This is a genomic window from Shinella zoogloeoides (assembly GCF_020883495.1).
Taxonomy (GTDB): domain Bacteria; phylum Pseudomonadota; class Alphaproteobacteria; order Rhizobiales; family Rhizobiaceae; genus Shinella; species Shinella zoogloeoides.
Window position 1 is genome coordinate 3,877,211 of record NZ_CP086610.1, and the last position, 56,999, is coordinate 3,934,209.

55 protein-coding genes (2 of these 55 running past the window's edge) are annotated in these 56,999 nt (G+C 63.7%); 35 read left to right on the plus strand and 20 right to left on the minus strand.

Annotated elements, in window-relative coordinates; genetic code table 11:
- Positions 1-2: a 2-nt sliver of a tetratricopeptide repeat protein gene (locus K8M09_RS19065; protein ID WP_160787301.1), read on the minus strand. It extends 808 nt beyond the left edge of the window; just 2 of its 810 coding nucleotides fall inside the window; the start codon is cut by the window's left edge — 2 of its three bases fall inside, at positions 1-2; its stop codon lies off the left edge, out of view.
- Positions 3-138: 136 nt separating this feature from the next.
- Between K8M09_RS19065 and K8M09_RS19070 the strand changes: the two genes are divergently transcribed.
- From K8M09_RS19070 to K8M09_RS19080, 3 genes are all read left to right on the plus strand, one after another.
- The gene (locus K8M09_RS19070; protein WP_160787302.1) at positions 139-1,530 is read left to right on the plus strand and encodes a leucyl aminopeptidase family protein; all 1,392 of its coding nucleotides are present in this window, start codon (positions 139-141) and stop codon (positions 1,528-1,530) included.
- 68 nt (positions 1,531-1,598) lie between these two features.
- Positions 1,599-1,949: a MarR family transcriptional regulator gene (locus tag K8M09_RS19075; protein ID WP_160787303.1), complete on the plus strand. Its 351-nt coding sequence runs from the start codon at positions 1,599-1,601 to the stop codon at positions 1,947-1,949.
- Positions 1,950-1,968: 19 nt separating this feature from the next.
- Positions 1,969-2,826, plus strand: a complete 858-nt coding sequence (locus K8M09_RS19080) for a C40 family peptidase (protein ID WP_160787304.1) — start codon at positions 1,969-1,971, stop codon at positions 2,824-2,826.
- Here K8M09_RS19080 and K8M09_RS19085 read toward each other — a convergent pair.
- From K8M09_RS19085 to K8M09_RS19095, 3 genes are read right to left on the minus strand one after another with little or no spacing between them, the layout of a single operon-like run.
- On the minus strand, positions 2,823-3,167 hold the full coding sequence (locus tag K8M09_RS19085; protein ID WP_160787305.1) for an ArsC family reductase: 345 nt from the start codon (positions 3,165-3,167) through the stop codon (positions 2,823-2,825). The two genes, K8M09_RS19080 and K8M09_RS19085, sit on opposite strands and share 4 nt — an antisense overlap.
- 49 nt (positions 3,168-3,216) lie before the next feature.
- Positions 3,217-3,837: a YitT family protein gene (locus K8M09_RS19090; RefSeq protein ID WP_160787306.1), complete on the minus strand. Its 621-nt coding sequence runs from the start codon at positions 3,835-3,837 to the stop codon at positions 3,217-3,219.
- 7 nt (positions 3,838-3,844) lie between these two features.
- Positions 3,845-5,014, minus strand: coding sequence for an amino acid aminotransferase (locus tag K8M09_RS19095; protein ID WP_160787307.1), 1,170 nt, complete (start codon positions 5,012-5,014; stop codon positions 3,845-3,847).
- A 149-nt stretch (positions 5,015-5,163) separates the two neighbouring features.
- Here K8M09_RS19095 and K8M09_RS19100 point away from each other — a divergent pair, with 149 nt between their 5' ends.
- Both K8M09_RS19100 and K8M09_RS19105 read left to right on the plus strand, forming a co-directional pair.
- Positions 5,164-5,643, plus strand: coding sequence for an Lrp/AsnC family transcriptional regulator (locus tag K8M09_RS19100; RefSeq protein ID WP_160787308.1), 480 nt, complete (start codon positions 5,164-5,166; stop codon positions 5,641-5,643).
- 115 nt (positions 5,644-5,758) lie between these two features.
- Positions 5,759-6,571 (plus strand): endonuclease/exonuclease/phosphatase family protein, encoded by an 813-nt coding sequence (locus tag K8M09_RS19105; protein ID WP_160787347.1) that lies wholly within the window; start codon positions 5,759-5,761, stop codon positions 6,569-6,571.
- Here the strand turns inward: K8M09_RS19105 and K8M09_RS19110 are convergent.
- Together K8M09_RS19110 and K8M09_RS19115 are read right to left on the minus strand one after the other, a co-directional pair.
- Complete coding sequence (locus K8M09_RS19110; RefSeq protein ID WP_160787309.1) at positions 6,543-8,003, minus strand: phospholipase D-like domain-containing protein; 1,461 nt, start codon at positions 8,001-8,003, stop codon at positions 6,543-6,545. The two genes, K8M09_RS19105 and K8M09_RS19110, sit on opposite strands and share 29 nt — an antisense overlap.
- A gap of 105 nt (positions 8,004-8,108) precedes the next feature.
- Positions 8,109-9,167 (minus strand): M14 family metallopeptidase, encoded by a 1,059-nt coding sequence (locus tag K8M09_RS19115; protein ID WP_160787310.1) that lies wholly within the window; start codon positions 9,165-9,167, stop codon positions 8,109-8,111.
- 131 nt (positions 9,168-9,298) lie between these two features.
- Here K8M09_RS19115 and K8M09_RS19120 point away from each other — a divergent pair, with 131 nt between their 5' ends.
- The 3 genes from K8M09_RS19120 to K8M09_RS19130 all read left to right on the plus strand — a co-directional run bounded on the left by K8M09_RS19120 (position 9,299) and on the right by K8M09_RS19130 (position 14,105).
- Complete coding sequence (locus tag K8M09_RS19120) at positions 9,299-9,859, plus strand: methylated-DNA--[protein]-cysteine S-methyltransferase (protein WP_160787311.1); 561 nt, start codon at positions 9,299-9,301, stop codon at positions 9,857-9,859.
- Positions 9,860-10,371: 512 nt separating this feature from the next.
- The gene (locus tag K8M09_RS19125) at positions 10,372-12,375 is read left to right on the plus strand and encodes an ATP-dependent nuclease (protein WP_160787312.1); all 2,004 of its coding nucleotides are present in this window, start codon (positions 10,372-10,374) and stop codon (positions 12,373-12,375) included.
- Complete coding sequence (locus K8M09_RS19130) at positions 12,372-14,105, plus strand: UvrD-helicase domain-containing protein (RefSeq protein ID WP_170299551.1); 1,734 nt, start codon at positions 12,372-12,374, stop codon at positions 14,103-14,105. Before K8M09_RS19125 ends, K8M09_RS19130 begins: the two co-directional genes overlap by 4 nt.
- 64 nt (positions 14,106-14,169) lie before the next feature.
- Here the strand turns inward: K8M09_RS19130 and K8M09_RS19135 are convergent, their stop codons facing one another.
- Positions 14,170-15,222 (minus strand): S1 family peptidase, encoded by a 1,053-nt coding sequence (locus K8M09_RS19135; RefSeq protein WP_160787313.1) that lies wholly within the window; start codon positions 15,220-15,222, stop codon positions 14,170-14,172.
- Positions 15,222-16,538: a HEPN/Toprim-associated domain-containing protein gene (locus K8M09_RS19140; protein WP_160787314.1), complete on the minus strand. Its 1,317-nt coding sequence runs from the start codon at positions 16,536-16,538 to the stop codon at positions 15,222-15,224. Before K8M09_RS19140 ends, K8M09_RS19135 begins: the two co-directional genes overlap by 1 nt.
- Before the next feature lie 354 nt (positions 16,539-16,892).
- On the opposite strand from K8M09_RS19140, the gene K8M09_RS19145 reads away from it, so the two are divergent.
- The 5 genes from K8M09_RS19145 to K8M09_RS19165 all read left to right on the plus strand — a co-directional run bounded on the left by K8M09_RS19145 (position 16,893) and on the right by K8M09_RS19165 (position 21,990).
- Positions 16,893-17,447: a hypothetical protein gene (locus K8M09_RS19145; protein WP_160787315.1), complete on the plus strand. Its 555-nt coding sequence runs from the start codon at positions 16,893-16,895 to the stop codon at positions 17,445-17,447.
- Entirely contained in the window at positions 17,447-18,052 is a 606-nt protein-coding gene (locus K8M09_RS19150; protein WP_206366689.1) for a hypothetical protein, read from the plus strand. The genes K8M09_RS19145 and K8M09_RS19150 overlap by 1 nt, the downstream gene beginning before the upstream one ends.
- Positions 18,053-18,069: 17 nt before the next feature.
- A complete protein-coding gene (locus K8M09_RS19155) occupies positions 18,070-19,368 on the plus strand; it encodes a hypothetical protein (RefSeq protein ID WP_229342021.1) in 1,299 nt (432 codons plus the stop codon).
- Positions 19,369-19,398: 30 nt separating this feature from the next.
- A complete protein-coding gene (locus K8M09_RS19160) occupies positions 19,399-20,802 on the plus strand; it encodes a hypothetical protein (RefSeq protein ID WP_160787317.1) in 1,404 nt (467 codons plus the stop codon).
- 129 nt (positions 20,803-20,931) lie between these two features.
- Positions 20,932-21,990 carry a DUF4238 domain-containing protein gene (locus tag K8M09_RS19165; protein WP_229342022.1) on the plus strand — a complete coding sequence of 353 codons (1,059 nt, stop codon included), beginning with the start codon at positions 20,932-20,934 and terminating at the stop codon, positions 21,988-21,990.
- 71 nt (positions 21,991-22,061) lie between these two features.
- Here K8M09_RS19165 and K8M09_RS19170 read toward each other — a convergent pair whose 3' ends face one another.
- Positions 22,062-22,652 (minus strand): mobile mystery protein B, encoded by a 591-nt coding sequence (locus K8M09_RS19170; protein ID WP_160787319.1) that lies wholly within the window; start codon positions 22,650-22,652, stop codon positions 22,062-22,064.
- Positions 22,649-23,113: a mobile mystery protein A gene (locus tag K8M09_RS19175; RefSeq protein ID WP_160787320.1), complete on the minus strand. Its 465-nt coding sequence runs from the start codon at positions 23,111-23,113 to the stop codon at positions 22,649-22,651. The genes K8M09_RS19170 and K8M09_RS19175 overlap by 4 nt, the downstream gene beginning before the upstream one ends.
- 542 nt (positions 23,114-23,655) lie before the next feature.
- On the opposite strand from K8M09_RS19175, the gene K8M09_RS19180 reads away from it, so the two are divergent.
- Together K8M09_RS19180 and K8M09_RS19185 are read left to right on the plus strand one after the other, a co-directional pair.
- A complete protein-coding gene (locus tag K8M09_RS19180; RefSeq protein WP_160787321.1) occupies positions 23,656-25,749 on the plus strand; it encodes a ParB/RepB/Spo0J family partition protein in 2,094 nt (697 codons plus the stop codon).
- Positions 25,750-25,880: 131 nt separating this feature from the next.
- Positions 25,881-26,288, plus strand: a complete 408-nt coding sequence (locus K8M09_RS19185) for a hypothetical protein (RefSeq protein ID WP_160787322.1) — start codon at positions 25,881-25,883, stop codon at positions 26,286-26,288.
- Between the two features lie 72 nt (positions 26,289-26,360).
- Here the strand turns inward: K8M09_RS19185 and K8M09_RS19190 are convergent, their stop codons facing one another.
- Positions 26,361-27,167, minus strand: a complete 807-nt coding sequence (locus K8M09_RS19190; protein WP_160787323.1) for a hypothetical protein — start codon at positions 27,165-27,167, stop codon at positions 26,361-26,363.
- 936 nt (positions 27,168-28,103) lie between these two features.
- Between K8M09_RS19190 and K8M09_RS19195 the strand changes: the two genes are divergently transcribed.
- From K8M09_RS19195 to K8M09_RS19205, 3 genes are all read left to right on the plus strand, one after another.
- The gene (locus K8M09_RS19195) at positions 28,104-28,421 is read left to right on the plus strand and encodes a DUF736 domain-containing protein (RefSeq protein WP_160787324.1); all 318 of its coding nucleotides are present in this window, start codon (positions 28,104-28,106) and stop codon (positions 28,419-28,421) included.
- 357 nt (positions 28,422-28,778) lie between these two features.
- Positions 28,779-29,621 carry a DUF932 domain-containing protein gene (locus tag K8M09_RS19200; protein WP_160787325.1) on the plus strand — a complete coding sequence of 281 codons (843 nt, stop codon included), beginning with the start codon at positions 28,779-28,781 and terminating at the stop codon, positions 29,619-29,621.
- Positions 29,622-29,895: 274 nt separating this feature from the next.
- Positions 29,896-30,174, plus strand: coding sequence for a transcriptional regulator domain-containing protein (locus K8M09_RS19205; RefSeq protein ID WP_229342024.1), 279 nt, complete (start codon positions 29,896-29,898; stop codon positions 30,172-30,174).
- Here the strand turns inward: K8M09_RS19205 and K8M09_RS23670 are convergent.
- Positions 30,164-30,289, minus strand: a complete 126-nt coding sequence (locus K8M09_RS23670; protein ID WP_267500185.1) for a hypothetical protein — start codon at positions 30,287-30,289, stop codon at positions 30,164-30,166. The genes K8M09_RS19205 and K8M09_RS23670 overlap by 11 nt on opposite strands.
- Here K8M09_RS23670 and K8M09_RS19210 point away from each other — a divergent pair.
- From K8M09_RS19210 to K8M09_RS19245, 8 genes are all read left to right on the plus strand, one after another.
- Positions 30,281-30,676 carry a DUF2285 domain-containing protein gene (locus tag K8M09_RS19210; RefSeq protein ID WP_456154549.1) on the plus strand — a complete coding sequence of 132 codons (396 nt, stop codon included), beginning with the start codon at positions 30,281-30,283 and terminating at the stop codon, positions 30,674-30,676. The two genes, K8M09_RS23670 and K8M09_RS19210, sit on opposite strands and share 9 nt — an antisense overlap.
- Positions 30,677-30,824: 148 nt before the next feature.
- Complete coding sequence (locus K8M09_RS19215) at positions 30,825-31,097, plus strand: helix-turn-helix transcriptional regulator (RefSeq protein ID WP_170299552.1); 273 nt, start codon at positions 30,825-30,827, stop codon at positions 31,095-31,097.
- On the plus strand, positions 31,098-32,240 hold the full coding sequence (locus K8M09_RS19220; protein ID WP_160787327.1) for a replication initiator protein A: 1,143 nt from the start codon (positions 31,098-31,100) through the stop codon (positions 32,238-32,240).
- Positions 32,237-32,755: a DUF2840 domain-containing protein gene (locus tag K8M09_RS19225; RefSeq protein WP_160787328.1), complete on the plus strand. Its 519-nt coding sequence runs from the start codon at positions 32,237-32,239 to the stop codon at positions 32,753-32,755. The genes K8M09_RS19220 and K8M09_RS19225 overlap by 4 nt, the downstream gene beginning before the upstream one ends.
- Positions 32,752-33,297, plus strand: coding sequence for a S26 family signal peptidase (locus K8M09_RS19230; protein WP_160787329.1), 546 nt, complete (start codon positions 32,752-32,754; stop codon positions 33,295-33,297). The genes K8M09_RS19225 and K8M09_RS19230 overlap by 4 nt, the downstream gene beginning before the upstream one ends.
- 69 nt (positions 33,298-33,366) lie before the next feature.
- Positions 33,367-33,702, plus strand: a complete 336-nt coding sequence (locus tag K8M09_RS19235; protein WP_160787330.1) for a DUF736 domain-containing protein — start codon at positions 33,367-33,369, stop codon at positions 33,700-33,702.
- A 4-nt stretch (positions 33,703-33,706) separates the two neighbouring features.
- Positions 33,707-34,639, plus strand: coding sequence for a lytic transglycosylase domain-containing protein (locus tag K8M09_RS19240; protein ID WP_160787331.1), 933 nt, complete (start codon positions 33,707-33,709; stop codon positions 34,637-34,639).
- Between the two features lie 1,273 nt (positions 34,640-35,912).
- Complete coding sequence (locus K8M09_RS19245) at positions 35,913-37,034, plus strand: DUF3363 domain-containing protein (RefSeq protein WP_229342414.1); 1,122 nt, start codon at positions 35,913-35,915, stop codon at positions 37,032-37,034.
- 65 nt (positions 37,035-37,099) lie between these two features.
- On the opposite strand, the gene K8M09_RS19250 is transcribed toward K8M09_RS19245, so the two are convergent.
- Complete coding sequence (locus K8M09_RS19250) at positions 37,100-38,095, minus strand: helix-turn-helix transcriptional regulator (RefSeq protein ID WP_160787333.1); 996 nt, start codon at positions 38,093-38,095, stop codon at positions 37,100-37,102.
- 402 nt (positions 38,096-38,497) lie between these two features.
- Here K8M09_RS19250 and K8M09_RS19255 point away from each other — a divergent pair, with 402 nt between their 5' ends.
- The 4 genes from K8M09_RS19255 (at position 38,498) to K8M09_RS19270 (ending at position 41,587) form a co-directional block, all read left to right on the plus strand.
- Positions 38,498-39,178: a hypothetical protein gene (locus K8M09_RS19255; RefSeq protein WP_160787334.1), complete on the plus strand. Its 681-nt coding sequence runs from the start codon at positions 38,498-38,500 to the stop codon at positions 39,176-39,178.
- Positions 39,175-39,399: a helix-turn-helix transcriptional regulator gene (locus tag K8M09_RS19260; RefSeq protein WP_160787335.1), complete on the plus strand. Its 225-nt coding sequence runs from the start codon at positions 39,175-39,177 to the stop codon at positions 39,397-39,399. The genes K8M09_RS19255 and K8M09_RS19260 overlap by 4 nt, the downstream gene beginning before the upstream one ends.
- A 94-nt stretch (positions 39,400-39,493) precedes the next feature.
- Positions 39,494-40,438, plus strand: a complete 945-nt coding sequence (locus tag K8M09_RS19265) for an AraC family transcriptional regulator (protein ID WP_229342417.1) — start codon at positions 39,494-39,496, stop codon at positions 40,436-40,438.
- Between the two features lie 456 nt (positions 40,439-40,894).
- A complete protein-coding gene (locus K8M09_RS19270) occupies positions 40,895-41,587 on the plus strand; it encodes an aminoacyl--tRNA ligase-related protein (protein ID WP_170299558.1) in 693 nt (230 codons plus the stop codon).
- 40 nt (positions 41,588-41,627) lie between these two features.
- Here the strand turns inward: K8M09_RS19270 and K8M09_RS19275 are convergent, their stop codons facing one another.
- The 7 genes from K8M09_RS19275 to K8M09_RS19305 all read right to left on the minus strand — a co-directional run bounded on the left by K8M09_RS19275 (position 41,628) and on the right by K8M09_RS19305 (position 46,670).
- A complete protein-coding gene (locus K8M09_RS19275; RefSeq protein ID WP_160787338.1) occupies positions 41,628-41,930 on the minus strand; it encodes a hypothetical protein in 303 nt (100 codons plus the stop codon).
- Positions 41,927-42,604 carry a hypothetical protein gene (locus tag K8M09_RS19280; RefSeq protein WP_160787339.1) on the minus strand — a complete coding sequence of 226 codons (678 nt, stop codon included), beginning with the start codon at positions 42,602-42,604 and terminating at the stop codon, positions 41,927-41,929. Before K8M09_RS19280 ends, K8M09_RS19275 begins: the two co-directional genes overlap by 4 nt.
- A complete protein-coding gene (locus K8M09_RS19285) occupies positions 42,601-43,587 on the minus strand; it encodes a DUF3592 domain-containing protein (RefSeq protein ID WP_160787340.1) in 987 nt (328 codons plus the stop codon). The genes K8M09_RS19280 and K8M09_RS19285 overlap by 4 nt, the downstream gene beginning before the upstream one ends.
- Positions 43,588-43,653: 66 nt before the next feature.
- Positions 43,654-44,751 (minus strand): DUF1176 domain-containing protein, encoded by a 1,098-nt coding sequence (locus tag K8M09_RS19290; RefSeq protein WP_160787341.1) that lies wholly within the window; start codon positions 44,749-44,751, stop codon positions 43,654-43,656.
- A 67-nt stretch (positions 44,752-44,818) separates the two neighbouring features.
- The gene (locus K8M09_RS19295) at positions 44,819-45,718 is read right to left on the minus strand and encodes a hypothetical protein (RefSeq protein WP_160787342.1); all 900 of its coding nucleotides are present in this window, start codon (positions 45,716-45,718) and stop codon (positions 44,819-44,821) included.
- Positions 45,719-45,892: 174 nt separating this feature from the next.
- Entirely contained in the window at positions 45,893-46,249 is a 357-nt protein-coding gene (locus K8M09_RS19300) for a hypothetical protein (protein ID WP_160787343.1), read from the minus strand.
- A 73-nt stretch (positions 46,250-46,322) separates the two neighbouring features.
- Positions 46,323-46,670: a hypothetical protein gene (locus tag K8M09_RS19305; protein WP_229342026.1), complete on the minus strand. Its 348-nt coding sequence runs from the start codon at positions 46,668-46,670 to the stop codon at positions 46,323-46,325.
- Positions 46,671-47,155: 485 nt separating this feature from the next.
- Between K8M09_RS19305 and K8M09_RS19310 the strand changes: the two genes are divergently transcribed.
- The 5 genes from K8M09_RS19310 to K8M09_RS19330 form a co-directional block, all read left to right on the plus strand.
- Entirely contained in the window at positions 47,156-54,667 is a 7,512-nt protein-coding gene (locus K8M09_RS19310) for an autotransporter outer membrane beta-barrel domain-containing protein (RefSeq protein WP_229342028.1), read from the plus strand.
- Between the two features lie 9 nt (positions 54,668-54,676).
- The gene (locus tag K8M09_RS19315; RefSeq protein WP_160786701.1) at positions 54,677-55,096 is read left to right on the plus strand and encodes a globin family protein; all 420 of its coding nucleotides are present in this window, start codon (positions 54,677-54,679) and stop codon (positions 55,094-55,096) included.
- A gap of 203 nt (positions 55,097-55,299) precedes the next feature.
- The gene (locus K8M09_RS19320; RefSeq protein WP_160786700.1) at positions 55,300-55,539 is read left to right on the plus strand and encodes a hypothetical protein; all 240 of its coding nucleotides are present in this window, start codon (positions 55,300-55,302) and stop codon (positions 55,537-55,539) included.
- 119 nt (positions 55,540-55,658) lie between these two features.
- Positions 55,659-56,384, plus strand: coding sequence for a SapC family protein (locus K8M09_RS19325; protein WP_160786699.1), 726 nt, complete (start codon positions 55,659-55,661; stop codon positions 56,382-56,384).
- Positions 56,381-56,999, plus strand: partial view of an invasion associated locus B family protein gene (locus tag K8M09_RS19330; protein ID WP_229342030.1) — the 5' portion only. 95 nt of this gene lie beyond the right edge of the window; only the first 619 of its 714 coding nucleotides appear in the window; its start codon is at positions 56,381-56,383; its stop codon lies beyond the right edge, outside the window. Before K8M09_RS19325 ends, K8M09_RS19330 begins: the two co-directional genes overlap by 4 nt.

Consider the following 56,999-nt stretch of genomic DNA (forward strand, 5'->3'; position numbering starts at 1 on the left):
ATGATCAGTCCCCGAAGCGATTTCCGCATCCCGCGGCGGTTAATGAATCACGCCGCAATCTCCGCTCCAGCAATAATCTGTTAACCCTAACAGAGTGTTAATTGCCCTCGTTCAGAGATTCGCTCCAAAGGTTCCGCCATGGCCCCCTTCCAGTTCATCGACCGGCCCTCTCCTTTCAACACGAAAGGCGGCAGGACCCTGCCGATCTTCGCCATCACGCCGGCCCATATCGAGACCGGGACGATCGATCCGATCGCGCTCGACTGGGCCAAGAAGGCCGGCTTCAAAGCGGAGGCGGGCGCGCTCCTGATGGTGCCGACCGAAGACGGGCATCTCGGTGGCGCGCTGTTCGGCCTCGGCAAGAACCCGTCGGACGCACCCTTCCTGACGGGCAAGCTCGCGCGCACCCTTCCGGCCGGCGACTGGCATATAGAGACCGCGCCGCTGACGGCGAACCGCCTTTCCCTCGGCTACGGCCTCGGCAGCTACCGTTTCGAGCGCTACAAGGCCTCCGCCTCCGAAGCGCCGACCCTGCTCATTCCGACCGATGCCGACGCCACGGACATCAAGCGCCAGCTCGCCGGCGTCTTCCTTGCCCGCGACCTCATCAACACGCCGACAAACGATATGGGGCCGGAGGCGATGGAGGATGTCTTCCGCGCCCTCGGCGAGCATTACAAGGCGAAGGTCTCGGTGATTACCGGCGAGGATCTGCTCAAGGAGAATTTCCCGCTCATCCACACGGTTGGCCGTGCCGCCGCGCAGGCCCCGCGCCTGCTCGAACTGCGCTGGGGCAAGAAGGGCGGCAAGCGCGTGACGCTGGTCGGCAAGGGCGTGTGCTTCGATACCGGCGGCCTCGACATCAAGCCGTCCTCCTCCATGCTCCTGATGAAGAAGGACATGGGCGGCGCGGCGAATGTCATGGGCCTTGCGCTGATGATCATGGACGCCAAGCTGAAGGTGGATCTGCGCGTGCTGCTGCCGGTGGTGGAGAACTCCATTTCCGCCAACGCCTTCCGCCCCGGCGACATCTACAGGAGCCGCAAGGGCCTGACGGTGCAGATCGACAATACCGATGCCGAGGGCCGGCTGATCCTTGCCGACGCGCTCGCCTATGCGGACGAGGAGGATGCCGACCTCATCGTCGACATGGCGACGCTGACGGGCGCGGCCCGCGTTGCGCTCGGCCCCGACCTGCCGCCCTTCTTCACCGATGACGAGGATCTTGCCCACGACCTCACCGAGGCGAGCCTTGCGGTGGACGACCCGATGTGGCGCATGCCGCTCTATATGGGCTATGACAAGGACGTCTCCGCCCGCATCGCCGACCTTACCAACGCCCCTTCGGGCGGCATGGCGGGCTCGATCACGGCGGCGCTCTTCCTCAAGCGCTTCGTGACGCGCAACAAGCACTGGGCGCATTTCGACATCTACGGCTGGGCGCAGGCCGAGCGGCCGCATTCGCCCGTCGGCGGCGAGGCGCAGGCGATCCGCGCGCTCTACCACCACCTGCGCAACGTCACCGCATAGGCGCAGAGCTTTCCTTCGGGCGAATGATACGGTAGCGTAACGAAATCATTCGCCCGGGAGAAACCGCCGTGCCGGTAGATCTGACCCCATCGCAGGCGCTCGGCCTCTGGCACGCGGTCACGGTGCAGCAGGTGCATCACGACGGGCGCGACTTGACGCTGCGCCAGCTCGCCATCCTGCTCGAAATCTACCTCGTGCCGCCGCCGCATACCGTGCGGGGGCTGGCCGCCAAGCTCGGCGTCACCAAGCCCGTCATCACACGGGCGCTCGACACGATGGGCGAACAGGGCCTCGTCACCCGCCAGCGCGATGAGCGCGACAAGCGCAACGTCGTCATCAAGCGCACGGTGGACGGCGCCCTCTTCCTCGAACGCCTCGGCGATCTTATAATCGCCACAGGCCGCAGCCAGACTTCCTGAAGGTTTCCGCGAGAAGATCATGAACGCCCTGCCAGACCGCCGCCTCCACGCCTACCGCCCCGATCTTGCCGAGGAAGCCCTGCGCGGCTCTGTTCCCGCCGGGCACTATGTCGCCGGCACGCCGGCACGCCTTTCGGCCCCCGTCGCCTCCCTCCGGCCCCGGCCGGACGAGGCCGCCGGCATCGACACGCAGGTGCTGTTCGGCGAAGGCCTCCGCGTGCTCGACCGGGCGGACGGCTGGGCCTGGGTGAAATCGGATTTCGACGGTTATGTCGGCTATCTGCCGGAAACGGCGCTGGATGCGACCGTGACGCCTGCAACCCACATCGTCGCCGTGCCGCGCACCTTCGCCTATACCGGCCCGGACCTGCGCACGCCCATGGCCTTCGCGCTTTCCATCGGAAGCCGGCTAACGGTTGTCAGCGAGAGCGAAACACGAGGAACGCGCTATTTCACGCTGGAAGGCGGCCAGTCCGTCGTCGCGGGCCATTGCCTGCCGGTAGGCGGGACGGCGGGCGACGACTATGTCGCCATTGCCGGCCGTTTCCTTGAAACGCCCTATCTGTGGGGCGGCCGCTCGGGCTTCGGCCTCGACTGCTCGGCCCTCGTGCAGCTTTCGATGATGATGACGGGGCGTAGTGCGCCGCGCGATTCCGACATGCAGGCCGCCGGCCTCGGCACGCCCATCGAACGGGAAGAGCTGCGGCGCGGCGATCTCGTGTTCTGGAAGGGCCATGTCGCCATCATGGAAGACGAGGCGACCATCATCCACGCCAACGGCCATACGATGAGCGTGGCGCGCGAACCGCTTGCCGCCGCCATCGAGCGCACCGGCTACCTTTACCAGCAGCCGACGGGCTATCGCCGCCCCGTTTAAAACAGGGTCTCGTAGATATCCGGCTTGAATCCGGCGGTCAGCGCGCCGTCGCGGTCGAGCATCGGCCGCTTGATCATTGAGGGCTGGGCGAGCATCAGCGCGATGGCCTTCTTCGCATCGAGATCCTGCTTGTCGGCATCGGGGAGGGCGCGGAAGGTGGTGCCGGCGCGGTTGAGCACGGTTTCCCAGCCGAGCGCGTCGACCCAGCGTTTCAGGCTCGCTTCGTTGATACCTTCAGCCTTGTAGTCGTGGAAGCGATAGGCGATGCCCTTGGCGTCGAGCCAGGTGCGGGCCTTCTTCATCGTGTCGCAGTTCTTGATGCCGTAGATCGTGACGGTCACGTCTGTCTCCTCATGCCCTCGCGATGGCCTTCATAGAGCGCCGATGCCCTCACGTCACCCCGAGATAGCGCCCGGGGCGATGATTGATGGCGAGCGTCATGTTGACGACGACGGCGCCAAGCACCGACAGGGCGAGGCGGTCGAGCGGAATGACGAAGAAGGCGGCCGAGAGGATGCAAAGGTCGACGGCAAGCTGGAAATAGCCGATGCGCAGGCCGAAACGATCCTGCAGGTAGATCGCCAGCACATTGATGCCGCCGAGGCCCGTGCGGTGGCGGAAGAGGATGAGAAGGCCGGTGCCGGAAAGCGCCCCGCCCATGATCGCCGCATAGAGCGGATCGAGATGGGAGAAGGAGATCAGCTCGGCGGTAAGCCGGGTAAAGATCGACACGAGCGTGACGGCGGCGAAGGTGCGCAGCGTGAAGGCCCAGCCGAGCTTTTTGACGGCGAGGATGTAGAAGGGCAGGTTGATGGCGAAGAACAGCCACCAGAAGCCGATGCCGGTCGCATATTGCAGCAGCAAAGCAAGGCCTGCCGTACTGCCGGCAAGCAGCACGGCCTTGGTGTAGATCACCACGCCGAGCGCCATGAACAAGGTGCCGATGACGATGGCGATGATATCCTCATAGGCGGAATGGCGCTCGGTCTGTGCGTCGGTCTCGATGGCCATCTTTCCCTCAGAGACTCAGGAACTTGGTGATGACGGCATCGACTTCCGCCGTCTTGAGGCCGGCGATGTTGATGCGGCCGGAGGTCGGCATGTAGATGGCGTGCTCGGCGCGCAGCTTCAGCACATCGGCCTCTTCCAGCGGCAGCAGCGAGAACATGCCTTCCTGTTCGCGGATGGCGGTCAGCACCTGCCAGCGGGCGGAAAGGCCGGCGGCGAGGCGCTCGCGGATCGTGGTGATGCGCAGACGCATGGTCTCGATCTCGGCCTTCCAGTCCGCCGTCAGCGCCGGGTCGCCGAGGATCGTGCTGACGATGGCCGCGCCATGGTCCGGCGGCATGGAATAGCTGGTGCGGGCGAGGGCGGCGAGGTTGGTGCGCACGGAAAGTGCGGTCTCGGAATTGCTGCAGGCCGCATAGATCGCGCCGGTGCGCTCGCGGTAGAGGCCGAAGGACTTCGAGCAGGAGACGGAAACCAGCGCTTCCGGCACGGTGGCAAGCAGCGTGCGCAGGCCGGCGGCGTCCTCGTCGAGGCCGCGGCCATAACCCTGATAGGCGATGTCGACGAGCGGCAGCAGGCCCTTTTCGGCGATGAGATCGGAAACCGCGCGCCACTGCTCGGCCGAAAGGTTCGCGCCTGTCGGGTTGTGGCAGCTCGCATGCAGCAGCACGGCATCGCCTGCGGCGGCGCCGGCAAGCGCTTCCATCATGCGGTCGAAGAGAACGGCCTGCGAGGGAATGTCGAAGAAGGGATAGGTGATGACCTCAAGGCCCGCGGCCTTGAAGATGCTGGCATGGTTCGGCCAGCTCGGCAGGCCGAGCCAGATGCCCTTGGTGCCCATGCGCGCCATCAGGTCGGCGGCAAGGCGCAGCGCGCCGGAGCCGCCCGGCGTCTGGAGCGCGGCGGTGGCGCGGCCCTTGCCGGCCTCGCCCGTCGTCAGCGCCCAGAGGCGGTCGAGGAAGACCGGGTCGCCTTCCGGGCCGACATAGGCCTTGGTCGGCTGCGTTTCGACGAGGCGGCGCTCGGCTTCCTTCACCGCGCGGAAGATCGGCGTCGCGCCCGTCTCGTCGCGATAGACGCCGACGCCGAGGTCCACCTTGCCGGCGCGCTCGTCCGCCCGGAAAAGGCCGATGAGGGCGAGCAACGGATCGTCGGGCTGGCGGGTGAGGGCGTCGAACATGGCCGGGTTCCTGTGTGGGTGGAGTGTGAGAGCGGTGTAGGGCAAATTTGCCGCAAAATCGACCATGATATTGCGGGGAAAGCGCAAGAAGCTTTTGTCTTATTGCTGCATATCGCTAGATTGATATGGTTTTTTGCGTGGAGGCCGATATGGAGAAAAGGGCGGGCGAGGAACTGGTGCTGGACCAGACGGATCGGCGCATCATCCGCCTGCTCGTCGAGGATGCCGGGCTCTCCAACAACCAGCTCGCGGAGAAGGTCGGCCTGTCGCCCGCACCGCTCTCGCGCCGGCTGGCGCGGCTGGAGGCGAGCGGCGTGATCCGCCACACGGTCATCGTCGATCCGCGCGCGGCCGGCATCGGTTTCCAGGCCTTTCTGGAGGTGACGCTGGAGCGCACTGCGCCGAAGGTCGGCGAGCGCTTCATCGATCTCGTGCGGCGCATGCCGGAGGTCGTGGAGTGCCACACGGTCGCCGGCGATTTCGATTTCCTCCTCAAGATCGCGGTGAAGGACGTCGCGGATTACCGCCGGCTGCTGTGGAGCGAATTCGAGCGCATGGGCGAGATCAAGACGCTGCGCTCGACCATCCTTCTCGACAGCCCGAAGATGCAGGTCAGCCCTCTTCCCTGATGCGTTTGCGGAACCTTTCTCGCCGCGCGGTGGTTGCCGATCGCGGCAAAGCGCCCATATGATGGGCGGTGCCACGAAGGAAGGGCCAGTGGACAGGAAGCTGAACGACAAGGTCATGTCGGCCGCGCTGCTGGCGGCCATCCGCAACCGCCGCGGCCACCGGCCGCCGGAGAACAATCGCCCGGGCGACACCGTCATCGCGTCCTACAATGTGCACAAATGCGTGGGCGTCGACCGCCGTTTCGATCCGGAGCGCACGGCGAGCGTGATCGCGGAGATCGACGCCGACATCATCGCCATCCAGGAGGCGGACAAGCGCTTCGGCGAACGTTCCGGCCTGCTCAATCTCGATGTGCTGGAACGCGACTGCGGCCTCGTGCCGGTGCCCATCACCGCGCTCTCCTCCACCGGCCACGGCTGGCACGGCAACATGATCCTGATCCGCAAGGGCGCCGTCGGCGGCGTGCGGCAGCTCAAGCTGCCGGGCGTGGAGCCGCGCGGCGCGCTGGTCGTGACGCTCGACCTGCCGCTCGGCAAGTTACGGCTCGTCGCCGCGCATTTCGGCCTGCTGAAGCGCTCGCGCGAGCAGCAGGCGATGGCGATCCTCGCCTCCGTCGCGGAGGAAGAGAACATGCCGACCCTGCTTGTCGGCGACCTCAACGAATGGCGCGTCGGCCGTCGCTCCTCGCTCTCACGCCTGCAGCCGACCTTCGACCCGGCCTCCGGCGCGGTGCCGAGCTTCCCGTCCCGTTTTCCGGTTCTGGCGCTCGACCGGGCGCTCGGCCATCCGCATGATCTCGTCACCTCCGTGGAGGTGCACGATTCGCCGCTCGCCCGCATCGCCTCCGATCACCTGCCGATCAAGGCGCATATCGACCTCAAGGTCGCTTCCGCGCGCGCTACAGATAGGGTGAGCCAAGCCATGTGACGCGCTCGACGAGCCGCTGGGCGAAGGGCCGCGCCTGGAGGTCTTCGAGCTTCACTTCCTCCGCCTGCGAAAGCGCGGCGTCGATGCGGTTGCCGATGAGATCGGCGAAATCCGGGTCCACCACCTCGATATCCACCTCGAAATTCAGCCGCAGTGAGCGCGGGTCGATATTCGACGAGCCGACATAGGACCATGCGCCGTCGACGACCGTAAGCTTGGAGTGGTTGAACGCCCCCGAGGCGCGCCAGATGCGGCAGCCATATTTCAGGAGCTGGTCGAACTGCGCGGTCATGGCGAGGTCGACGAGCTTCAGGTTGTTGGCGGAGGGCACGACGATGTCGATCTCCACCCCGCGCCGCGCGGCGGTGACGATGGCGCTGATCAGCTCGCGGTCCGGCAGGAAATAGGGCGACATGATGCGGATATGCCGCTTGGCGACGGAGACCGCGCCCATCAGCATGCGGTGGTTGGTCTCAAGGCTCTTGTCCGGCCCGGAGGGCACGACGCGGGCGAGCATGCCGCTGTCGGGCGCATCCGGCGGCGGGGCGATCTGCCAGGCCTCGCCCGAGAGGTCGTCGCCGCCGGAAAAGCGCCAATCCTCGTAGGCGATGCGGAAGAGGTCGCTGACGACGGGGCCGGTGAGGCGGAAATGGGTGTCGAGCGCCGCCGCCTCGCCGGAGAATTCCGTGCAGAAGCCGGCGCGGATGTTGAGCCCGCCGGTAAAGGCGACGCTTCCGTCGACGATGAGGATCTTGCGGTGGGTGCGCAGGTTCGCATAGGGCAAGCGCAGGCCCATGACGATATTGCCGTTGAAGACATCGACCGGCACGTTCGCTTTTTTCAGTTCCGAGACGATGGACGGAATGGAATAACGCGCGCCCACCGCATCGATCAGCACCCGCACCGCCACGCCGCGCGCGACGGCCGCCGAAAGCGCCGCCACGAAACGCTCGCCTGCGCCGTCGCGGTCGAAGATATAGGTTTCCATAAGGATGGAGCGCTCGGCGGCGTCGATGGCGGCGAGCATGGCGGCATAGGCCTCGTCGCCGGTCGAAAGCAGCGCGATGCGGTTGCCGGAAGTGAGCTTGCAGCGGCCGACGGCATCGCCAAGGCGCTGCATGGCGGCGAGCGCCCCGCCATAGGCCACCTGCACATGCTCGTTGGAGACGTCGTATTCCGCCATATGGTGCCAGCCGGCGGCGAGCAAGCCTTCGCGGCTGAGGTTCAGCGTCTTGCGGCGGATGCGGTTCACGCCGCCGACGGCATAGATGAGCGGGCCGACGACCGGCGACAGCACGATGACGCCGACCCAGCCGATGGCGGCCCGCACCTCTTCCTTCGTCATGGTCGCGTGGATGGCGGCCGGCACGCCGAGGACAATCGACAGGGCGACGAGGATATGCGGCCAGTAGGCGGAGAGCGTCTCAAACATGATGCGTGCGGACCATCCCAAGGCGGCAAACGCTTTTGCTGCCTTTATATATTGCTCTGGATGATACGAATGCGAGGGGGAGGATAGTCCCCCTCGCGAAAGATTTTAATCTTCCAGCGTGCCGGGCTTGCGGTCCTTGCGCGTCGCCTCGTGGCAGGCGAGCTTCATCAGGTCCTCGCCGCGCCGCGCATAGCGGGCGGAGGCGCGGGTGGCGATCAGCCCGTCATGGCCGGCCTTGACCTCGATCGTGCCGTCCGGCTCGCCCGGGCGGGTGATGAGGGTCGCCAGAAGATCGCCGGTCTTCACGGTCGCGCCGATATCGCGGTGGAACAGCACGGTGCCCGGCGCGGGCGCCTTCACCATCTCGATATTGTCGAGCGGCACGGCGGGGCCGGCATAGGCCTTCGCCTTGTGCGCCGGGTCGGAAACGACGCCGCGGCCGGCGAGGAAGGCCCAGAGACCGTCCGCATCGCGCCTTGCCATCTCGGGATAGACGTCGCGCCGGCCGCGCAGCTCGACGGTGACGGCAAGGCGGCCCGGCACGCTTTTCAGCTTCGCGCCGCCCTGGTGCTTGAAGGCATGGCCGACGGCCTCCTCGAAGGCGGTGCTTTCACCATCCGAGAGGAACACGGCCTCCATGTCGAGTTCGCCCGCAAGGTCCGCGGCCTCCGGCCAGAAGGCCTCGTCGATATAGGCATATTGCAGGGATTCGTCGTCGCAGTGCAGGTCCAGCATGAGATCCGCGCCGAGTGCCATATGCAGCAGCGTGCGCTTCAACTGGTCGGCGGCGCTGCGGCGGTCGAGATTTTCCAGCAGCGTTTCCCGCTCGGCAAGCGCGACCAGCGGGAAGTCGCGGTTGAAATTGGTGCGCGAGGCAAGGTCGAACCGGCCGCCCATCTCGCCGAAATGATATTGGGAAAGGCCGATGGAATTGGCCTGCGGCACGACGGTGATGTCGCCGCGGATCGCGCCCTCGGCATCCGCCTTGCGCAGCCGTTCGAGCAGGAAATGAAGGAGCGCCGTGCCGGGCAGCTCGTTGGCATGCAGCGCCGCCTGGATATAGACCGAGGGTGCCGCCGTATCGCTGCCCTTGAAGCGGAAGACCGGCACGCGCCATTCGCTGCCTGCCGTATCGCCGCTGATGATGATCTCGGAACGTTCCACGTCGCTTCTCCTCAAATGGTTTGCCGCGTTTATGCGAATTGGCCGCCTGTGGCGCAAGCCCCGGCAAGAAACGGGTTGAAAGCGGACGGGCAAAGCCCGATCTTGTGACGAAACGGGAACAGGAGCCGACCATGACCGGCAAGACCCACTATCTGATCTTCGACACCGCGGGCGGCCCCTGCGGCATCGCCTGGACGGCGGCCGGCGTCGTGCGCTTCCAGCTTCCCGGCGAGGACGCCGCCACCACGCGCCGCCTGCTGCTGCGCCACCTGCCGGAGGCGGAAGCGGCTGAGCCGCCGCCCGCCGTTGCAAGGGCCGTCGCCGCCGCGCAACGCTATTTCGCGGGCGAGGAGGCCGATTTCACCGACGTCCCGCTCGACCTTGCCGGCCAGAGCGACTTCTTCCTGTCGGTCTACGATGCGGCGCGCCGCCTGCACTGGGGCGAGACGACGACCTACGGCACGCTCGCCCGCGACCTCGGCGCCGGCCCGGAAATGGCGCGCGAAGTGGGGCAGGCCATGGCGAAGAACCCCGTCGCCCTCATCATCCCCTGCCACCGCGTTCTTGCCGCCGGCGGCAAGGTCGGCGGTTTTTCGGCTCCCGGCGGCTCGTCCTCCAAGCTGAAGATGCTGGCGCTGGAGGGCATTTCCTTCGCCCCGCCGGAGCCGGCGCAGCAATCGTTCGGGTTCTAGCCTTCGTTGGAAAAGCAAAAGCCCCGGTGCGAACACCGGGGCTTTCGGGATTGCCTCATGGGGAGCGTTACACGCTCACTCCCACTCGATTGTCTTCTAGCGATCTAACGCACTGATTTAACGGAACAAAATATTTTTTCAAATGTTCTATGCCGTCCGCCGCGCCGTCAAAAAAAACGTGTTTTGAAATCATTGGATTTTTTCGGCCATTCGCCGAAATCGTGGTTTCGAGATCTATCGGGAACCGTCGCAAATGGCGCCGCCGATTTACAGCGCTTGATGGGAGCGTATCGCATTTAAAAACTACCGTCACGCTGGTCGCGTCAATCGTGATCGCGAGTCGCTTTTCTTTACGCAGCGACTGACGCCACCGCACCACAGCTCGTACCGTCGTCGCACGTTGCTAGCATCGCTTCGCCTTTTTAACACCGGGACAATGCGACCGTTGGGCGACCCGCCCCTATCAAGAACACCTCACGTTGCCTATGCTTGATGAATCTACGGGGGGTTAAATGTATCTCAAGAATATAAAGCTCAGAAGCTTTCGCTCGTTCGATCAAGGTGACATCGAACTTCAGAGAGATTTGACCGTTTTCGTGGGCGAAAACAACGGGGGCAAAAGCAACGCGATCGACGCAGTTCGCCTGCTTACAACGCCTCTTGGTGGACGGCGGGAAATTTATTGCGAGTCGACAGACGTTCGCTTTCAGAGCGCGACTACCTATTTTGAGTTGGAAGGGTGCTTCGCAGACCTTTCAACGGGGCAGCAAGGCCGCTTCATTTCGGCCGCCACGGACGCGTCGTTGGCTCAGGCACGTTTCGGGCTGCGTTTCGATGGGGCTCGATCGGGCATCAAGCCGGTGCTTTGGGCTGGCAAGGAAGGAAATTCGGCCGAACCAGGCTGCCACGAGATGGTTCGGCATGTTTACTTGCCGCCGCTGCGCGATGCGAAACGCTCTCTGGCGTCCGGCAATCCTACACGGATCATGGCACTCCTAAATCACTTCCTAGAAGGGACGACGCCGGCTCAGCTCGCGAAAGAACTCGCGCGCACCCACTCGCACGATGTCCTCGTCAAAGTAGACGGTGCAGTCGAGAAGGGTCTGTCAGCCCTTACGTCGGGGGTTCGCCGACAAACAGCTTCGCTCGGGTTCGCGACGGACGAAGCCTTGGTGGATATCGCCCGAGACCTGAGATTCAAGCTCGCCGACCACGGCGTTGATCCCGAAGACCTTCGGTACTCTGGACACGGATACGCAAATCTCCTGTTCATGGCGATCATCGCTGTAGAGCTTGAGAAGGTCCGATCAGCCGACCTCACGCTGTTCCTCGTGGAGGAGCCAGAGGCGCATCTCCATCCCCAGCTTCAGGCGGCCGTCCTTGCCTTCTTGAGAGACCAGGCAGAGCAATCGCGCAAAGACGCGCCGGCCGACCACGCTCCATCCGGAGAGCTCCAGGTGATCGTCGCGACGCATTCGCCAAACCTTTCGGCGTGGGTCAACAGCGACCGACTTGTCGTGTTTAAGTCCGTCGTGGCGAGCGCCGAGCCGACGCCGGTTGGCGAAGCAACCATCGAGCCGGCCGTTGCCGACGCGGCGGTCATCGGAAGTGGGCTGGGAGCGGACCATACTGAGACCGACGTGGCGGGCACCGATGGGCTCACCGCCGCTATGACGGCGGCGGCACTTCGCAGGTCCACCCGCTGCATTCCCCTATCGCTGATGCCGCTGGATGCGCTGGAGCGCCGCAAGGTCGATCGCTACCTCGATGTCACCAAGGCGGCGCTGTTGTTTGGCGGACGTGTCTTGCTCGTGGAGGGGATTGCAGAAGCCCTTCTCCTCCCAGCCATCGCGAAGCATCATACGCTGAAGGACCATCCCGACCAACTTCGTCTGTTCAGATCAACGGTGTTTGTCCCAATCGACGGCGTCGATTTCAGCCCGTACGCGACGCTACTCCTGACGACAGTCAATGGAGCTCGCATAGCGGACCGCGTCGTCATCCTGACGGACGGTGACAAAGGAACGGGCGACAGCGACGATGACGATGAAGAGGAGCTGCCGAGCGACACCGCGGAAAAGGTCCTCGATAGCCCCGCTTCGGAAGAAGACGCGCCCGTGGTTTCCGACGAAGATAATGTGGCCGACGCGCAAGAGCCACCTATTCCGGGTGAGATGCGTAAGGCTGCATTGATGAGTCTGGCCAGCTCGCTCGGCGCGAGCGAGCATCTTGCAGCCGTCACGAGCATCTACTCGCTGGAGACCGAACTGCTGGAGGCGGGCAATTCCGCCATCCTTCGCAAGGCGTACCTGACGCTTCACCCAAGATCGAAAAAGAAGTGGGACAACGCCGTTGCGTTCAGCGGAGATGAACGTGCGAAGAAAATCCACGAGATATTCAAGAAGACCCGCAAGGGCGATTTCGCTCAGATTCTCGCTCGTTTGATCGAGGATGGCGACGCATTCGTGGTCCCCGCCTACATCGCGAAGGCCATTGAGGAGGTCGTCGTCCCGTGACCATCTCCTCGTATGCTCCGACCCAAGAGCAGCAGAACGTCATCGATCACGCTGGCACGGCGTTTGTAACCGCCTGCCCTGGCGCGGGTAAGACCAGGACGATGGTCGAGCGCGCCCGTCAGTTGCTAAATCATCCAGGCGACCGACGCGGTGTCGCGTTCCTGTCGTTCACAAACGCCGCGGTCGACGAACTGGAGGCACGCCTCCGCGCCTTCGGCGTGCTCCCGGCGCCGTTGTTTCCGAGTTTCATAGGAACGTTCGATCGATTTCTCTGGCAGTTTTTGATCGCACCATTCGGCATTCCCAATTGCGATCAATTGCCGAAGCTTGTCCCCGACAAGAGCAATTGGGAGGTGAAGCCTCCCTACGACGGCGCTCAGGCGCTCCGGTTGCGTTGCTTTGATCGCGCGACGGGCAAGGTAATTCCCATTCTCGCGAAGGACGAGGGTTTCGACGTCGACAAGCGCCAGATCGCAGCGCATGAGACCAGCGCACTCTCAACGATCAGACGTGCGCGAAGCCAGGGCCAAATTGACTTCGAAGATGTCCGTGTCTGCGTCCGTGAAAGACTGTCCGACGTGGCCTTCGCGAAGCGCGTCGGTGCCGCGCTCGCTGCCCGATTTCGGGAGATCATTGTCGACGAAGCGCAGGACTGTAACCCTGCCGATCTTGAGATTGTTGATTGGCTGCGGGCATCTGGGATCAGAGTGAAGGTCATCTGCGACCCCAACCAGTCTATCTACGAATTCCGGGGCGGCGTGACCGACGAACTTCAACGGTTCGCCGCGACGTTCGACGCAACGGATCGTTTGCCAATGAGCGGCAATTTCAGATCCAGCCCGGCAATCTGTGCGGCGATCGTGACGCTGCGACCGCCGTCATCGCGCTCCGAGCCAGACAAACCGTTAGGCCCGCATCGAGTCGATACAACGCCGGTACATATCCTGTCGTACAGCGGAAGCGCGGTCTCTCCGGCTATCGGCTCAGCCTTCCGGGACCTCGTTGAGGGGCTGACCATCCCCCTACACCTCGCGCCAGTTCTAGCATCCACGCGGGCCAGTGCTTCAAAAGCCATCGGTCAGCCGACGATTGAGCCGACCGCCCACATGACGCTCCTTTTGGCGGAAGCGGCCATGAACTATCATTTCGCGTTCGCTGTAGGAAATCGTCGTGACGCACTCATCAACCTGCACCGCATCGTCCTGCTGGTTCAGGGCCGCATCGGTGCGTTGGGAGGCTATCACAGCTACCTTTTGAGCGAAGGGCTTGAGGACGGCCGCTGGCGTCCAGAGATCATCGCACTCGCCAATGGCCTTCGCTTCGACCAGGCCGATACAGTTGATCAATGGCTGGCCAGAGCGCGCAGCCTTCTCGTCCCTGGCCTCGTCGTAAACTCTACCATCAACCAGCGCCTCAGAGGGCACGCAGACCTGACGACGGCGCTTGCTCGCGCGCCGACAAATTCTTCGCCGGCCCGCACGATTCACTCCGTAAAGGGGCAGGAATTTCCCGGAGTGTGCGTAGTTATGACGACGAAGACCGCTGGCGCGATCATCGACCTCCTCGAAGGCCAAACCTCAACGGGCGCTGACGAAGAGGCCCGCAAGATCTACGTCGGAGCCTCGCGGGCGGAACGCCTGCTCGCTATCGCCGTCCCGAAGAGCCGGGCCGCGCGGCTCCAAACCCTTCTCGTCAATGGAGGTTGCGAGGTCAGCCTTCACCAAATCTGACCGCCTGCCGTCAGCTTTAGTGGGTCTTTGAGCGAGGCAGCCAAATCTAGCGAGCCGATGCCCTCTACGCCTTGAGCTGCCATTGGCTGCGTTCTGACGCCATCCGCCGATAGCCGGACCGCTCGAATAGCGCTGCGACAGCTTCTCCCGCGTCAAGCAGCAGCGCCGCCGGGGGATTTTCATTGGGGATGTAGAGAACGTATCCGTCGTCAACGTCGTTGCGGGTCACCGGAGTGATCGCATGGAAGGTCGCGATGGCCTCTGCAAGCAGCGCTTCGTCCGTGCAGTTGATTTCAACGAACAGGTCGCGATCGTCATCATAAACGTACAGGCTTGCGTCGTAGATGAACGAACTGAGTGAGTCGCTGGACGGGTTCGAGAACTTCGCCGCGAACAGCGTATCGCTATAGCGGCCGGGGTAGGCGCCGTGAGTGCTGAATCCGAACTTCTCCGCGGCGAGATCCACCGCCGGCTCGATCGACAACAGACTCATATAGCCGGTCTCCACCGGCATATCGCCCTGGCCCAGGCTCTCGGTCACCAGCCCCAGCGCCGTGCCGGACTGATCGAGCGCCGCTCCTCCGCTGAACCCACCGCGCGCCATGGCCGATGCGATGAAATGCAGCACCGGAGAATGCCGCACGCGCACAACGGCGTTGATCTGTCCAAGCGTGACAACCTGGCTCGGAATCGTCGTGAACGGGATCGGCGGATAGCCGATCACGAGAATATCGGACAGCACGAGGTCGTCCTCTCCCAGCGACGCGTCCGTGTGCTGGCCGACCGTGATCGCTGGCAGCGGCGCGTCGCCAAGATCGACGCGGAAAACCGCGACGTCGAGGCCATCAGGACCAAAATGGGGTCCGTCGATAATCTCCAGTCGGCGCGGCGGGGCAGTCTTGCCACCAGCTTCTTCACTGAGACGAGCCGACTTTGTCGTCGCGATCTCTTTGATCGAGGCCCCTTCGATCACATGCCGAGCCGTGACGAAAATTCCCTGGCCAATGTGAAACGCCGAGCCGATCCCCTCGTCCCCCTTTCCATCAATGATGGTGACGAACGCCACGGCTCCTGCTGCTCGCATATAGGTCTCTTGGAACGCGCTTTTTTCGGTCATCAGTAGATTTCTCTCAGTTCAACCTCGGCCGGATCCCACTGATCGACAGCCATAGCCGTACATTCGGCAATAAGCAGATCAAGGACCGCCTCAATCTTGCGAACGTCATATGAGCCATCGCGCAATGTCTGAGGGGTCTGTTTCAAAAATTCCTTGATATAGGACTCCTTGAATTCCAGCGCCCCTTGATAGATGCCGAGGCCCTTCTTGTAGTTGGTCCAAAGCACCTTGGCCGGCGGGTGACCGCCGACCTCAAGATCGAGATAGCATTCGATCGCTGCAGCACGACGATTGATGTCCGAGCTGTGCAAGCCCTCGGGTCCTTCAGCCGGAAAGGCGCGAAACGCGTCGAGTTCGGGCAGCATTATCCGGCGCATGTTGGCGGGAAGGGTAAGCGTCGAAAGCTTCTGATGGGCGTCGAGCCCCTCGGCGTCGTTATCGAAAACAAAGACGACCTGATTCTGGACGTCGATTTTCGCGAGGCCTTCGGCAAACTTCACCAGATTGCCAGTGCCGGAAAACGGATGGCTCTCGCTGACGTCGATAAACCGAAAGAAATCCGCGATTCCTGGGCGCATTAGCGCGAGCGCGTGCTTCAAGATATGCACGTCCGAGCTGCCTTCCGTCGCGATCAGGAACGTCTCGGTGCGACGCGCGTGCGGCACGAACTCGCGCTCGGGCGCATAGCCGTTCTCGACTAGCGGCCCATATTGCCAGACGACCGGCGCATCACCGTTTGCATCCGCCAACATTCGCAGCACCGAATACGGGTGCAGGATATCGATTAAGCCGCCAAAAAAGGTCCGCTCCGAATAAGCCTGGCTATCGTATGGTCGATAAAAGGGAAACCGCTCAAGCTGCATCCCAGCAAAGCGACCTCGAATTTTCGCTTCGCTTGCGTCGTCTGAGCCAGAGATGAATGTGTCGTCGAGACGATCGAGCGGATGCGCGTTCACAAACTCCATGAACTCCAAAAAGCTCATCGCATCTGGAACAGGCCCGTCCTCCTCATCCTGAAGAGACTGCCTCTCTTCAAGCCAGTTTTGTACCACGGCGTCATATTCGCGCCGTACCCGCTCCAAATCAAAGCCCAGGAGTTCTAGCCGGGGAACGACATCTCTGAGCTGCCGTGTGAACGCCATTTCGGAAGGTGTGGGATCCTCGCCCTCCTTCTCGTACCAATCATAGTCGAGTTGATCACTCTTGACCGCCTTCCGATCTTGTTCCTGAAAAATCGGTCCGTGATCAATTCCCCGGTGGTTTTTACTGTACGTAATCGACACCCCGGCAACGTCGAGCGTAATCTCAGTACCCAAGCTCTATCCCCCCGAACCGTCCCGTCACGCCGTCACCCTATCTGCTCGACCTTGATCGATCCTGGCCGCAAGGGCTTGATCAGGTCGCGCCTCAAAACGGATGGAACGAGCCAGTCAGCCCAAGCCTCGCGTTCGAGAACGACAATCTGCCGTCATGGTAGGCAATCATCACGGCGCCCTCGTAGGCGTGATGTTCATGATCGCCGTCGGCTTTGCCGACGCGATTGGGCGGGGGAGCAAGCGCCGCTACCAGATCCTCAAAATCCAAAGGTCACCCCCCCTATCGTATCCGCCCGCCACCCATTGACAGGCCGTTATAACCGGTCATATTTGCCCGGTAAAGGAGGCCCCGTCATGTTTGCCTATAATCCCGAAAAATTCGCGTCGCTGTATGAGACCGAACTGGGTCAGCGCATCTGGGCGTTCCTGATACAAGCCGAAAATGTTGCCCGTCTGGAAACCGCCTCTCAGCTCAGCAAGCCGGCGGTCGAAGGGATTGAGGAGCAGCTCCTTGATGAGTTTCGGGAGGACATCCTTGCCGACCGCGTCAAGCAGATGGTCGGCCACATGGTTCGCCAGATTCTGGAGCAGCGCGACTGGGTTTTGGATCAGACAGACGTGAAGGTGCAATCTGTGCCGTTCAGCAAGGCCGCGCGCTATCGCCGGCCCGACTGGATCACCTTCCACGCGTTCCGCAACACCAGTGACCCGCGCGATGTCGTTATCACCGATCGCCGCCAGAACGCGGCCCTCCCGACCGACGCCCGATGGTCCTACTACGCGACCTTCGCCAGTCCGTTGAAGGCGGCCGTGGCGTTTGGCGTGCGCGACATCCGCCAGCTTCGCCAACATGTGCATGCGCATGGCTACCAGCGGGTGCGCATCGAGCGGATGCTGCGGCGCGCGTAATGTTCATGGCGGACCGGTCTCACATTGCGCTAACCAACCGTGACGAACCCGTGCTTCTGGCTTGGCCGATACCGGGCAATCCGGGAGGATTCGTCAGGTTCGACAGGGCCACTGATTGGCGCGACTTCGTCGAGGGCCTCGGCATAGACGCGCGGATTCCCGACATCGTCCGCGCGAAGTTTGCCCGCGCCCAGACGCTCTACATGCTGGGCTGGGTCGATTTCAGCGTGGTGAAAGCCGGTGAGCTTGCGGCCTTGATCGCCCTGGAGCTCGCGTTGATGGATCGCTACGGCGGGCAGGTCTCCAAGAGTAAGCGCAGTTTCGCCGCGCTGTTGAAATATATGGTGGATGCCGATGGGCTAACCGACGGGCAGATCCCAATGGTGACTCGCTGCGGCGGAACGGCCGTAGGTCAGTTGACGGGCGAGACGCATCCGACCCTCGCCGAGCGTCGAAACATGTTGGCGCACGGTGACCCGTTTGACGGGCTGCCCACGGGCGGCCTCCTCGAACTGGTACGAGACCTAATTAACTTCGCCTACCGCCACTACATCGCTGAAGCGGCGAGTCTCGGCGTGACGCCGGCGTCGGCTGGGCGTGTATAATGCCGGCAAGCTCCTCGATGATCGCTGCTGTCGAAGCCCTGTGGCGCATACCACGACCGGGGCCTGATAATCTTTTGGCCGCCCCCAGCTTCGTCGCGCTGAGCGAGCTGTGCCAAGCGGAGTATGGCGGCGGCAAACCGGTCTTTGCATTGAGCTCCGCGCTACGCTCGCTGGGGCTGCCGTGTCATCTCCCGGCGAACTGTGCTGACCTAAGCTTGGATCCGGTTAGTGCGGCGAACGCGATTCACGAGGCCTACAACCGCAAAACCACGCTGCGACGACATCTGTGTCCACTGGATCTGGCGGACCAACTGCCAATGCTGAGCTTTGGCAACGCTCGCGTTGCAGAATTCAGAGCTGACGAGTTGGCGGATCTGTTCGACGTCCCGCGTCTTGCCCGCAACTTCCACAACCAGCCGTTCGAAGCCAAGCGTCTGGCCCAATTCCACTGGCTTGTCGTGGAAGAAGAAATCGTACTCGACCCTCGGCCCGAGGCGCGCAGCTCTCCGTTCATGTACATGACGTTCGACCGGGATTTCGGCGAGATCGACCCCCATGTTGGTCGTTTCCCACCAGCGGTCGAAGCGGCGCTCTTCTTCCTGCTGCTGGCGCCATGGGAACGGTGGTCGACGATGCAGGAAATCGACTGGAGAGGTTTTCGGGTGCCGTGGATTCACACGGTCGACGACGACCTGTTCATACGACCATCACCGCCGCCGAGTGCCGATAGCCTCAGCCTTGAGCCTTGGATCGTCCAGGACGATTGGGGTGACGACATTGAACTTGAACGTCCCACCGCCTTGCGCCTCGATGGGGATGCCACGTCAGGACTTTCTCTGTTTACCGATAGCGCGTGGAGAGAGCTGGAAACGGCAAGAGCGACCGGGCTTTTTGAGACTCCGGTCGCGCATTTCCTCGTTCGCGCCTTTCTCGCTGACGGTATGGACGAGGTCATGGCGCATATGACCGCAATCGAGGCTGCGGTCGGTCTTGAGATGGATCATAAGAAGTGGCTCCGCCCGAAACCTGATCCGCACAAAAAGGTGTTGTCCGCGACGGACCGCGTCGCGGCGCGCATTGCCGCGGTCATGAACGATCGCGGATGCGTGCAGGCCTACAAGGATCTATTCGAACTTCGCAGCACCTTCGTACATGGACGGGCTGGGCTCCAGAAGGTTTCCACCGCACAGCGGGTCATGGCGCGCAGCCTGGCCCGCGGTGTTGCGCGAGGGCTCGTCGATATCGCCCTGCAGAACGCTCGCCCGCGCACGGACGTGATGGCCGATCTCCTCAGCCGCGGCGTGCAATTTCTCTAGCGCCGCTCGGGTAGAATGGACTGAGGGGTAATGGCGGAAAACGGATCTCTCCTGATCAAATCTATTAGCCAGCGGCAGTTCGAACTGCACGCCCTCTCTCTCGAACAAGGTCCGAACTTCGAGCCTTCGACGATTTTCGCCGCCTACCAGGTTGGCCGCGGCAGTGCCTGCGGATGCATTCTCCTCGCTCAGGACAGCGGCGCGTTCAGCACGCTGGCATTGCGACGGCGCGTTGATCACCGCTGGGTCTGCGTCGATCAGCAGGGTCCATTTTCTACGCCTGAACAGGCCCTGGACGCGCTCAGCATCGCCATGCGCGGCAGCGATGCGCCGGAGCCACTTCCGCCAGGCGCGCGACGGCGCGCGTCCCTTATGAAGGTCGGTCCCAAGGGCATCTCTCGAGAATTCGAGCTTTTGGCCGGAACGATCAGCCATGTGCCCGCGCTTGTCGCGGTTGGCGAATGCTACCTGGCGCTCCCTAATCCGGACGCGAACTTCGTCAGCGACCTGCAAACCAGCAACTTCGCCTCACGCCTGTTCGAGCTCTACCTGTTTGCCTGTTTTCGGGAACAGGGTCTGATCGTCAGGCAGGACCACGTCTCGCCGGATTTCGAGATAGAAAAAGACGGCGCGGTCTGTTGGATCGAAGCTGTCACAGCAAATTCCGATATCCCCCACGCTGGCGGGATCGGCGACTGGGTTCATGCGCCTGAAGACCGCAACGAGCGCCTCACGGGCGCGCCAGCAGAGCGGTTCGCCAAGACGTTACGCGGCAAACTCCAACGCAATTATCAGGCATCCGACCACGTCCGCGGACACCCATTTGCAATCGCGATCGCTGACTTCCACGAGTCCGGCTCCATGGTCTGGAGTCGCGAGGCGCTTCCCACCTATCTTTACGGTCTGCGGGCCGACGTCCTCGGCGGCGGGACATCTCGCCGCGCGATTGGAACGCCGATCACCCATTTGACCGGAAAGCACTCCATCCCCGCCGGCCTCTTCCGTGACCCCGAATTCGCTCATCTCTCGGCCGTGGTCTTCAGCAACGCTGGAACGATGGCCAAGTTCAACCGCATGGGGTTCCTAGCGGGCTACCAGCCCGAAGGCCTTAAAATGATACGGAGTGGCAGCCTCTTCGATCGAACACCGGGCGCACTCGACGCAATCCCGTTCGAGCTGGACGTCAGCAGCCCGGAATATGCTGCATTGTGGCCTTGGGGCGAGGCCTGGTGTCAGGAGTTGGAGGTCTACCACAATCCGCTGGCGACCCACCCGATCCCGTTCGATTTGATTCCTGGCGCCACCCACTGGTTTGATCGCCACGGCGATATCGAGTGCAATACGATCTGGGCGAACTCGGTGCTGTCCTCTGTCACAGAACTGCAAATACCAAAGGGGATGGGCGACTTCGTTCCAGGTGACCCGTCCGCGTGAGCGCTGAACCTCGCTGAATCACGGATCTTTAGTGTATAGGTACAGTGTAAACCTAAAGAGATCGAGCAACGGGTGACGCGACCGACCACATATTTTGGCAGATGGGGCGAGGTTCCCATCGATGCGGACGTGAGACCGTTCAGCACCATCAACCCGGTGCGCGGTGACGCTGGGCGAACGAACCGAAAGCATCACTTCGTCTCGGTCACCTACATGGACGGCTTCACCAACGACCGCGGGCGTGTCCATGTCTATCGCGCGGAAGCCCCAGAGACACCACTGCCCATGCAGCCTTCCGCCATCGGGTACGAAAACTACTATTACTCACAGCCGCTTCCCGAAGGGGGGCAGGAGAATCATCGCTTCGAAGATCTGTGGAGCTCCATCGAAACCGTATGGCCCGAGACAGTTCGCGCGTTACAGGCACGGCGGCTGTCGCCAGCGATCTCCTTCAATGTCCAAGGCATGCAAGCGATCATGCGCGCGCGCGTGCCTGCCACGCGCGACCGGGTCGCCTTGATGCTCGAAGCGAAGCTCCGTAGCGAATGCAAAATTCTCGAAGAAATGGGCGCCTTGCCACCGGAATATGAGCGCTACGCCGGCCAGTTCGACACCATACCCGTCGGCATCAACCCGCATGAAACTCTGTTGGCAATGGAAAGGGAGTTCAAGACATTCGGCGATCTCTGCTTCCGGCTTGGTTTCGAGGTTCTTCACAACGAGACCGACACAGCATTTCTGACGTCTGATAATCCGGTCTGTAGTTATAATCCGAAGCAAACACTGATTACGCGCAGGCCGTATGATCACTCTGGCGAGGTCGAGCTTATTTTCCCGATCACGGCACGGATGTTGGTGCGCGGTACGAGCAAACGAGGCCCGGCCAATGTCATCTCCCGTCATCGGACCATCAACGACAAGCAGTTGGTCCGCCGTCTCAATCGCACAATCGCTCAGTTTGCGTACCGGATGACCATTGCTCAGGATCGATCGAGCGACGATCTCGTGCGCGCGCATGCGGCCCGCGTTCCAACGATCCAGACGGACGTCCGGCGCAATGGCAAGGAGGTCCAGATCCATGTTCGGGACGTCTTTGGCCCTCGGCCGACGCTGTCCCAATATATCGACACGCCTGAGAAGGCTGCGCGTCTTGAGGCCAAGTTGGCCGCTGGAAAGAGCGAACTGTAGCTTAGGGCGCGTGCGCTAAAGCGCCGTGACCTTCCGAACTGGGCTGCCACGCGATCCCGCCGCGGAGAGCTTCACGAGCGAGCGAACGCGAGCAAGGGGCCGTAGTCGCCCGCATCGGCGGCCTTAAGCGCCGCGATATACTCCTTTCGCGTTGCAGACGGATCGACGAGATTGACCTGACCCCAGGTGAAGCGCGGCTGACCGAGTTCGACCGCGAGCAGATCGCCGATCATGCGAGAGAAGCGGCCGTTCCCGTTGGGATAGGGGTGGATCGCAACAACCCGGTGGCTGAACCGGATGGCGATTTCATCCGGCGGAAACGTGGAGTGCTCGACCCAGTATTTCGCGTCGTCGATCGTCTGATAATATTCGACCGGGATGCGATAGGCATCGATGCCGATGTTGCGCGCCGTCGTGCGATACGTGCCCGCCCACTTCCAGACATCGCCATACATCTGTTTGTGCAGCTCGTTCAAAAAGCCCTGGTCCAGCACCTTCCGCTTTCGCCGCCCGACCCAGCGCACGGCGTCGGCGATGTTGGCGAGCTCCGCTTCGTTCAGTTCATCGCGCGTCGTAATGTAGGATGGAATGAGCTGTTCGCGTTCCTCGGCTTCGAGCGGCGTGTTCCCGTCATCGTCACCCTCAAAAAGCGGATCGCTCATTCCTTGTCCCACAGCTTGCGCGAGAAATGCGCGAGATAGTCGGCGACGATGCGACGCTTTTGCCCCTCAAGGTCTTCCACGCTCACCGCCTGGTTTTCGAGGCGCATCGTATGATTGAGATGCGCGAGTTCGTTCCTCACCTTGCGCTCGGCTTGATCGAAGAGAATGTCGTCGAGAGGCTTGGTCGGGACGAAGGCATAGACGAGCTGACAGTCGAGCGCTTCGGCTGTCTCGCGCAAGGTCTTGAGGGTGATCGCACCGGTGGCTTCCGCCTTCTCGATAGCAGGCACACGCGACGGAGCCACGCCCATGCGCTCGGCGAGCTGGCGCGTCGTCATGCCCAGAGCCTCCCGAATGGCTTTCGTCCAGCCGCGCGAGGGCGTCAAAATGCGCTCGGCTCGCAGCGGAGAAAGTCGCTTGTCGAGGTTCTTTCTGGCGAGTTTGGCTTGCTTGTCGCTCATATATATGTGTCCATTTCTGGCTTCTTCTAACATATATATGTGAGCAAAACAATTAATGCCGCTCACCTCTGTATGATCAATTTTCCAATGATCGCTCATATATAGATGAGCATGAGCGGCCAATTAGGAGGAGAAAGCCTTCCCCTGGCGGCCGAGCCAAGGTCTCGGCCGACCCCTTCAGCGGGGTGTCCCCCGCAACGCCCCCTCCAAGCAAATGGCGATCAGGAGGCCACGGTCCTCAAACCTTTCGGTCCGATATCCTGATCCGGTCCTTGCTCCCGGCCGCCGCTCCGCTCTGGCCGGGGCGGATTGCTTGGGGGCGCTGCCCCCCGGCGCGGCACAAGGGGGCACCGGGCCGGTCTCCCCGACCTTCCGCGCGGATGCGTGTTTCTCACTCTCGCCCATAGCTTCGATCCGCTTGTGCAGGCCGGGTGATCCCCCTCCGGCCCGGCCCCCTTGCACCTTGCACCCCCCGGTCTCGCCGACGGGCAGGGTTGCAGCGCAGCGCTGCGCTTCAACCCAAGCCCATAGGAGCAAAGACCATGACCACGACCGCCAACACCGCCCCGACCGTCGAACACGGCACGACCGTTTTCATCCCACTCAACAAGCTCAAGAAGCATCCGAAGAATGCCCGCAAGACCCCGCACAGCGAGGCGTCTATCGAGGCGAAGGCGGCGAGCATCGCCGCCAAGGGCATCCTGCAAAATCTGGTGGTGGAGCCGGAAACGAACGCCGAGGGCGAGCCGACCGGCTTCTATCTCGTCAGCATCGGGGAAGGCCGCAGGCTGGCGCAGATGCTGCGCGTGAAGCGCAAGGAGATCAAGAAGATCGAACCCATCCGCTGCGTCATCGACACGGCGAACGATGCCGCCGAGATCAGCCTTGACGAGAACGTCACGCGCGAAGATCTCCACCCCGCCGACCAGTTCGAGCGCTTCCGCGAGCTTTCCGAGGATCGGGGATGGGGGTCAGAGGAAATCGCCGCCCGGTTCGGCGTGACCGCCCATGTCGTGAGGCAGCGGATGCGTCTCGGCGCTATCAGCCCCAAGCTGTTGCAGGTCTATCGCGACGGCGACCTGACCTTGGACCAGTTGATGGCGTTCACCATCACCGACGATCACGCGCGGCAGGAGCACGTCTTTGAAAACCTGTCCTACAACCGCGACCCGTCCATCATCCGGCGCGACCTGACCAAGATGAACGTGGCCGCGACGGATCGCTGCGCGGTCTTCGTCGGCGCGCAAACCTATACCGATGCAGGTGGTAACATCATCCGCGACCTGTTCACCGAGGATCGCGGCGGTTTCTTTGAAGACCCCGCGTTGATGGACCGGCTCGCCATCGAGAAGCTGGAAGGGATCGCCGCCGAGGTGCAACAGGCCGAGGGCTGGAAGTGGACCGCCGCCTATCTCGACTTCCCTCACGCCCACGGAATGCGCCGCGTCTATCCGCACCCGGTGGAACTCTCCGAGGAAGACGCCATTGCCTACGACGCGGCGCAGGACGAGCTTGAGCGCCTGACGGCGGAATGGGAGGACGCCGACATCGAACTCCCCGCCGAGGTAGATGTGCGCCTTGCGGAGCTTGAAACCGAGATTGAGCGGATCGACGCCAAGCGCCACGCCTATGAGCCCGACGACATTGCGCGCGGCGGCGTGTTCTTCGTCGTCGCCCATGACGGAGACGTTCGGATCGAGCGCGGGTTCATCCGCGCCGAGGACGAGGCCCCGGAGCCGGAAGAAGCCGAAGGCGGCGAAACCGTCATCGACGGCGTGCGCGTCAACGGGGACGGCGAAATCCTCGACAGCGATGGAGAGGACGGCGAAGGCGACGACCTTCCCGAAACCGAGCGGGAGCCGGAAGAAGAGGCCGGGGCTGCGGGCAAGCCGCTGCCCGACTCGCTCATCCGCGACCTGACCGCGCATCGCACCCTTGGCCTGCGCCTCGCTCTTGGCGAGCAGCCGGACATGGCGTTGATCGCCGTGGTCCATACACTCGCCGCGCAGACCTATTATCGGGGCGGCAGCACGGCCCATTGCCTCGAAATCAGCCCGACCAGCAATTACCTCGCCGCCCACGCGGACGGCATCGAGGACACGGCGGCGGCGAAGATGCTGGCGGATCGCCATGCCGGATGGGCGGCGGATATGCCGCGCGACGTAGCGGACCTCTGGAGCTTCGTCGCGGGCCTCGACCACGCGAGCCTCATGGCCTTGCTCGCGCATTGCGCCTCGCTGACCGTCAACGCGGTGAAGCTGCCTTGGGAGAGCAGCAAGCGCCGCGCCCATGAGACGGCGGACAAACTGGCGACGGCAGTGACGCTCGACATGACGGCGCACTGGACCGCGACCGCCCGCAGCTATTTCGGGCGCGTCACCAAGGCCCATATCCTTGCCGCCGTGCGCGATGCCCTTGGCGACGAGGCAGCGGAGCGGATCGCGGACAAGAAGAAGACGGAGATGGCCGAAGCCGCCGAGCAGCTTCTGGCCGGGACCGGCTGGATTCCGCCCGTGCTGCGCACCGCGCCCCCCGCATGGCTCGACCAGCAGGCCGACACCTTCGCCCTCGATACCGTCGAGCCCGCATCCTCGCAGGAAGCCCATGATGACCATTTCGCCATCGCAGCGGAATGAGGAAGGTAGGCCGGGGGCGCGCAAGCGGCCCCGGCTTTCTTCCCGCCCAGAAAAATCGCGGGCCGCGCAGTCGCGCGGCCCGATCACCTCGACCGTCGCCACGGTCGGAATCACCATGAAGGAGGAGAACCATGGTTGCCGTGATGCTGATGAGCGTCTTGGCGGTCGCCGGGCTTTGCGTCCTGGCCTATACGCTCGCCGTCTATGCCTTGCCCTTCATGCTCGGCGTCACCGCCGCGCAGTTCGCCTATCATACCGGCGCGGGCTTCATCGGGGCGGGCCTTGTCGGGTTCGCCGCCGCCGTCGCCGCCTTCGGCGTTCTGGCGCTGCTGTTCGACACGCTGCGCTCACCGATCCTGCGCCTGATCGTGGCGCTCGTCTTCGCAGCGCCCGCCGCCGTCGCCGGATATGCGCTCGTCCACGGCGTCACCAAGGAGACCGTGCCGACCGAAATCTGGCGGCAAATCTTCTGCATCTTCGGCGGGGCATTTGTCGGGACTTCGGCGCTGCTGCGATTAACCACGTCAGCCCGTGCCTGATCCCCCGCCAATCGCGGAAATAGGGCGTGGTCGCGCGAGCGTTCTTTCGCCGCGCGGCCACGTTGGCGGCTATCAGAATGTCGCTGACCCAAAGGGATAGTGCCGGTTCCGCTTCATGGCCTCGCGGTGCCGTCGATCCTGCGCCCGCGCACCGTCTGGACGCACTTCGCAGTCGAGCTCCTCAAGGCAAGGCTTCGACATGTTGAAGCTGACGTTCAGCTCATCGTAGCCAAGATTGTCGACATAGGTCTTCATCTTGAAGCCGGCCTGCAGCGCGGCCGCAATCAACACTCCATTCGCAACATAGGTCGGGCCAAGCTTCTCACCCTCTGGATAGCTGCACGCGAAGTTCTCCGCGATGTGCTTCACCCAGTAGCTTCCCGTTCCTTTCCGAATGGTCTTTGTCGGCGTAACCCGACCGAGGAAGGCCAGCGAAGCAAGGAACGGCTTCACGGCGCCGTCACCGAGCAGTTCCGAGCGTGCTTCCTTGAACCTGGCGTTCATGTCCCGGAAGTCCTCCCAGCGGCCGTCTTCCTTCCGCCGTGGACCGCCGGAACCAATGCCCCACATCGTTAGCTTCGGCGTGCGCTCCCAGACATCGCGAAGCGCGACCTTTGCAGCGGCGTGGTAGAAGGCTGCTGGCGAAACAGCGAAGGCGTGTTCCGCGAGATAAGCGACAAAGAGGTCGCCGCGAACCTGAGCCGTGCTTGTTGCGCCCGCCTGCACGGCCGCCAGAGCCGTCGCGTAGGTACGGAAACCCAGCCCGCGGGCGATAGCCTCGCAGCGATGCGAGGATTTTACGTCAGGCAATTTGCGCGTGAGGTCGGCCTTGATCGCGCTGAGGCCATCCGTCGAAACAGGAATCGTAAGAGTAAACACGATGCATCTCCATATCGGGCCATGCTGTTCGCCGATTACGCAGCAGCCCATTGGTCGGGATGCAGGTGTTGAGATGTGTTGAAACGTTGCCGTTCAGGACGTTTGACCCGGCGACAGGTCACAGGTGTCCAGCCCGATTCGTAGGATCATGTTCTTCGTGCCGAATTTCAAGAGCGTCGCATTAGGAGAAGCAGAATGTTGGCGTCGCCCTTCGGGCCGCGCTTTCGGCTGCGCCGGAACCACGCCTACGGCGCGTTTCCGCCATTCGGCTTCAATCGCTAACGCAAGCGGGCCGCATCGGTCATTTCGCGAACGCCCCGCAACGGCAAGGCTTCCGAAGGGGAGTCTCAATCGCCGTCGCAGCGACGCCAGCGGAGATCGGGCCGCTGCGCTCACACACGGCGGGCTGACATAGACAGGCCGGGACACACCGAGCGTCCGCAGGAGCAGAGGACATCGGGGCAGCGGTGCGCGGCGGACACTCGGTAGCGTCGTGCGCGGTTCGTGCCGCAATGGTGGGGGAACGGGATCGCATATGCGGCCGTCCCGCCCAAGACGAGGATTGGCCGTGGCGGCGAGGATCAGGGGTGGTCGTGCATCGGCCCGTGGAGGCCGCGCCGTTTCCGTTCTCGAGCCGTGAGGCGCGAGGGACGGCCGCCATTGCCGTATTCCCCGATTTCCCGAAACGCGCGCTCCATCCGCGATCTCGATTGGCATGGGTCTGACCGAAGACCGGCTACGCCTCGCTCGTTTCCCGCAACGTCCGCCGCCAACTTTTTTCCGCCGCCTTCGGCTTTGCATCGCGATCCAAAAAAGCCGTCGCCGGCCGCCTTCCACTTCGTTCCAGCCCTGACGGGTGCAGGGCCGAGCGTCCCCGGTCTCAAGACCCCCATCGAGGTCGCAATGGAGCGGCCCGACAGGAAAAGGAATACGACAATGGCGACCATCGGCACCTTCACCAAGAACGAAAACGGCAACGGCTTCACTGGCGCGGTCAAGACCCTGACCCTCAACGTCAAGGCCAAATTCGTCCCCTCCGAGGGCGAAAGCGAGCGCGTCCCCGACTTCCGCATCTTCGCCGGCGCGACCGAGTTCGGCGCCGCCTGGAAGAAGACCGCCCGCGAAACCGGCCGCGAATACCTCTCGGTCAAGCTGGACGATCCGAGCTTCCCGGCCCCGATCTACGCCAGCCTGGTCGAAGCCGAGGACGGCAGCGGTCACAACCTCATCTGGTCTCGCCGCAACGGCGACTGAGACCGGCCCTTCAAGAAGCCCCGCCGCGGCGGGGCTTCCTCATGCTCATGTCCGCCGTCTTCAAGGAACAAGGAATCGGGAGAACGGGACTCCCGATCGGATCTCGTGCCCGACTTCCGCTCCGCTCTGGCCGGGCGGCTTGCTTGGGGGTCTCCCCCCGGCGCGGCGCAAGGGATCGCTGACGCTCGACCGGGACGGTTTCCCCGACCTTCCTCCACGTCGTTCCTCCGTTCCGTGCAGGCCGGGTGATCCCCCTCCGTCCCGGTCGCCCTTGCACCTTGCACCCCCCGGTCTCGCCGACGGGCAGGGTTGCAGCGCAGCGCTGCGCTCCAACCCAAGCCCACGAAAGGAAAGACCATGTATCACCAGCTCGCCACCCGGTTCGGCCGCAACTCCCATCAGATCAGCGGGCGCGAGCCGCTGGATAACGAGGCGCTTTATCGGGATGTCCCGTCAATCTTCGCCAGCGAAGCCCATGACAGCCGTTCCGAGCGCTACGTCTACGTCCCCACCATCGACATCGTGGAGGGGCTGCGCCGGGAAGGATGGTTCCCGTTCTTCGCCGTGCAGTCGGTTCCGCGCGACGGTTCGCGCCACGGCCACGCCAAGCACATGCTGCGCCTGCGCCGGGATGGCGGTATCGGCAAGCCGGAGGCGGCGGAAGTCATCATCGTCAACAGCCATGACGGGACCAGCGCCTATCAGATGTTCGCGGGGATGCTCCGTTTCGTTTGCACCAACAGCATGATTGCGGGCGAGCGGTTCGAGGAAATCCGCGTTCCCCACAAGGGCGGCATACAGGATCAGATCATTGAAGGCGTCTTCACCGTCGCCGAAGACTTCCCCCGTCTCATCGACGCCAGCGAGACCATGAAGGAAATCACGCTCAACCCCGACGAGCGCCGCGTGCTGGCCGAGGCGAGCCTTGTCGCTCGCTATGGCGAGGAGGAAAGCCCCGTGCGCCCCGATCAGATCATCGAGCCGCGCCGCCGCGAGGATGTCGGGCAAAGCCTCTGGACCACGTTCAACGTCATTCAGGAGAACGTCATTCGCGGCGGGCTCAATGGCCGCAAGCAGAACGCGGAAGGGCGTATCCGCCGCAGCCAGACCCGCGCCATCAACGGCATCGACCAGAATGTGACGCTCAACCGCGCGCTCTGGACGCTGGCGGAAGGAATGCAGAAACTGAAGGGCGCTTGATCCCGAACGCGACAGGGCCGCCACCCCCGGCGGCCCTTCCTTTCGCAACGATGCGGGGCGGGAAAAATTGCGCCGATCCGGCATTGCGGATCGGCGGCTCGCCGGACTACGCCCGGCTCGCAAAACGACAGCAGACGGTTAAGATAGCAGTAACCAGAATCGGTCGGTTCCGCCGCACGACGTTTCGTGCATCACCGGCTTCAACCATCTAAAATTGTTTCAGATTCTCTCTAGCCGGGGTGCCTGCACGGCCCCCGTGTAGAGAGGTTACGCTATGCTGAACATCGATTGGCGTTCAGCGGCGGAATATCGACACACGAAGTCTATTCCGGCCGCCGGCTTTGCTTGGGAATATCTACGCCGCGATGGCGATTATCATCGCGAGTTTCACGCAATCACGCGCATCCGCGAACCCAGCGCCGAGCAATTGGCCACGTTCACGCGGAATTGGGGGTTGCAATTTCGCAGGCGATCCCGAGACACCCGCCGACCAGCAATCCCTCTTCTGGCAACCCGGCCTTCGCCCTCAAGCCATCGAGCTGTCACCCGTTGACCATCGCGACGGATCGACCGAGCCCATAGTCCGGCTCGCGCATCTCGCCGGCCTCGATCTCCGCCGTGCGCCCGATGGCTGGCACGGCATCTGGCAGGTTGATGGCGTGACGCATCAATTCTGGCTGTCCAGGGCACCGCCGGATGCGGCGTGCTTCTACGCCACCAGCCAGATCATGGACGATTTCTACGAATTGCGAAGCCACGCGGCGCGGCGCTTCTGGCGATCCATCAAGGGGCGCTCGCCCGGCCCGGACTTCCGCGCCATGCCCGCCCAGCTCCGCGAGTTTCATATCCTCTCGCTGCGGGCGCTCGATGCACGCCTGCGCGGCGAGAGCTACCGCACCGTCGCAGAAGTCCTGCTCGGCTTCCACGGCAGCAAGGAGGATTGGGAAGTCGATCCTCGCAAGAACAAGGCCCGCCGCCTCGTCGCCAACGGCATCAAGATGATGAAGGGCGGCTATCGGCTCCTACTGCACTATCCGATCAGACCCGGCTCCTGACCGACGCGCCGACGCGCGCCCGGCGGGGTGCCGCCCGCGCATAGGCGCAAATGCGGCACGCTACCGGCCGCCGATCCCTCGCCATGGTTCGCCATAGCCCGCCGCCACGACGGCAGCGCGCATCAACCCATGATCCAGAGGTGATCCCATGGCCATCCGCCCGACAGCGGAGATGCCGCCGCGCCTGCTGCGCACACAGGAAGCCGCGCGCTTCCTCGGCATCTCCATCCGCACCCTTGAGAAGCATCGCACCTATGGCACCGGCCCGATCTATCGCAAGGTCGGCGGCCGCGTCCTCTACACCATCCACGATCTCGAAGCCTGGACCGAGATCGGCACCCGCAAATCCACGAGCGACAAGACGGCCGGCACGGTTTTTCCGGCCCGCCCGCTGACGCCGCAAGAGCGGGGCGAGTGCTGAATGCTACGCGACGACGATCATAGCCCCGCCGACGCGCACGGCCGCGATTCCAGCGAACGCAGCCGCCTCGACCCCTTCGTAGTCGCGACCGGCGACGCCGCGCCCCGCGACCAGCGCGACCTCATGGAACGCCCGTTCTTCTCGCTCGCCAAGGCGAAGCGCACCGCACCGATCCTCTACGAATCCGCCGGCGTCCGCGTCGAGGTGTTCGCCGGGGCCGATTGCGGCATGGCGACCATCTGGGACGCCGACGTGCTGATCTGGGCGGCCTCGCAGATCGTCTCGGCCGAGAACAACGGCCTGCGCACATCGCGCTTCTTCCGCTTCACGCCCTATCAGCTCCTCATGGCGATCGACCGCGCCACCGGCGCGCGTGAATATCGCCTGCTGAAGAATGCGCTCATCCGCCTGCAATCGACGTCGATCCGCACGACGATCCGGCAGGGCGAGCAGTGGCGGCGGCATCAGTTCTCCTGGATCAACGAATGGGAGGAGCTGATCACCCGCGACGGCCGTGTCGAGGGCATGGAATTCGTCCTGCCGGACTGGTTCTATCGCGGCGTCACCGACCGCTCGCTGGTGCTGGCGATCGACCCAGCCTACTTCCGGCTGACCGGCGGCATTGAGCGCTGGCTGTATCGCGTCGCCCGAAAACATGCGGGACATCAGCCGCACGGCTGGCTGTTCGAGGTCGCGCACCTTCACCAGAAATCCGGCTCCATGGCGCGGATCTCGGATTTCGCGCTCGACCTTCGCCGCATCGCCGCGAAGCAATCGCTGCTCGGATACCGCCTCGAAATCTACCGCGAAGGCCGCCGCGAGCTGTTGCAAATCCGGCCCGAAAACCTGTCCACAGTGCCTGTTGAAAAGGGTGTGGAAACACTCGTGACTTCGGGCGCAAAGGGTATCGGGACTTCGGGCGCAGCCCTATCGGGACTTCGGGCGCACGGACCGCAGTTAAGTCTTTGGCCCGACAAGCGGAATCCGACCGCTAACTTAGAGTCTAACAGAGAATCTAACTTTTCTTCTGAGGCGCACGCGCACGCGAGGCGTGGTGCCGGTGCCGCTCGTTCCGTCGCCGAGGTGCTGCGCGACCTGCTCCCGCCCGACCCATCCGACAGCAACGGAGGGCGGCGCTCATGAGTGGCAACGCCTCCCATCGTGCGCCTGGCCGTCCGCAGCCGGACGGGCCTGCGCCCTTCACCACGCTGGTCGAGCTGACCTTCGAGAAGCGCCGGGTCGAGCATTGGATCAGGTTCGGCCGCAAGAGCTACGAACAGATCCTCGACCGCCGCCGCAGCGTCGTCGGCTTCGCGCCCGGCAGCATCTTCGCCTTCGTCCGCTGGGCGGCCGGCGAGCATGGCACCGTCGTCTCGCGCATCGACATCGCGCGGGCCATCCGGCGCGGCGAGCCGTTCCAGACGCTGCCCTTCGTCCGGCCTGGCGGCGACATCCTGCTTCGGCTCGACGGCTGGCCCAAGGTCCAGCGCGCGCTTGCCGCGATCGACGCGGTGGAAGCGCTCAGCGTCGATCCGGCCGACGCATCGCCCGATCACTGGCGGCACGTCCATAACCGGCTCAGCGCCGGGCTGGAGCCGAACGCCTACACACCCGAACGCCATGCCGCGTGGATCGGTCGCCGGAGGATCGAGCCATGAGCCGCCACCGCATCCTCGGCGTCGCGCTGCTCGCCGTCGTCGCCGCCGCCGCGCCCATCGCCATCGACATGCCAATGAGGTTGCTCTGGAACGCGACCGCCAGCGCGCCGATCGGCTTCTATGCGATCGAGCCCGCTGACCGGCTGACCGCGCCCGAGCTTGTCGCCGTCATGCCGCCCGAACCGCTCGCCGCCTTCATGGTCGGGCGCGGCTATCTCGGCGAAAGCGTGCCACTGCTGAAGCGCGTCGCCGGTCTTCCCGGCCAGCGGGTGTGTCGCACCGGCCGCGCCGTCACCGTCGACGGCGTGGCGCTGGGCGACGCGCTCGACCGCGACCGGATCGGCCGCGCTCTGCCCGTCTGGCGAGGCTGCCGCGCCATCGCGCCCGGCGAACTTTTCCTCATGAACAGCGGCGTCCGCGACAGCCTGGACGGCCGCTACTTCGGTCCGCTTCCGGCGAGCGCCGTCGTCGGCCGCGCGCGGCCGCTCTGGACCGACGAAGACGGCGACGGCCGCTTCGTCTGGCGTGCGCCGACGCGCTGACCGCTTCCCCATCGGCGGGAGCGGTGCCCGCCAACTGCTTTTTCAACACCACCGCAAAGGAGACTATCCATGCCGCAAATCGGTCAGTTCCATCGCGACGCATCCGGCTTCGCTGGAGAGCTTGTCACGCTCACCCTCAAGCGCGAACTCGTCATCGTCCCTGCCGAGCATTCCGACGCCGAGAACGCGCCGGACTACCGCGTTCACATCGTCGCTGACGACGGCCCGGAGGTTGGCGCGGCGTGGAAACGCACCGGCGAGAAGGCCGGCGAATATCTCTCCGTGCTGCTCGACGATCCCGCCTTGCCGCAGCCAATCCGCGCGAACCTGTTCCGCGACGACGATGCTGGCGCGTCGTGGTCTCTGCACTGGACCCGCCTCAAAACGCGTGAAGAGCGGGACTGAAGCCATGCGGTCCTCAGTCATCACAGCGCTCAAAGTTCTCATTCCTTTGTTCGCGGGAAAGCCGTCTCATTCCTTAGTCCCGCTCGGCGACCAGACGGCCGGCGCCCGCAGCGAAGGTCAAGGGCGGCCATCGGCCGGCGCTCCGCGCGTACCCTTGACGGCAGCGAGCACGCTGGCAGGCTGGCGTCGTGGCGGAGACAGGTCCACCCGGCGCTATGCCGTGCTGCTTGCGCTGGCCGCGCTTGCGATCACGTCGGGGCCGGTCGTTGCGGTCGCGCAATCCGCCGTCATCGCGCGCACCGCCGCCGATCCCCATGGCGCGCATATCGCCGAAGCGTCGCAGCGCTTCGGCATTCCCCAGCACTGGATTCGCGCCGTGCTACGCGCCGAGAGCGCGGGCGACGTGCGCGCGATCTCGACGGCCGGCGCGCAGGGCTTGATGCAGGTCATGCCCGACACCTGGTCGGACCTGCGCGTGCGCTACCGGCTCGGCCGCGATCCCTATGATCCGCGTGACAACATCCTCGCGGGCACCGCCTATCTGCGCGAGATGTGGAACCGCTACGGCAATGTCGCGGCGATGCTCGCCGCCTACAATGCCGGTCCCGGCCGCTATGACGATCATCGCGAAAAGGGTCGTCCGCTGCCCGCCGAAACCCGTGCTTATGTCGCCGCGCTGCTCCCGCTTCTCGGCGGCGCGGCGACGTCGGGTGAACCCGAACGCCGTTCCGAGCCGCCGCCGGATTGGCGGGATGCGCCGCTCTTCATCATGCGCGCGACCGACCGGCGAGCCGCAGCCGAACCGTCCTCCGAGACACCATCCGGCGAGCAATCGGGTGACGGTCGCGCTGCCGTTCCGGTGCGCGATCCCCTCGATGCGGAGCCGCAGCGCGGCGCCATGTTTGTCGCGCGCGCGAACGACCAGGAGCGGCGATGAGCATCGCGTCCTCGCGTTCGCGCGTGCTTCCTCCGGTGTGCAGTCAGGTCGGGGGTCGCCTGACTGCATTCCCGGCTGGAAGGTCAGGAAGGGCAGAAAGGGTGGAGGGCAAGATAAAGGAAACCGGCACTCCGTTGGCGCGGTTTCGGGGCAAGCCCTTGTCTGCACACTGTTTTGGGGCGGCGCTGGCGGCACCTTGGTTTTGGATGCCGCGTGTCGCGCCTTCGCGCAAAGCCTTGGCTTTACTGGATTTTGAACGGCACCATAGGTCGAAATCGCCCGTTTTCCGTGGTTTTGCCCCGGAGGTGCTGGCTTGAGCGACGACGAGGAATTCCGCTTCCGACCGAGGCCGGGCCGGGTGCGCGCCGATGCGCCCAAACTCGGCAAGGCCAAGAGCTTCTTGACCCAGGCGAAGAAGATCGCCCGCCAGCATAGCAACAGCCCGTCGCGGGGCTCGTCATCATCATCATCATCGTCGCCGTCGTCGCAGCGGTCCCGGTCGCAGGGCATCGGCAAGGGCGCGAAGGCGTCGCGGTCGAGCAGCGGGCCGGGCCTGAAACGGGGACGCGGCGCGGCGTTCGTGCGCGCTCGCACCCTGTCGGGCGGGTGGAAGCACAGCGCGCCCGGCGTGCGGCGCGTCGTCGTCAAAACCCGCTATGTCCAGGGCGCGGGCAAAAACGGCAAATCTGCCGCCCATCTGCGCTATATCCAGCGCGACGGCACCTCGCGCGAGGGCGAGCGCGGCCAGCTCTATTCGGCCGGCGAGGACCGCGCCGATGGCGCGGCCTTCGTCGAGCGCGGCACTGAGGATCGCCATCAGTTCCGCTTCATCGTGTCGCCCGAGGACGGCGCGGACCTATCGGACCTCACGGCCTATACCCGCGACCTCATGGCCCAGGTCGAAACCGATCTCGGCACCCGGCTCGATTGGGTCGCGGTCAATCACCACAACACCGGCCATCCCCATGTCCATGTCATCATCCGCGGTGTGGACGAGCTGGGCGAGAACCTTGTCATCAACGGCGACTATCTCGCCAACGGCATCCGCGAACGGGCGAGCGATCTGGCGACGCTGGAGCTTGGTCCCGTCACCGAGATTGAGCAGAGCCGCAAGCTCACCGCCGAGATCGGCCAGGACCGTTTCACCCGTATCGACCGCGCGATGACCGCCGAAGCCGAGGACCGCTTCATCGACTTGCGCAACGAGCCCGCCGATCCGGGCCGCCAGCGCGACCGGACCTTGCGCCTGCGCCGTCTGTCCAAGCTGGAGAAGATGGGCCTCGCCACCGAGCACGCGCCGGGCGTCTGGGAATTGAGCGAGCGGATGGAACCGACGCTGCGCGAGCTGGGCGAGCGCGGCGACATCATCCGCAACATGCACAAGGCGCTGAAGGCCGATGGGCTCGACCGAGATCCGACGACGTTCCAGCTTCACGACGCCGCGCCCGAAGTCCCGATCGTCGGCCGCGTGGTCGACAAATATCTGACCGACGAGCTGGGCGAGAACCTGACCGTCGTGGTCGACGGGATCGACGGGCGCACCCATCATCTGCCCGGCATAGACCCGGCCCGCATCGAGGACGCCCGGATCGGCAGCGTGGTCGAGGTCGGCCCGGCCGAGACCGCGAGCCGGCCATCGGATCGCACCATCGCGACAATCGCCGAGGGCGGCGTCTATCGGCCGAGCCGCCATCTCGAACAGGCGAAGTTCGAGGGCCGCGTGCCGGGCGGCGACTATGACGGCTATGTCGATGCGCATGTGCGCCGCCTGGAGGCGCTGCGCCGCGCCGGGATCGCCGAGCGGATCGACGCCGACCAATGGCGCATCCCCGAGGATTTCGAGAGCCGCGCCGCCGCCTATGACGCCGGCCGCAATCGGCAAGCCAACATCCGCATCCTCTCGGCCACCCGGCTCGAACAGCAGATCGGCGCGGACGGCGCGACCTGGCTCGACCGGCGGCTCATATCGCCCGAGATGTCCGACCTTGCGCCGACCGGCTTCGGCCAGCAGGTGCGCGACGCAATCGACCGCCGCCGTGAGCATCACATCGAGCGGGGCGACGCGACGCCCGGCCCGAACGGCGGGGCGATCTATCGGCGCAATCTCCTCGCCACGCTGCGCGCCCGCGAGATCGAGCGCATCGGGGGCGAGATGGCCGCGACGAAGAACCTGCCGTTCCGCGCCGCGAGCGACGGCGAGAAGGTCAGCGGCAAGTTCACCGGGACCGTCCAGCTATCGAGCGGCAAGTTCGCCGTGGTCGAGCAGAGCCACGAGTTCACCCTGGTCCCGTGGCGGCCGGTCATCGACCGGCATCTCGGCAAGGAGGTGAGCGGCATCGCCCAAGGCGGTTCGGTGTCATGGCAGTTGGGGCGGCAGAAGGGACTCGGCCTCTAGCCACCTCCAGGCGGCCTCCCCTTATCGAAACGGTGAACGCGGGGACGCTTCCTTTTGGCGCGCGATCAAAAATTCTGCCTGAGTTCCGAGGGCGTCGCGCCATAGGCGTCTCGAAACGCCCTGTTGAAGGTGACGAGGTTTCGGAACCCGCAAGCAAATGCGATGTCGATGATCCGGTAACGGCTGCACGCGGGATCGCGCAACATGGTGAGCGCCCGGTCCAGCCGCCGTTCCCGAATATAGCGGCCGATGCTCAGGCCCTCGCGTTCGAAATCCTTTCGCAACTGGCTCTGCGAGATCGAGATATGATCCGCGACGTGCTCGTCATTGAGGTCCGGATTGTCGAGGTTTTGGCGGATGTAGCGGCGCGCTTCCTCCAGCCGCTCACGGCTCAAGACGCCAAATCTCGCTTCGCCCTGAAGCGGCGCCGGCCTGGTGGAGGAAGCCGCGGCCGCGATGATATCGGCGATATGGTCCGGGGCGAATTGATTGATCAGCGGCGTCGTCAGCCCTGCAGGGTCGACGAGCATAGCGAGATAGGCCTGGATCAACCCCTGGAGCGGGGTGGAGGCCGGAACGACGGACATGAGACAATCTTCGACACCGGCATAGCGCAAGCGGACATGATCGCGCTCCGTCTGTACCGCGACCAGATTGCAGTTTCCGTCGCTGACGCGAATGAGCGAGGGTTCACACTGCTCAATCACGACGGATGCGCCGGAAGCAAGCTCGACGCTTCTGCGGGACTGATCGACACAGAGCGAGGAAGGGCCGGCGTTGAGAAGCAGGACGAGGTTATTCGTGTTCTGGACGGTGATATTCTCGCGGGAGCGCGTGATCGACTTCACCGTGCCCCGGATCGACCCGATGGAAACCTGCCCGGCCTTGGCGATGCTCAACTCACCCTTGAAGGCTGTTTCCATGACCGGATCGGCATGCAGATGAGCATAGCCCGAGGAAAGGGACGAGATCCACTGTTCCCGGCGCAGCGCTTCTCCTCCATCGAGATCGGCGGAGCTGTAACGTATCCTCTCCACAGATCCCCCTTTGATCGCATGCATCAAGTCGTTGCCTTGGACCTGTGCCTCGAAACGCCGTCATCGCAAAATATAGATTGAAGAACAGACCGTTTTTCGAAAGCTTTAGTTGCTGTTCAGATGGTTCGGTTGGTCGTCACGCCAACGCGTTCACACTGGTTGGGATCATCGTTCCCAAATGAACGCCGTCCCTGCCGATATTGATGATAGCGTCGTATCAGCAGTTGTCAAAAATGACTATGAAATTGGTCATTTTTGGTAAGACGAAATCTCACCCGCTCTTTATTGCTCGGCAAGAGCGGCGACGGGCGTGTTTTCCGCATCTGACAGATGGGGAGCCTGACATTGCAAAGAGTGCGCTTCTCCTCGGATGAGCTACCGGGGTCTCCGGAGGGGCACTCCCGCTTCCATCTTTGGCGCGATCATGTGAATTCGACCGCCCAAATCGGCGCGATCGAGTTCGGAGCGCCCAGCACCAGCCCATTCACGGCGATGATCGAAGCCATGCCGCTGGGGCCTGTGACCTATGCCAGGATGGTCGGGACCATCAATCGGGTGTCCCGGACGAAGCAGAACCTACGCGCCACCGAACGCGATTCCTATCAGCTCGTCATCAACCTCGGCGCCGATATGCTTGAGGGCACCTACGGCAAGCAGGATTTGAGGCTCGCGCCAGGCGGCGCCTTTCTCGACGGGATGGAACCGCAAGACATCCAGGGGGCCGATCACAACGATTGGGTGAGCATGAGCTTTCCCAAAAAGGTGCTGGAAGACCGCTTTTGCCGGATCGGCGCCAAACAGGGTCTGGCGATCGCGCCCGATCAGGAACCGCTGCTCCTGCTGCGCCGCTACCTCAAACTGCTCGACAAGGACGCCATGCCGTCCTCTGACATGCTGACCAGCCATATCACCGAGACGATCATCGATCTGGTCGGTCTGGCCACGGGTGCGAAAGGCGACGAAGCCGACGTCGCAAGTCTCGGCGGCGTGCGTGCCGCCCGGCTGCAAACCATCCTCGCAGCGATCCGCGACAACTATTCCGATCCTGCCTTCGGCGTGCAAATGCTCGCCGCGCAGTTGGGTATGACGCCCCGCAGTTGGGTATGACGCCCCGCTATGTAAACGTGCTGCTGTCCGAGACGGGAGCCGGGCTAACGGAACGGGTGCTGGAACTGCGCCTGTTGCAAGCCAAGGCAATGCTCAGCGAGCCCCGCTGCTTCAACATGCGGATCGGCGAAATCGCGCTGCGATCAGGCTTCAGCGATGTCTCCTACTTCAACCGATGCTTCAAGCGGCGCTTCGGTTGCAGTCCCCGTGGCGCGCGATAGTTCGCGCGACGGCAACGCCAGGCACTGACGAACGCGGCCGGACGCGCCACAGGTCACTTCTGCACCGGAAATTGGAGAGCGCTACGTGCAGAAAATGATCTTTTCATCTGCCGAACTGCCATCGGATCTCAACGACAAGGCGCGTTTCAACCTGTGGCGCGACATCTATACCGCAAAGATCGGCGCAGTGGAGTTCGACACCTCCGACGGCAACCCCTTCCAGGCGAAGATCGAGGCCCTGCCGATAGGCGAAATCACCTATGCAACCACTGTCGGCACCGTCAATCGCGTCGTGCGAACGCCGCAGCACCTGCACGCCGACACCCACGACAGCTATTCGCTGATCATCACCGAGGCAGCCGGCTTCGGCGGAAATTATCGTGGAAATGAAATAGACGTCGAGACCGGCGGCGCCTTTCTCGACGGGGCGGAGCGACTGGATTTTCGCGGCGCGGACTTTTGCAGATGGTCGAACATCAGTGTGCCGAAGCAGCTTCTGCATGCGTCCTTCCCCAAGATCGTCGACAAACAGGGCCTTCCGATCGCCGCGAACACCGAATCCCTGGTTCTCCTGCGTCGGTATTTGACGATTCTGGAAGCCGGTGGAGCGCCGACCGTCCCAAGCCTGATCCAGCATGTCTCGACGACCCTGCTCGATCTCGTTTGCATGGCCGTCGGCGCCAAGGGCGAGGATGCCGAACTGGCGGGCCTGCGCGGCGTGCGCGCCGCTCGTCTGCAGGCAATCTTGGACTGCATCCAGAAACACTATTCAAACCATGCCTTCACGGCGCAGATCGTCGCGAGCGAGCTGAACCTGACGCCGCGCTATGTGCATCACATTCTGTCGGAGACAGATCGCGGCTTCACCGACCGGGTTCTGGAGTTGCGCTTGCAACGCGCGAAATCGATGCTGGGCGATCCGCGTTTCCTGACGCTCCGCATCAGCGACATCGCCCTGCAGTCCGGCTTCAGCGACATCTCCTATTTCAATCGCTGCTTTAAGCGCCGGTTTGGTTGTAGTCCGATGGCCGCACGGTAGGTTTCAAGGCTGATAGCGCATCGCCTCCACCGCTCACGACGCTGTCGTCTTCGAAATGGGGTTGGCCGCAACGCGCGATGCAACCAGCCGGTCGCTTCAAGTTATTCCTGGATATTGTGGCAGGTATATCCGCATCTAAATCGCCAACGATAAGAAGCTCTGACTCGCAGGTAAGGGTTTGACATCATTGAGCGTTAGAACTAGGCATATTCATCATGAATTCGAATAGCGCGCCCATCTCCCGTCACAACGGCACCTGCCTTCAGGCTGCTGTTCTGCGTGCGCGCGGCGGACGAGGTCTCTGCGTCCAGTTGTGATGTCCGGGTGCTTGGTGCGTTCGGCTAATAGCTGGACGTAAAGCTCCGAGATATCTTCAAGGATGCCAGGGAGACAGGCACCGTGCTCAATCTTTTCAATATTAATTCGCTCGTCCACTGGGAAGAGCGCGAAATCAACATGCGTGACCACATGGTACGCTTCTTCTCTGAGGAGGTGCGAGCCTTCCTCCGACGGGAAAATCCTGCTTGGGACGTTCGCCGGGTCGAGGCGCCGGTACTAACGCCTCGCGAGCTGATTTCAGATGCTTATACGAATGCCGACATCTGGGTTCAGGAACAACTCGCAGACACCGATACGCCGCTGGTATTGCGGCCCGAAACGACGCCTTCAACCTATGTTTATATGCAGCATATCCTCAGCAACCATTCGAAGACGCGTCTGCCGCTCTGCGTCTGGCAAGCAGGCCGTTCATATCGCCGTGAACAGGAGCAGCCGACAAAACACATGCGGCTGAAGGAGTTCTGGCAACTGGAATTCCAATGTGCCTACACCGCCGACAGCGGCAACGATTATCATGCGGCTGCGCTGGAACCCGTGCGGCGGATGATCGCTTCGCTGATTCATCTGCCAACACGCATTGTGCCATCTGATCGGTTGCCGGCCTATTCGCAAACCACGATGGACGTGGAAGTCGATAACGGTGACAAATGGATGGAGGTTTGTTCGATTTCCCGCCGTACTGACTTTCCCGACCGATACCGAGCGCAACCGAAGAAAGGTCCGGCGGTAGAGCAGGACATCTTGGTGCTTGAAATCGCAATCGGGCTGGATCGATGCCTCTACAATTGGGACATTGCGTCAAGACGATGAATTTCGGAGGCCGGGCTCTCGCAAGGAGTCCGGCTTTGTCCTACCGCGATCTTCCAAATAGACGTCGAAGGTAGTGGCCAATCCCGAAGCCGACCATGCTGATGGCGATCCATGGTGCGGCGAAGATGGAGCCGAGGATCGTCAGACCGCTCCACACTCGGCCCGCAACATCTTCGATGGGCGGGCCGGTGACGACCTCCCAGATTATAACCGCGAAGAAAACGAACACCGGCGCAACCAACCAGCCGATCATGACGCGCTTCAGCCAGCGCTGGGGTACGGCGCAGACCAACAGGGCCGGAACCAGGGCCGCAAGCAGCAACTGAACGGCAAGATCCGTCATAACGTATTCGCCTTGATCTGACCGTCGCGCGCCCGACTACGCTTCACCAGCGACGCCGCCCACCATAGCGCCACGGCTATCGCGACCCCGGTAAGGATGGTGATGGCGCCGTCGTATGTTTCGACGCTTACGGGCGATATGTCCGGTCGATCTCGAAACCACAGCCCCATGACAATCGTGCTGGCGGCCACAATTCCCGCCAGACCGAGAAGCGTCCCACAGACAAGGGCAACGGCCCGCGACGCTCGATAGCGGAGCGCCCTACTCTCCACCATGGCCGGGCTGGACGGTGAGGCCTGTTCGGCGCGCAAGGCCAGAATGCCGTACCCTCCGAGGATCGTGCCGACCGGGAAGACGAAGATCATCAGGACCGAGAGCAGGAAGACGATGACCCGCGCCCAGGTCTTGCCGCGCAGCAAACCGATCCCTCCCGCCAGGGCGGGCAGGAAGAGGATCATCGACAGGAAGATGAAGGCCGGGAGGGCGAAGGCCAGAAACGTGTCCCCGAGCCAGCCCGGAATGAGCCAGACCTGAAGGCAGAAGCAGCCGACCGTCATCAGCCCGGCCATCGCGAGGCAGATATAGAGCCATGCGAGCACCGTGATGGAAACGGGCTGCGGGCCTCCGGTTTTTAGCTGCCCGTCACTCTGGACCGTCGCGACTGGCGTGCTCATCGGGCAAGCAGCCCGGCCAGCATGGCCGCGCCGATCAACATCGCACTGGCGCCACCCCACAGAATCCAGAGCCCGCGAACCCTGCATTCGAGCACAGCGAGCGCTGGGTTGGCGGGGTCATGATGCACCGTCACCCTGCCGCCCTCGGGATAGCGGCGCGCATCTCCGCCGATCAGCGCTGTCAGCGAGGCTGCGACCGTCGCCCCAAAGGCGATGCGGTCGGATGCGTATTCCTGGCCGGCGACCGTGTAGGCGTAACGGACGCGAGATTTGAAGAGGATGCGCCAGGGGCGCCGCCAGAAGCCTTCGAAGAAGCTGTGAATGCGGAACGCCTCGATCTCCGAAGACGTGATGCTGCCTTGGGCGGTCGGCCATTTGACGGCGGCTTGCGCTGCGGCGTTCAGCACGAACGCCATGCGGACCATGATCAGAGCCATGATCGTCAGGAGCATGGCGGCGCCGGCGTTCTGAGGACTCGGCAGATGCGACCGTATCGCCTCTAAGACGCCACCGACCAGGAAGACCAAGGCAATCGAGCCGATGAGCAGCCCCGCTGAGATCCATGCCATGACCTTGATGGCGCCGTCAGGCAGCGTCCGTTCGATGACGGACGCCTTGGGATTGGAGGGGTCGTAGTAAACGGTGACTTCCGCGCCCCTGGGGTAACGCGCGAGCGTTTCAGCAACCTGGAAATTGCCGACCTGATGGCGCAGGCTGTGCCGTGTACCTTGGAACACGCGGCCGTCGACCGTGTACGCGAATATGATCGCCGGGAAATTTCGGAGTTCCTTGGTGTCCGTCCTGTTGGCGCCGGAGACCGGGACGCGCACCTCGCGGGCCTCGACACGAGACGAGACGACCTTTCCCTGCACAGGAAGCCAGCGTTCGGCCGCCCGCACCTCTTTCCATTTCAGGAAGGTGGCGAAAGCGAACAAACCGGACGCCGCCCATCCGAACCCGATCAGGATGAGCTTAAGTTCCACGCGTGTCTCCCCCGCGCATATTGCCGTTCCCGAGGGAGAGGCCCCGCCTCGTATGTGCCCGGGCTCTCATGGCCGGGTCGAATAGGTGTTCGGCCAATAGCCCGCCATGATGCCGCGGCAGCTATTCATCTCGGTCATGGAAACCGCCTGAAACCCATGGCCATCCCAGTGCCAGACGCCGGTCTCGCCGCAATCCGCCATCCCACGCCCTTTGGCGAAATGACTGATCTCGGTCGAGTTCGGCGCGAAGTCGGCGTTCCACAGCACATTGTCCGGGGTCGTTTCCTTGTCCTCCTCGACCTTCTGCTCCACGGGACGCGGAAACAGGGCGGGCCGAACGTTCGAGGCCGCTCCCTCTTCGAACAGGAAATAGGCCCGTCCGAAATTGTACGCGCCGCTAAAACAGCGGACCGATCCGAGCACCAGGCCCGGGCCGAGGCGCACCATATTCGCGGAGTCCGGGTCCGCGCCGCCACGGTCCTCGTCGCAATAGCCGGCCGACTGTCGGATCATCTCGCCACGGATCGCTTCGGCAAGCGCCTCGGGAGGCGGGCCGCCATCCGTGGTGCGCTCTGCAATAGCCACCGGAAGAGCCGGCGGTGCAGGCACGGCGCTTGCCGGCTTGCCGCCCCGACCGACAATCGCCGTCACCGTATCGATCCGCCGCTGCCGTTCGTCGATCCATAAGAACGCGGCTTTCGCCCCGACCAGGGAAACACCGGCCACGACCTCGGCGCCCCCCGGTTGCTGGTCGGAGATGACTTCAAGTTTCCCGGCGCTCCTCATTGCGGCGAGCACGGCCGCCACGGCCCTGTTATCCGCGATGACCAGACCGTCGTCTTCCTTGCGAATGCCTTCGCCGAACTTGAGCGTGGCGACATCGACGCCCGCCGCCCTCAGCCGCAATGTTCCCACACGCGGATAGGTCTCGGATTGCGGCATCAGCGTCAGTTGTACGGGAGCGGCCGCGTCGGCCGCCCTGTCGAGGCGCAGAAACCAGAGCGAAGCGCCGTCCTCGGGAAGCAGGCTGATCGCGGTGCAAGCCCGGCCATTGTCACAGCCTGCCGTCCAGTCCTCGAAGGTGCGCAGCGTGCCGAGTTCTTCGGCCACAGCGGAAGCCGGAAGGAGGGCAAGACATGCAGCAAAGGCGGCGAGGCGGATCATGGTGGGTTCCTTTGGCCGGTCGCCATGGAGGGCCGGCGGGTTTCAGGGATGCGAATGCGTGTCTCGTTCAGCGCCCGGCGGTCTGCTCTTGCAGGCGCTGCACCGCATCGGAATCCACTACGAACAGCGACTTGCCGGCATCCCATCGGTAATGGGCGGTCGCGGTGCGCGCGTATGGAGCCGACAGCTTCCCATCGTCGCAGCGCTCTTCCGGTGGAGTGCCGATGTCGCTCATGGTCACGGCGATCGCATGGTAGGGCGTGTCGTTTGGCCCCGGCACGGCCTTGAACGAAAAGGCCTGCTTTCCCTGCGAGGCGCAGGTCCATGCGCTGTAGGCGAGAAACTTGTCGATGAGTTCGAGCTTGCCGCCGCGCAGAAAAATCAGCGCGGTCCAGGTGTAGTTTTCAGCCGAATTGAAATGCTGGCTGGTCGTCAGGATCGCGTCGTCGTGCGCGCCGATCCGTACCAGCGCGGGCTCCCCAAGGCTCGTCGCACGATCCAGCCCGACGTCCACCGCGTCGAGCAAGATCGGCGCCCGACCGGCTGCATCGAACACGGCCAATATGTGGGGCTGCTCGCCAAGATCGTCGATCTTGCCGATGTCGATGAGCAAGGCGATGCGCGGCTTGTCTTCAGCCTCGAAGGGAACCGCCCGCAACACGCCGATCCTGATGGGGTCGGGAATGGTTCCGCCAAAGCCGTCGCCGGCAATGTGGCGAAGCGGGACCGTCTTGTGGCCGATGGCGCGGGTCTCGTCTCTCGCCAGATCGGGAATGACCTGCTTCACCAGATCGAAATAGGAAATGCCGGGGTGGCCGGGAACCTGGGCGATGAGTTCGGCGAGCGTCCGGTCTCGCACCACGCCGTCCTGCGCCACGCTTGCCGCCGGCCAGGCCAGAAGGGCGGCGAGCCACAACAACACCGTGAATGCCTGCCTCGTCATAACGCCCCACTTCGCGACCGCCACGACCGCGCATCTGCCAGAACCCAGAGAACCGCTGTCGGTCCGCGTCGATAACGCGCTCGCCCGACAGTCCATTTGCACTGTGCTTGAGTAGATATCGCAGCGAATACACGTCGCGTCTTGGACTGCCGGGCATTCGAATTGACCTGGCGAGCACCGAATCGCGATTGGCCGGCATCAGCCGCCGATCCCGTCGTCAGGGGGATGGCCGGTGATGCCCTCGTAGATCGAGATGCAGGACTGGATCTGAGGGCAACGAGGAAGAATGCGGCTGGGGGCGGCAACCAGAATGAGGGCAACGGCAAAGACCGGCACAAGCGCGATCGGAGCCTTATGCCAAACGGCGCCCAACGCGCAGGCGAGCAGTCCGAGCGCAAGATTCGCCCAGGCGGTCGCGTAGCGCAGGCTCCGCGTTTCAATATCGAACTCGGTCAGATGGCCGTCGGGAAAGCCCAGCGACGAATATTCAAGGTCGCAGAGCGCGGCGACCAGCAGGAATACCATCCCGATCAGGATCAGCAGCAAGCGGCTCATGATGACTGCGACCGGCGCCAAACCCGTGATGACGGGTGGTGTGGCCGGAGCCAGCCAGACACCACCGGCGACATCATTCGACGGCTACGACGCGAAGAGGTGTCCCATAGGGCTCGATGCGCAGAACGCCCTGCGCCTGTACGCTGATCTTCGCCAGCGGGGCCTGCTCAAGCTCACCGTCCTTCGCCTTGCGAACGGCATATCGCCAGACGGTGAGCACGCCGCGCTCGCGAAGCGCCGTGCTGATCGCCGCCGCATCGCTTCCCAGCGCCGCATCTTCTTTCGTGAGGGCCACGACGGTCTCGTCCCGCTCGGTGACGATCGTGAAGAGCTTGGTCGCCGGTTCGACGGCCAGCGCCGGGCTGGCAGCGACCATGACAACTCCGGCGAGGAGCGCGCCACGGAGAATCTGTTTGAGCATGTATTGGTCCTTCCTGTTCTGAATCGGCTTTGTCTTGCCGGCGGCGCGCTCGCGCTCGCGGCGGGCTTCAACCCGGTGCGTGGCAGCCGGTCGATTGATTATCGCAGCGCCTTTGGACAAGGTCTTGGATTGGCGGGCACCAGACTTGTCCTGGAATGCGGTTCGGCCGTTTTTCTTTCGCTACGACCAGCGCCGACGCGCCCGTTCCCGGCTTCCCTCCAGTCCAAATTCCGGGCTTTTCCGCGGCCCTTTCGACGACTCGCCTTCGTTGAGCCCAGCGCCGCTGGCGCATGAAACCCAAGGAAATGAAGGGTTTTCGACGTGTCGGAACGACCACAGGCCGGTGAAAACGACACCTGTTCCCGTCAGGTCAAGTTCTGTTCCCGTGGCCCCAAGACGGCCCCCGGTCCCGATGCCATGGCTGATCGCATGTACCACTAATGACTCGTCATGCGCCTTCCGCCTGTCGAGACGGAGAAGAATATATGCGCATTGGCAAGTCTCGCGGGCCGGTAAAAGCCCAGATCATTGGTTCGCGGTCTTCCCGTGGCTGGCAGGTATCGACCTCGGTGCTCGCGCTTGCACTGGCCGGCGGTCTGGCAATGCCCATGCCGGCTCATGCGGATGACTGGATCGGCACGATCTCCAACGACTGGTACAACGCCGGCAACTGGAGCGCCGGGGTGCCGACGGGCGCCGGTACGACCGTGAACATCAATACCATCACGCCCAATCCAACCGTTCTCAACGGCGGCACGGCCTCGGTCGGCAATATCAATATCGGCATCAGCGGCGCCGGGTCGCTGGTGGTTTCCGGCGGCGGCAAGCTCAACGGGGCCATTGGGCGCGTCGGGGATGTCACCACAGGGACGATGACGGTTACGGGTCCCGGCTCGGAGTGGAACAGCAGCGGGTTCCTCGGCGTCGGTATGTCCGGCACGGGCGTACTGAACATCTCTCTGCGTGGCTCCGTTAGCGCCGCGTCTGTCTTCCTTGGCAATAGCGCGGGTTCTTCAGGCACGGCGACGGTCGATGGCGCGACCTTGACCAGCGCCGGAGACCTTTATGTCGGCTACGGCGGGACCGGGACGCTGAATATCGTGAACGGCGGTGAGGTTAGCAATGTTCATGGTACGATCGGCGTCGACGCGGGCTCGACTGGCACCGTCACGGTGGACGGCGCAGGCTCCATTTGGACCAACAGCGGTGATCTCACGGTGGGCGACAGTGGCACCGGTACGCTGAACATTCTGAACGGCGGTGCGGTAAACAGCAATTTCGGGTATATCGGCCGCACTGCTGGCGCCACCGGAACTGTGACCGTTCAAGGGGCGGGTTCGTCCTGGACCAACGCCAACTCTCTCGTCGTTGGGATGTTGGGCAGTGGTACTTTGAACATCTTGAACGGAGCTTCTGTCAGCAATTCCCACTCATCGGTTGGGCTAAGCGGCGGTGGGACTGGCACGGCGTTGGTGGACGGAACGGGTTCAACCTGGACCAACACCGGATTACTGAATGTTGGTTCGAACGGCACTGGCCTGCTTACGATTTCGAACGGCGGGCATGTCACAAGTGCTGAGGGCAACGTAGGCCTTTTCGGCCAAGGGACGGCGACAGTTTCGGGGCCAGGATCAGATTGGTCGAACTCCGGTGATCTGACGGTATCCTACTTCGCCGGCACCGGTACGTTGACGGTCTCCAATGGCGGCACGGTCAGCAGCAATTTCGGATATATTGGCCGTAATGCTGGCAGCACCGGGACTGTGACGGTTGAGGGGGCGGGTTCGTCCTGGGCCAACACCAACTCTCTCGTCGTTGGGATGTTGGGCAATGGTACTTTGAACATCTTGAACGGAGCTTCTGTCAGCAATTCCCACTCATCGGTTGGGCTAAGCGGCGGTGGGACTGGCACGGCCTTGGTGGACGGAACGGGTTCAACCTGGACCAACACCGGGTTACTGAATGTTGGTTCGAACGGCACTGGCCTGCTTACGATTTCGAACGGCGGGCATGTCACAAGTGCTGAGGGCAACGTAGGCCTTTTCGGCCAAGGGACGGCGACAGTTTCGGGGCCAGGATCAGATTGGTCGAACTCCGGTGATCTGACGGTATCCCACTTCGCCGGCACCGGTACGTTATCGGTCTCGAACGGCGGCACAGTCAGTAACTATAATGGCTATATCGGTCGCGAACTAGGCGGAACCGGCCTCGTAACGGTTAACGGTGCGGGCTCGACTTGGGCGAATGCCAATAACCTGCGTGTCGGGGACAACGGCTCCGGCACACTCACGATCTCGAACGGCGGTACGGTCAGCAATATCAATGCAATGTTAGCCGCTCAGGATGACTCTAGCGGGGCAGTGTCAGTCGATGGCATCGGCTCAGCCTGGACGAATAGCGGCTATCTCTCAATCGGCAACCGTGGCAACGCCACGTTGGCGATATCGAGCGGCGGCGCGGTCAGCAGCAACGGCGGCGAAATCGCTAGTGGCGCGCTTTCCACCAGTACGGTGACTGTCTCCGGCTCTGGTTCGACATGGACCAACAGCGACAATCTGATTGTTGGCAATAGTGGCGTGGGTACGCTCAGCATCACCGGCGGCGGCAAGGTCAGCAACTATAATGCCGTCCTGGGAGCAGTAGCCTACACCTCCTCCGGCACTGTAAATGTCAACGGTGCGGGCTCGACTTGGACGAATGCCAATAACCTGCGTGTCGGGGACAACGGCTCCGGCACGCTCACGATCTCGAACGGCGGTACGGTCAGCAATATCAATGCAATGTTAGCCGCTCAGGATGACTCTAGCGGGGCAGTGTCAGTCGATGGCATCGGCTCAGCCTGGACGAATAGCGGCTATCTCTCAATCGGCAACCGTGGCAACGCCACGTTGGCGATATCGAGCGGCGGCGCGGTCAGCAGCAACGGCGGCGAAATCGCTAGTGGCGCGCTTTCCACCAGTACGGTGACTGTCTCCGGCTCTGGTTCGACATGGACCAACAACGGCGACCTGATAGTTGGCGATAGCGGTGTGGGTACGCTCAGCATCACCGGCGGCGGCAAGGTCAGCAACTATAGTGCCGTCCTGGGAGCAATAGCGTACACCTCCTCCGGCACGGTAAATGTCGACGGCGCGGGCTCGACATGGACCAACAGTGCGGATCTCATCGTCGGCAAAAGCGGCACCGGCACGCTCAACATCACCGGCGGCGGCAAGGTCAGCGGCGACTCTGGCTACCTTGGTAAGGACGCCACGGGGGCCGGCACGGCAATGGTGCAGGGTGCGGGTTCGGCTTGGACCAGCACGGGTGTTCTCATGGTCGGCGACTACGGCTCCGGCGGGCTGACCATTCTGAACGGCGGTGCAGTCTCCAATACGCTTGGTGTGATCGGCAACCAGACAGGCTCCAATGGCACGGTGCTGGTCGATGGTGCGGGCTCAACCTGGACCAACTCCGCTTCGTTGTTTGTCGGCGCGACTGGAACCGGTTCGTTGACCGTCTCGAACGGCGCCGATGTCACCAATACAGTCGGCTATATTGGCGGCGGCGCTGCCGCGTCGGGAACGGTAACTGTCACCGGCGCCGGTTCGACGTGGACAAACAGCGGCAACCTTTTAGTTGGTTCTTTCGGCGGCGGCACGCTGACCATTTCGAATGGCGGCACCGTCTCGAGCCAGGTCGCATCTATCGGCAGTTCCGCTGGTTCGGTCGGCGCCGCGACGGTCACTGGCGCAGGCTCGACCTTGAACACCAGCAGCTCGCTCTATGTGGGCGCAGACGGCGACGGAACGCTGACAATCGCCAATGGCGGCACAGTGAACGCCCTCGGCGGCGTGGGAATTACCGGGGATGCGGCGTCCAAGGGTACGCTGAACATCGGCGGCGCAGAGGGCGCGGCTGCGGCCGCGGCCGGCATCCTCAATACGACGGGCGTGCAGTTCGGCGCGGGCACCGGCAAGCTCAACTTCAACCACACCAACGCCAACTATCTGTTCAGCGCGGATATAATGGGCGCAGGCGCGATCAATCAGGTCGCCGGCACGACGGTCCTGACCGGCAATTCGTCGACCTTCACCGGCACGACCGGCGTTTCAGGCGGACGTCTGATGGTGAACGGCATGCTGGGCGGCACAACCTCGGTGACGTCGGGCGGTGCGCTCGGCGGCTCGGGAACGTTGACCGGTCCGGTGTCGGTTGCGAGCGGCGGCGCGCTGCTGGGCGTCCAGGGTCAGACTCTGGGCCTTGGTTCTCTGGCTCTGAGCTCCGGCTCCAACGTCAACGTCGCGCTGGGGGCTCCGGGCGGCGCCGGCCTGTTCAACGTCGCCGGCAACCTGACGCTCGACGGCACGCTCAATGTCAGTAATGCGGGCGGCTTTGGCGCCGGTGTCTATCGGATCTTCGACTATGGCGGCGCGCTGACCGATAACGGCATGGCCGTCGGCTCGGTGCCGCTTGGCACAGCCGGGACATTGCAGACCGCGGTGGCCAATCAGGTCAACCTACTGGTTTCCGGCACGACGCTCGATACGCAGTTCTGGAACGGCACGACGACCACGGCCGACGGCACGATCCATGGCGGCTCGGGCGTATGGTCCGCCGGACCGGCCACCAACTGGACCGATGTGAACGGTTCGACGGCCTCCGCCTGGACCGGTAACTTCGCGGTCTTCCAGAACAATCCGGGCGTCGTCACGGTCGACACCTCGGCCGGCGCGGTCTCCACGACCGGCATGCAGTTCATGGGCCAGAACTGGTCGGTGGCGGGCGGTCCGGTCACGCTCAACGGCGCGGGCGGTGCGACCACCATCCGCGTCGGCGACGGCACAGCGGCGGGCAGTTCCGACTACGCCGTGATCAGCTCCGAACTCACGGGCGCGAGCCGTCTCGTGAAGGACGATCTGGGCCTGCTCGTCCTGACCGGCGCCAACACCTATACCGGCGGCACGACGGTCAACGCGGGAACGCTGCAGATCGGCGCCAATGGAACGTCCGGCTCGATCCAGGGCGACATCATCAACAACAGCAGGCTGTTCTTCGCCCGTAGCGATGCCTGGACCCTCGGCGGCGCGATTTCAGGCTCGGGCTTGATCAGCCAGTCGAGCGGCCTGACGGTTCTCACCGGCAACAGCGGCGCCTTTGCGGGCTCGACCCAGGTACACGGCGGCACGTTGCAGGTCGATGGCACGCTAGGCGGTACGACCCTCATACAGAATGGCGGCTCACTGGCCGGTTCGGGCACATTGTCCGGCGCCGTGACCGTTGCCAACGGCGGCACCCTGCTCGGCGCTCAGGGGCAGACCTTGAGCATGGGCTCGCTGGCTCTGTCGGGCGCTTCGAACGTCAATGTGGTGCTCGGCGCTCCGGGCGGCGCGGGCCTGTTCAACGTCGCCGGTAACCTGACCCTCGACGGCACGCTCAACGTCTCCGACGCGGGCGGGTTTGGCGTCGGCGTCTATCGCCTCTTCGACTATGGCGGCGCGCTGACCAATAACGGCCTCGACGTCGGCTTGATGCCGACCGGTACGACCGGCCTGGTGCAGACGTCGGTGGCCAACAAGGTCAATCTCGTCGTCAACGGCACCGGCGCCGGATCAGTCCAGTTCTGGAACGGCACGACCACGACGGCCGATGGCACGATCCATGGCGGTGCTGGCACCTGGACGGCGGGACCGACCACCAACTGGACCGACGCGGCCGGTGCACAGGCCAATGCCTGGGGCGGCAACTTCGCTGTCTTCCAGAGCAATCCTGACACGGTGACGGTCGATGGTTCGGCTGGCGCGGTCATGGCGACCGGCATGCAGTTCATCGGTCAGGGCTGGACGGTCTCGGGTGCTCCGATCACGCTGAACGGGGCGAATGGCTCGACCACGATCCGCGTCGGCGACGGTACGGCGGCAGGCGCCACCGACATGGCCGTGATCCGTTCGGAGTTGACCGGCGCAAGCCGTCTGGTGAAGGACGATCTGGGCACGCTGATCCTGGCGGGCGCCAACAGCTATACCGGCGGCACGGCGATCAACGCCGGTACGTTGCAGATCGGCGATGGCGGCACGACTGGCTCGATCCTGGGCAACGTCGCCAACAACGGCAAGCTCGCCTTCAACCGTAGCGACGCCACCACCTTCGACGGCGTGATCTCCGGTGCGGGCTCTGTCGATATCCGCAGCGGCGCCGTCACCTTCACGGCCGACAACGGCTATGCCGGGCCGACGACCATCTTCAACGCGGAACTGCGGCTGGGCAATGGCGGCACGACCGGCTCGGTCGTGGGCAATATCACTAACAACGGCAAGCTCAGCTTCAACCGCTCGAATGAGTTGATCTATGGCGGTGTGATCTCCGGCAATGGCGACATCGACCACCTGACGGGCCGCACCGTCCTGACCGGAAACTCCAGCGCGTTCACCGGCACGACCGATGTGATCGGCGGCCAGCTCGTGGTCAACGGCTCGCTCGGCGGCTCGCTCTCCGTCCTAAGCGGCGGCACGCTGGGCGGTTCGGGTACGGTCGGCAATCTGCTGGTCGCCGGCACCGTGGCCCCCGGCAATTCCATCGGCACCCTCCACGTCAACGGCAATATCGGCTTTGCGGCCGGTTCGATCTATCAAGTCGAAGCCAATGCGGCGGGCCAGGCCGACAAGATCGTCGCCTCCGGTACGGCCACCCTCAATGGCGGCACAGTGCAGGTTCTGGCGGGCACGGGCATCTATGCCCCCGCCACAGCGTACACGATCTTGTCGGCCACGGGCGGCGTCACCGGCACGTTCACCGCCGGCGTAACCTCGAACCTGGCCTTCCTCGATCCGTCGCTGACCTATGACGCGAACAACGTCTATCTGACGCTGACGCGCAACAATATCGACTTCGCCGGGGTCGGCCTCACGCCGAACCAGATCGCGGCGGGCGGCGGCGCCGAAAGCCTCGGCTTCGGCAACCCGATCTACAATGCCGTGCTCAACCTCTCCGATACGCAGGCCCAATACGCCTTCGATCAGCTCTCGGGCGAAATCCACGCTTCGGCGCGAACCGCCCTGATCGAAGACAGCCGTTTCGTACGCAATGCCGTCAATGACCGGCTGCGCGCCGCCTTTGATGGCGTCGGCGCTTCGGGCGGCAACGTCGTCACCTATGAGAATGGCAAGCCGCGCACCGCTGCTGCCAATACCGACGGCGGGGCCTTCTGGGGCCAGGGCTTCGGTTCATGGGGCCATACCAACAGCGACGGAAACGCAGCGCGGCTCGAACGTTCGACCGGCGGTTTCCTGATGGGGGCGGACGCTCCGGTGTTCGATACCTGGCGCTTCGGCGCGGTCGCCGGCTACAGCTACACCGACTTCAACGTGAAGGATCGCCATTCCTCGGGTTCGGCCGACAACTTCCACCTCGGTCTCTACGGCGGCAACCAGTGGGGCGATCTCGCCTTCCGGTCGGGTCTTGCCTATACGTGGCATGACATCCACACGGCGCGCACCATCGCCTTCCCGGGCTTCTCCGACAGCACGAAGGGCGGTTACAGCGCCGGCACGTTCCAGGCGTTCGGCGAGCTGGGCTACAAGGTTCAGGCTGGCGCGGTTCAGTTCGAGCCCTTCGCCAATCTCGCTTATGTGAGCCTCAACACCAGCGGCTTCCGCGAGACCGGCGGCGCTGCTGCGCTCACCGGCGCCAGCGCCACCACGAACGCCACCTTCACCACGCTTGGCCTGCGCGCTTCGACCAGTTTCGATCTGGGCGGGGCCACCGCGACGGCCAAGGGCATGGTCGGCTGGCGTCACGCCTTCGGCGACACCACGCCGCAGGCCGGCATGGCGTTCGCTTCGGGCGGCGACACCTTCTCGATCGGAGGCGTACCGATCGCCCGCAACGCCGCCGTCTTTGAAACCGGCCTCGACATCGCCCTGTCGCCGACCGCCACCGTCGGCGTCACCTATGGCGGCCAGTTCGGGTCGGGCGTCTCCGATCAGTCGATCAAAGCCAACTTCAACGTGAAGTTCTGAGGTCGCGCCATGACGGATAAGATCGTCTCGCTCGTTCAGAAGAGCTTTCGCAAACTGGTGCCGATCGCCGATCAGGTCGGCACCATGTTCTACGCCCGCTTGTTCGAGACCTACCCCGAAGTGCGGCCCATGTTCGCTGAGGACATCGCGCCCCAGGCGAAGAAGCTCGTGCAAATGCTCGCCCTCGTCGTGAATGGCCTCCACAGGCTCGACGAAATCATGCCGGCGGTCGAGCAGCTTGCACGCCGGCATAACGACTATGGCGTCGTCGAGGCTCACTACTGCGCGGTGGGCGAAACCCTGCTCTGGACGCTCCAGCAAGGCCTGGGCGACGACTTCACGCCCGAGGTCGAAGCCGCCTGGACCGATGCCTACGGCCTCCTCTCCGCCAAGATGATCGCGGCGGCGAAGGAAGGGGCAGTGGCATGATCGGAAAACGACGAGCCAGGACAGGCGGCGGACGTCGCCTCCTTCGGCAATCACTCCTCGGGTCGCACCGAGGGCGTTCGGGAGGGGCCGCGCTCCTCCCGGCGCTTCTCCTCGCCGCCCCGGCGATGGCCACGACCTTCCAGACGGGCGAGTTTGTGCGGACTGGTCGGGCTTGCGCCTCCGCCGACGATGGTGCCCGGCTAGTGTCCAACGGTCATTCCGTCTCGGCACCCGGCCACACCTGCCGCGTCGTCTCCCGCACCTCGAGCGGCGGCTACTATCCGATCTTCAACGAGCGCTGCACCGGCGGAGCGACGGACGATTATCGCATGGACATCCATGTCCGCAGCCCGGAACGGATTTCGATCCATGGCCCAGCCGGCGGGCCCGGCATCACCTATCGCCATTGTCCATCGCGCGCCGCAGCGCGCGGTGGGAACTGAATCAGACGGCCGCTTCGCAGGCGTGCTCCTGCCGCGCTGAATAGCCGCCAAAAACCAACGAACTGGATATATCGACCTTGGATCAGTCCCCCTCATTACCGCTCTTCTACAAAGATCCCGTGCTCCTCCGCTTCGAAGAGCATGGTGACGTCGGCCTCGCACCGGCGAGCGACTTCAGCTTCGCGCGCGACGCCATCGCCCTGCCACTCTGCATCGGCGAGTTCATGGTGGCGATGCGCCATTATCCCATCGTCTTCGCCATGGACGACCAGGCCTCTCCAATCGCGCTCGTGGCGATCCGGAAGGAACATAATCTCTTCGTCGAGCGCGACGGGAGCTGGAAAGCGGGCGGCTATGTGCCCGCCTATGTGCGCCGCTACCCCTTCATCGTCATGGAGACCGAGGACCGGGCGCAGCAATTGCTGACCATCGACCGAAGCAGCGATCGCTTCGTGTCCTCGGTTGCGGACGCACCCGACGCGCAGCGCCTTTTCGATGCAGTGGGTAATCCGACGACGGCGGCGCAGACGGCGATGGCCTTCTGCCATGCCTTCCACACCGACTATGCCGAAACCGTCGCCTTCGGTCGGGCGCTCATCGCCGCCAAGGTGCTGGAGCCCTATCACGCCGACTTCCGCCTCCCCGACGGCACGCTGCATCAGGTCAACGGCTTCCACGCCATCAACGAGGCCGCGTTCCGGGCGCTCCCCGCCAAGACCGTCGCCGAATGGCACGCCAAAGGCTGGCTGGCGCTCGTCAGCCTTCACATCGCTTCCTTGCAGAGTTTCCAGAACCTGCTCGACCTCAATGCGCAGCGCGCAAACGAACGGAAGGCGCTCGCATGATGAGCAAGAAAATTGGACTTCTCGGATTCTCCGTTGTGGCGGCTCTGGCCGTCGCTGCCGGCGCAGCCGCCTATGTGACACCTGGCGGGGCCGTCTCGACCCCGAGCCAGGCCGCGGGCTTCACCGAGGATCGCACTGCTTCCGACACCGGCCCCCGGCTCGATCAATATGTCGCCGGGCTTTCTCCCGTCGGAGGCAATGTCTTCACCACCTCCGAAGCCGATCCCAAGCCGCAGACCTTCCAGGTGGCGCAGGCGACATCGACTCTTCCGGGCGGAGCCTCCTCCCTCAACGAGACCTATCGCGACTGGCGCGTCACCTGCGTCCAGCAGGGCGCGGGCAAGCAATGCGCTATGTCGCAGGCCCAGACGCAGCAGAACGGCCAGCGCGTGTTGGCCATCGAATTGAACGCGCCCACCGGCAACGCCGTTGCCGGCACCCTGATCCTGCCCTTCGGTCTCGCGCTCGATGCCGGTGCGACCTTCCAGATCGATGACAAGCCGGCCATGCAGCCGGTCCGGTTCCGAACCTGCCTACCGGGCGGCTGTATCGTCAGCGTCAATTTCGATGCGGCGACGATCGTGGCGCTTCGCGCCGGCACGGCGCTCAAGATCA

Coding starts and splice junctions, on each gene's coding strand:
- K8M09_RS19290 (WP_160787341.1), bottom strand. CDS start 44,751: ATGATCCGCCTCGCCGCCTTTGCTGCATGTCTTGCCCTCCTTCCGGCT.
- K8M09_RS19300 (WP_160787343.1), bottom strand. CDS start 46,249: ATGAGCCGCTTGCTGCTGATCCTGATCGGGATGGTATTCCTGCTGGTC.
- K8M09_RS19095 (WP_160787307.1), bottom strand. CDS start 5,014: ATGTTCGACGCCCTCACCCGCCAGCCCGACGATCCGTTGCTCGCCCTC.
- K8M09_RS19170 (WP_160787319.1), bottom strand. CDS start 22,652: ATGAGCGATCCGCTTTTTGAGGGTGACGATGACGGGAACACGCCGCTC.
- K8M09_RS19105 (WP_160787347.1), top strand. CDS start 5,759: ATGTCGGCCGCGCTGCTGGCGGCCATCCGCAACCGCCGCGGCCACCGG.
- K8M09_RS19220 (WP_160787327.1), top strand. CDS start 31,098: ATGCTACGCGACGACGATCATAGCCCCGCCGACGCGCACGGCCGCGAT.
- K8M09_RS19310 (WP_229342028.1), top strand. CDS start 47,156: ATGCGCATTGGCAAGTCTCGCGGGCCGGTAAAAGCCCAGATCATTGGT.
- K8M09_RS19275 (WP_160787338.1), bottom strand. CDS start 41,930: ATGACGGATCTTGCCGTTCAGTTGCTGCTTGCGGCCCTGGTTCCGGCC.
- K8M09_RS19215 (WP_170299552.1), top strand. CDS start 30,825: ATGGCCATCCGCCCGACAGCGGAGATGCCGCCGCGCCTGCTGCGCACA.
- K8M09_RS19180 (WP_160787321.1), top strand. CDS start 23,656: ATGACCACGACCGCCAACACCGCCCCGACCGTCGAACACGGCACGACC.
- K8M09_RS19070 (WP_160787302.1), top strand. CDS start 139: ATGGCCCCCTTCCAGTTCATCGACCGGCCCTCTCCTTTCAACACGAAA.
- K8M09_RS23670 (WP_267500185.1), bottom strand. CDS start 30,289: ATGCGTCACGCCATCAACCTGCCAGATGCCGTGCCAGCCATCGGGCGC.
- K8M09_RS19265 (WP_229342417.1), top strand. CDS start 39,494: ATGATCTTTTCATCTGCCGAACTGCCATCGGATCTCAACGACAAGGCG.
- K8M09_RS19280 (WP_160787339.1), bottom strand. CDS start 42,604: ATGAGCACGCCAGTCGCGACGGTCCAGAGTGACGGGCAGCTAAAAACC.
- K8M09_RS19230 (WP_160787329.1), top strand. CDS start 32,752: ATGAGCCGCCACCGCATCCTCGGCGTCGCGCTGCTCGCCGTCGTCGCC.
- K8M09_RS19225 (WP_160787328.1), top strand. CDS start 32,237: ATGAGTGGCAACGCCTCCCATCGTGCGCCTGGCCGTCCGCAGCCGGAC.
- K8M09_RS19080 (WP_160787304.1), top strand. CDS start 1,969: ATGAACGCCCTGCCAGACCGCCGCCTCCACGCCTACCGCCCCGATCTT.
- K8M09_RS19270 (WP_170299558.1), top strand. CDS start 40,895: ATGCGTGACCACATGGTACGCTTCTTCTCTGAGGAGGTGCGAGCCTTC.
- K8M09_RS19195 (WP_160787324.1), top strand. CDS start 28,104: ATGGCGACCATCGGCACCTTCACCAAGAACGAAAACGGCAACGGCTTC.
- K8M09_RS19120 (WP_160787311.1), top strand. CDS start 9,299: ATGACCGGCAAGACCCACTATCTGATCTTCGACACCGCGGGCGGCCCC.
- K8M09_RS19305 (WP_229342026.1), bottom strand. CDS start 46,670: ATGCTCAAACAGATTCTCCGTGGCGCGCTCCTCGCCGGAGTTGTCATG.
- K8M09_RS19205 (WP_229342024.1), top strand. CDS start 29,896: ATGCTGAACATCGATTGGCGTTCAGCGGCGGAATATCGACACACGAAG.
- K8M09_RS19235 (WP_160787330.1), top strand. CDS start 33,367: ATGCCGCAAATCGGTCAGTTCCATCGCGACGCATCCGGCTTCGCTGGA.
- K8M09_RS19260 (WP_160787335.1), top strand. CDS start 39,175: ATGACGCCCCGCTATGTAAACGTGCTGCTGTCCGAGACGGGAGCCGGG.
- K8M09_RS19250 (WP_160787333.1), bottom strand. CDS start 38,095: ATGCATGCGATCAAAGGGGGATCTGTGGAGAGGATACGTTACAGCTCC.
- K8M09_RS19175 (WP_160787320.1), bottom strand. CDS start 23,113: ATGAGCGACAAGCAAGCCAAACTCGCCAGAAAGAACCTCGACAAGCGA.
- K8M09_RS19145 (WP_160787315.1), top strand. CDS start 16,893: ATGTTTGCCTATAATCCCGAAAAATTCGCGTCGCTGTATGAGACCGAA.
- K8M09_RS19155 (WP_229342021.1), top strand. CDS start 18,070: ATGATCGCTGCTGTCGAAGCCCTGTGGCGCATACCACGACCGGGGCCT.
- K8M09_RS19245 (WP_229342414.1), top strand. CDS start 35,913: ATGGGCCTCGCCACCGAGCACGCGCCGGGCGTCTGGGAATTGAGCGAG.
- K8M09_RS19150 (WP_206366689.1), top strand. CDS start 17,447: ATGTTCATGGCGGACCGGTCTCACATTGCGCTAACCAACCGTGACGAA.
- K8M09_RS19100 (WP_160787308.1), top strand. CDS start 5,164: ATGGAGAAAAGGGCGGGCGAGGAACTGGTGCTGGACCAGACGGATCGG.
- K8M09_RS19185 (WP_160787322.1), top strand. CDS start 25,881: ATGGTTGCCGTGATGCTGATGAGCGTCTTGGCGGTCGCCGGGCTTTGC.
- K8M09_RS19240 (WP_160787331.1), top strand. CDS start 33,707: ATGCGGTCCTCAGTCATCACAGCGCTCAAAGTTCTCATTCCTTTGTTC.
- K8M09_RS19160 (WP_160787317.1), top strand. CDS start 19,399: ATGGCGGAAAACGGATCTCTCCTGATCAAATCTATTAGCCAGCGGCAG.
- K8M09_RS19125 (WP_160787312.1), top strand. CDS start 10,372: ATGTATCTCAAGAATATAAAGCTCAGAAGCTTTCGCTCGTTCGATCAA.
- K8M09_RS19200 (WP_160787325.1), top strand. CDS start 28,779: ATGTATCACCAGCTCGCCACCCGGTTCGGCCGCAACTCCCATCAGATC.
- K8M09_RS19110 (WP_160787309.1), bottom strand. CDS start 8,003: ATGTTTGAGACGCTCTCCGCCTACTGGCCGCATATCCTCGTCGCCCTG.
- K8M09_RS19135 (WP_160787313.1), bottom strand. CDS start 15,222: ATGACCGAAAAAAGCGCGTTCCAAGAGACCTATATGCGAGCAGCAGGA.
- K8M09_RS19090 (WP_160787306.1), bottom strand. CDS start 3,837: ATGGCCATCGAGACCGACGCACAGACCGAGCGCCATTCCGCCTATGAG.
- K8M09_RS19315 (WP_160786701.1), top strand. CDS start 54,677: ATGACGGATAAGATCGTCTCGCTCGTTCAGAAGAGCTTTCGCAAACTG.